56 protein-coding genes, 4 tRNA genes and 1 riboswitch (1 of these 61 cut by a window edge) are annotated in these 55,333 nt (G+C 60.1%); of the genes, 41 read left to right on the top strand and 19 right to left on the bottom strand.

What is annotated here, in order from left to right:
• Positions 1–161, top strand: partial view of a dienelactone hydrolase family protein gene (locus HNR03_RS04050; protein ID WP_259151050.1) — the final stretch only. The gene continues 568 nt to the left of window position 1, outside the view; only the last 161 of its 729 coding nucleotides appear in the window; its start codon lies off the left edge, out of view; it ends in the stop codon at positions 159–161.
• 120 nt (positions 162–281) lie between these two features.
• On the opposite strand, the gene HNR03_RS04045 is transcribed toward HNR03_RS04050, so the two are convergent.
• Together HNR03_RS04045 and HNR03_RS04040 are read right to left on the bottom strand one after the other, a co-directional pair.
• Positions 282–1,169 (bottom strand): pirin family protein, encoded by an 888-nt coding sequence (locus HNR03_RS04045; RefSeq protein WP_259151049.1) that lies wholly within the window; start codon positions 1,167–1,169, stop codon positions 282–284.
• A 61-nt stretch (positions 1,170–1,230) separates the two neighbouring features.
• On the bottom strand, positions 1,231–1,647 hold the full coding sequence (locus HNR03_RS04040; RefSeq protein ID WP_222585296.1) for an OsmC family protein: 417 nt from the start codon (positions 1,645–1,647) through the stop codon (positions 1,231–1,233).
• A gap of 251 nt (positions 1,648–1,898) precedes the next feature.
• Between HNR03_RS04040 and HNR03_RS04035 the strand changes: the two genes are divergently transcribed.
• Both HNR03_RS04035 and HNR03_RS04030 read left to right on the top strand, forming a co-directional pair.
• Complete coding sequence (locus tag HNR03_RS04035) at positions 1,899–3,275, top strand: pyridoxal-phosphate dependent enzyme (RefSeq protein ID WP_222585297.1); 1,377 nt, start codon at positions 1,899–1,901, stop codon at positions 3,273–3,275.
• Positions 3,272–4,450 carry a cystathionine gamma-synthase gene (locus HNR03_RS04030; RefSeq protein WP_208671908.1) on the top strand — a complete coding sequence of 393 codons (1,179 nt, stop codon included), beginning with the start codon at positions 3,272–3,274 and terminating at the stop codon, positions 4,448–4,450. The genes HNR03_RS04035 and HNR03_RS04030 overlap by 4 nt, the downstream gene beginning before the upstream one ends.
• A gap of 63 nt (positions 4,451–4,513) precedes the next feature.
• On the opposite strand, the gene HNR03_RS04025 is transcribed toward HNR03_RS04030, so the two are convergent.
• From HNR03_RS04025 to purM, 3 genes are read right to left on the bottom strand one after another with little or no spacing between them, the layout of a single operon-like run.
• On the bottom strand, positions 4,514–5,227 hold the full coding sequence (locus HNR03_RS04025; protein WP_222585299.1) for a DUF3108 domain-containing protein: 714 nt from the start codon (positions 5,225–5,227) through the stop codon (positions 4,514–4,516).
• Between the two features lie 8 nt (positions 5,228–5,235).
• Complete coding sequence (gene purN / locus HNR03_RS04020) at positions 5,236–5,886, bottom strand: phosphoribosylglycinamide formyltransferase (RefSeq protein WP_259151048.1); 651 nt, start codon at positions 5,884–5,886, stop codon at positions 5,236–5,238.
• Complete coding sequence (purM, locus tag HNR03_RS04015) at positions 5,886–6,944, bottom strand: phosphoribosylformylglycinamidine cyclo-ligase (protein WP_010456810.1); 1,059 nt, start codon at positions 6,942–6,944, stop codon at positions 5,886–5,888. Before purM ends, purN begins: the two co-directional genes overlap by 1 nt.
• Positions 6,945–7,327: 383 nt before the next feature.
• Between purM and HNR03_RS04010 the strand changes: the two genes are divergently transcribed.
• From HNR03_RS04010 to HNR03_RS03985, 6 genes are all read left to right on the top strand, one after another.
• Entirely contained in the window at positions 7,328–8,389 is a 1,062-nt protein-coding gene (locus HNR03_RS04010) for a DUF2066 domain-containing protein (RefSeq protein WP_259151046.1), read from the top strand.
• Between the two features lie 38 nt (positions 8,390–8,427).
• Positions 8,428–9,501, top strand: coding sequence for an AI-2E family transporter (locus tag HNR03_RS04005; protein ID WP_222585302.1), 1,074 nt, complete (start codon positions 8,428–8,430; stop codon positions 9,499–9,501).
• 230 nt (positions 9,502–9,731) lie between these two features.
• Positions 9,732–10,436: a DnaA regulatory inactivator Hda gene (gene hda / locus HNR03_RS04000; protein ID WP_010456804.1), complete on the top strand. Its 705-nt coding sequence runs from the start codon at positions 9,732–9,734 to the stop codon at positions 10,434–10,436.
• Positions 10,437–10,650: 214 nt separating this feature from the next.
• Positions 10,651–11,292, top strand: coding sequence for a C40 family peptidase (locus tag HNR03_RS03995; RefSeq protein ID WP_222585303.1), 642 nt, complete (start codon positions 10,651–10,653; stop codon positions 11,290–11,292).
• A gap of 222 nt (positions 11,293–11,514) precedes the next feature.
• Positions 11,515–12,054, top strand: coding sequence for a C40 family peptidase (locus tag HNR03_RS03990; RefSeq protein ID WP_222585304.1), 540 nt, complete (start codon positions 11,515–11,517; stop codon positions 12,052–12,054).
• A 22-nt stretch (positions 12,055–12,076) separates the two neighbouring features.
• Positions 12,077–12,730, top strand: a complete 654-nt coding sequence (locus HNR03_RS03985) for a class I SAM-dependent methyltransferase (protein WP_259151044.1) — start codon at positions 12,077–12,079, stop codon at positions 12,728–12,730.
• A gap of 112 nt (positions 12,731–12,842) precedes the next feature.
• On the opposite strand, the gene HNR03_RS03980 is transcribed toward HNR03_RS03985, so the two are convergent.
• Together HNR03_RS03980 and HNR03_RS03975 are read right to left on the bottom strand one after the other, a co-directional pair.
• Positions 12,843–14,156, bottom strand: coding sequence for a sorbosone dehydrogenase family protein (locus tag HNR03_RS03980; RefSeq protein ID WP_259151043.1), 1,314 nt, complete (start codon positions 14,154–14,156; stop codon positions 12,843–12,845).
• Between the two features lie 67 nt (positions 14,157–14,223).
• Positions 14,224–14,808: a hypothetical protein gene (locus HNR03_RS03975; protein WP_259151041.1), complete on the bottom strand. Its 585-nt coding sequence runs from the start codon at positions 14,806–14,808 to the stop codon at positions 14,224–14,226.
• Positions 14,809–14,962: 154 nt separating this feature from the next.
• Positions 14,963–15,194: riboswitch (cobalamin riboswitch) on the top strand.
• Positions 15,195–15,274: 80 nt separating this feature from the next.
• Here HNR03_RS03975 and cobO point away from each other — a divergent pair.
• The 14 genes from cobO to HNR03_RS03905 all read left to right on the top strand — a co-directional run bounded on the left by cobO (position 15,275) and on the right by HNR03_RS03905 (position 26,838).
• Entirely contained in the window at positions 15,275–15,886 is a 612-nt protein-coding gene (gene cobO, locus HNR03_RS03970; RefSeq protein WP_090181682.1) for a cob(I)yrinic acid a,c-diamide adenosyltransferase, read from the top strand.
• Between the two features lie 10 nt (positions 15,887–15,896).
• Entirely contained in the window at positions 15,897–17,297 is a 1,401-nt protein-coding gene (locus HNR03_RS03965; RefSeq protein WP_259151040.1) for a cobyrinate a,c-diamide synthase, read from the top strand.
• Complete coding sequence (gene bluB, locus HNR03_RS03960) at positions 17,294–17,944, top strand: 5,6-dimethylbenzimidazole synthase (RefSeq protein WP_222585309.1); 651 nt, start codon at positions 17,294–17,296, stop codon at positions 17,942–17,944. The genes HNR03_RS03965 and bluB overlap by 4 nt, the downstream gene beginning before the upstream one ends.
• Positions 17,941–18,849: an adenosylcobinamide-phosphate synthase CbiB gene (cbiB, locus tag HNR03_RS03955; RefSeq protein ID WP_222585310.1), complete on the top strand. Its 909-nt coding sequence runs from the start codon at positions 17,941–17,943 to the stop codon at positions 18,847–18,849. The genes bluB and cbiB overlap by 4 nt, the downstream gene beginning before the upstream one ends.
• A complete protein-coding gene (cobD, locus tag HNR03_RS03950) occupies positions 18,842–19,834 on the top strand; it encodes a threonine-phosphate decarboxylase CobD (protein ID WP_259151037.1) in 993 nt (330 codons plus the stop codon). Before cbiB ends, cobD begins: the two co-directional genes overlap by 8 nt.
• Complete coding sequence (locus HNR03_RS03945) at positions 19,831–21,282, top strand: cobyric acid synthase (RefSeq protein ID WP_259151035.1); 1,452 nt, start codon at positions 19,831–19,833, stop codon at positions 21,280–21,282. The genes cobD and HNR03_RS03945 overlap by 4 nt, the downstream gene beginning before the upstream one ends.
• 109 nt (positions 21,283–21,391) lie before the next feature.
• Positions 21,392–21,913 carry a bifunctional adenosylcobinamide kinase/adenosylcobinamide-phosphate guanylyltransferase gene (gene cobU, locus HNR03_RS03940; protein ID WP_259151034.1) on the top strand — a complete coding sequence of 174 codons (522 nt, stop codon included), beginning with the start codon at positions 21,392–21,394 and terminating at the stop codon, positions 21,911–21,913.
• A complete protein-coding gene (cobT, locus tag HNR03_RS03935; RefSeq protein WP_259151032.1) occupies positions 21,910–22,965 on the top strand; it encodes a nicotinate-nucleotide--dimethylbenzimidazole phosphoribosyltransferase in 1,056 nt (351 codons plus the stop codon). The genes cobU and cobT overlap by 4 nt, the downstream gene beginning before the upstream one ends.
• Positions 22,962–23,537, top strand: coding sequence for an alpha-ribazole phosphatase family protein (gene cobC, locus HNR03_RS03930; RefSeq protein WP_259151030.1), 576 nt, complete (start codon positions 22,962–22,964; stop codon positions 23,535–23,537). Before cobT ends, cobC begins: the two co-directional genes overlap by 4 nt.
• 2 nt (positions 23,538–23,539) lie before the next feature.
• Positions 23,540–24,271: an adenosylcobinamide-GDP ribazoletransferase gene (locus tag HNR03_RS03925; protein WP_259151029.1), complete on the top strand. Its 732-nt coding sequence runs from the start codon at positions 23,540–23,542 to the stop codon at positions 24,269–24,271.
• Between the two features lie 174 nt (positions 24,272–24,445).
• The gene (locus HNR03_RS03920; protein WP_222585317.1) at positions 24,446–24,850 is read left to right on the top strand and encodes a MarR family winged helix-turn-helix transcriptional regulator; all 405 of its coding nucleotides are present in this window, start codon (positions 24,446–24,448) and stop codon (positions 24,848–24,850) included.
• A 53-nt stretch (positions 24,851–24,903) separates the two neighbouring features.
• Entirely contained in the window at positions 24,904–26,112 is a 1,209-nt protein-coding gene (locus tag HNR03_RS03915; protein ID WP_259151028.1) for an MFS transporter, read from the top strand.
• A complete protein-coding gene (locus HNR03_RS03910) occupies positions 26,109–26,231 on the top strand; it encodes a hypothetical protein (RefSeq protein ID WP_259151027.1) in 123 nt (40 codons plus the stop codon). Before HNR03_RS03915 ends, HNR03_RS03910 begins: the two co-directional genes overlap by 4 nt.
• Before the next feature lie 55 nt (positions 26,232–26,286).
• On the top strand, positions 26,287–26,838 hold the full coding sequence (locus tag HNR03_RS03905; protein WP_222585319.1) for a glutathione peroxidase: 552 nt from the start codon (positions 26,287–26,289) through the stop codon (positions 26,836–26,838).
• A gap of 89 nt (positions 26,839–26,927) precedes the next feature.
• On the opposite strand, the gene HNR03_RS03900 is transcribed toward HNR03_RS03905, so the two are convergent.
• The 3 genes from HNR03_RS03900 to HNR03_RS03890 all read right to left on the bottom strand — a co-directional run bounded on the left by HNR03_RS03900 (position 26,928) and on the right by HNR03_RS03890 (position 29,329).
• Positions 26,928–28,199 carry an OmpP1/FadL family transporter gene (locus HNR03_RS03900; protein ID WP_259151026.1) on the bottom strand — a complete coding sequence of 424 codons (1,272 nt, stop codon included), beginning with the start codon at positions 28,197–28,199 and terminating at the stop codon, positions 26,928–26,930.
• 146 nt (positions 28,200–28,345) lie between these two features.
• Positions 28,346–28,828, bottom strand: a complete 483-nt coding sequence (locus HNR03_RS03895; protein WP_259151025.1) for a hypothetical protein — start codon at positions 28,826–28,828, stop codon at positions 28,346–28,348.
• Between the two features lie 276 nt (positions 28,829–29,104).
• Positions 29,105–29,329 carry a hypothetical protein gene (locus HNR03_RS03890; protein ID WP_008031832.1) on the bottom strand — a complete coding sequence of 75 codons (225 nt, stop codon included), beginning with the start codon at positions 29,327–29,329 and terminating at the stop codon, positions 29,105–29,107.
• A gap of 941 nt (positions 29,330–30,270) precedes the next feature.
• On the opposite strand from HNR03_RS03890, the gene HNR03_RS03885 reads away from it, so the two are divergent.
• On the top strand, positions 30,271–30,594 hold the full coding sequence (locus tag HNR03_RS03885; RefSeq protein WP_222585322.1) for a sel1 repeat family protein: 324 nt from the start codon (positions 30,271–30,273) through the stop codon (positions 30,592–30,594).
• A 175-nt stretch (positions 30,595–30,769) separates the two neighbouring features.
• Entirely contained in the window at positions 30,770–32,134 is a 1,365-nt protein-coding gene (gene rmuC / locus HNR03_RS03880) for a DNA recombination protein RmuC (RefSeq protein ID WP_222590361.1), read from the top strand.
• Positions 32,135–32,261: 127 nt separating this feature from the next.
• Here rmuC and HNR03_RS03875 read toward each other — a convergent pair whose 3' ends face one another.
• Positions 32,262–35,729, bottom strand: a complete 3,468-nt coding sequence (locus HNR03_RS03875) for a PAS domain-containing hybrid sensor histidine kinase/response regulator (RefSeq protein ID WP_259151022.1) — start codon at positions 35,727–35,729, stop codon at positions 32,262–32,264.
• A gap of 247 nt (positions 35,730–35,976) precedes the next feature.
• Positions 35,977–36,516 (bottom strand): TetR/AcrR family transcriptional regulator, encoded by a 540-nt coding sequence (locus tag HNR03_RS03870; RefSeq protein ID WP_259151021.1) that lies wholly within the window; start codon positions 36,514–36,516, stop codon positions 35,977–35,979.
• 91 nt (positions 36,517–36,607) lie between these two features.
• Between HNR03_RS03870 and HNR03_RS03865 the strand changes: the two genes are divergently transcribed.
• On the top strand, positions 36,608–37,804 hold the full coding sequence (locus tag HNR03_RS03865; protein ID WP_259151020.1) for an MFS transporter: 1,197 nt from the start codon (positions 36,608–36,610) through the stop codon (positions 37,802–37,804).
• 45 nt (positions 37,805–37,849) lie between these two features.
• Here HNR03_RS03865 and HNR03_RS03860 read toward each other — a convergent pair whose 3' ends face one another.
• Complete coding sequence (locus HNR03_RS03860; RefSeq protein WP_222585326.1) at positions 37,850–38,599, bottom strand: SDR family NAD(P)-dependent oxidoreductase; 750 nt, start codon at positions 38,597–38,599, stop codon at positions 37,850–37,852.
• Between the two features lie 160 nt (positions 38,600–38,759).
• On the opposite strand from HNR03_RS03860, the gene HNR03_RS03855 reads away from it, so the two are divergent.
• From HNR03_RS03855 to HNR03_RS03840, 4 genes are all read left to right on the top strand, one after another.
• Complete coding sequence (locus HNR03_RS03855; protein WP_222585327.1) at positions 38,760–39,659, top strand: LysR family transcriptional regulator; 900 nt, start codon at positions 38,760–38,762, stop codon at positions 39,657–39,659.
• Positions 39,660–39,694: 35 nt separating this feature from the next.
• Complete coding sequence (locus HNR03_RS03850; protein WP_090181722.1) at positions 39,695–40,006, top strand: cupin; 312 nt, start codon at positions 39,695–39,697, stop codon at positions 40,004–40,006.
• 104 nt (positions 40,007–40,110) lie between these two features.
• Positions 40,111–41,262, top strand: coding sequence for a TDT family transporter (locus HNR03_RS03845; protein WP_259151018.1), 1,152 nt, complete (start codon positions 40,111–40,113; stop codon positions 41,260–41,262).
• A 98-nt stretch (positions 41,263–41,360) separates the two neighbouring features.
• Positions 41,361–43,235 (top strand): MFS transporter, encoded by a 1,875-nt coding sequence (locus tag HNR03_RS03840; RefSeq protein WP_259151017.1) that lies wholly within the window; start codon positions 41,361–41,363, stop codon positions 43,233–43,235.
• A 126-nt stretch (positions 43,236–43,361) separates the two neighbouring features.
• On the opposite strand, the gene sugE is transcribed toward HNR03_RS03840, so the two are convergent.
• The 3 genes from sugE to rdgC form a co-directional block, all read right to left on the bottom strand.
• A complete protein-coding gene (gene sugE / locus HNR03_RS03835) occupies positions 43,362–43,676 on the bottom strand; it encodes a quaternary ammonium compound efflux SMR transporter SugE (RefSeq protein ID WP_259151016.1) in 315 nt (104 codons plus the stop codon).
• Positions 43,677–43,795: 119 nt separating this feature from the next.
• Positions 43,796–44,761, bottom strand: a complete 966-nt coding sequence (locus tag HNR03_RS03830) for a bile acid:sodium symporter family protein (RefSeq protein WP_222585331.1) — start codon at positions 44,759–44,761, stop codon at positions 43,796–43,798.
• A gap of 145 nt (positions 44,762–44,906) precedes the next feature.
• A complete protein-coding gene (gene rdgC, locus HNR03_RS03825) occupies positions 44,907–45,827 on the bottom strand; it encodes a recombination-associated protein RdgC (RefSeq protein ID WP_259151014.1) in 921 nt (306 codons plus the stop codon).
• 161 nt (positions 45,828–45,988) lie between these two features.
• Here rdgC and HNR03_RS03820 point away from each other — a divergent pair.
• The 4 genes from HNR03_RS03820 to HNR03_RS03805 all read left to right on the top strand — a co-directional run bounded on the left by HNR03_RS03820 (position 45,989) and on the right by HNR03_RS03805 (position 46,519).
• Positions 45,989–46,064, top strand: a tRNA-Val gene (locus tag HNR03_RS03820).
• 18 nt (positions 46,065–46,082) lie between these two features.
• Positions 46,083–46,159: transfer RNA gene (locus HNR03_RS03815), tRNA-Asp, on the top strand.
• Between the two features lie 189 nt (positions 46,160–46,348).
• Positions 46,349–46,424: transfer RNA gene (locus HNR03_RS03810), tRNA-Val, on the top strand.
• Between the two features lie 18 nt (positions 46,425–46,442).
• Positions 46,443–46,519: transfer RNA gene (locus tag HNR03_RS03805), tRNA-Asp, on the top strand.
• A gap of 86 nt (positions 46,520–46,605) precedes the next feature.
• On the opposite strand, the gene HNR03_RS03800 is transcribed toward HNR03_RS03805, so the two are convergent.
• Positions 46,606–47,739 carry a catalase family protein gene (locus tag HNR03_RS03800; protein WP_259151012.1) on the bottom strand — a complete coding sequence of 378 codons (1,134 nt, stop codon included), beginning with the start codon at positions 47,737–47,739 and terminating at the stop codon, positions 46,606–46,608.
• The gene (locus tag HNR03_RS03795) at positions 47,736–49,544 is read right to left on the bottom strand and encodes a cytochrome c (RefSeq protein WP_259151010.1); all 1,809 of its coding nucleotides are present in this window, start codon (positions 49,542–49,544) and stop codon (positions 47,736–47,738) included. Before HNR03_RS03795 ends, HNR03_RS03800 begins: the two co-directional genes overlap by 4 nt.
• Position 49,545: 1 nt before the next feature.
• On the opposite strand from HNR03_RS03795, the gene HNR03_RS03790 reads away from it, so the two are divergent.
• The 7 genes from HNR03_RS03790 (at position 49,546) to HNR03_RS03760 (ending at position 53,266) form a co-directional block, all read left to right on the top strand.
• Positions 49,546–49,800 carry a hypothetical protein gene (locus HNR03_RS03790; RefSeq protein ID WP_259151006.1) on the top strand — a complete coding sequence of 85 codons (255 nt, stop codon included), beginning with the start codon at positions 49,546–49,548 and terminating at the stop codon, positions 49,798–49,800.
• 13 nt (positions 49,801–49,813) lie between these two features.
• Positions 49,814–50,527 carry an FKBP-type peptidyl-prolyl cis-trans isomerase gene (locus tag HNR03_RS03785; RefSeq protein WP_222585335.1) on the top strand — a complete coding sequence of 238 codons (714 nt, stop codon included), beginning with the start codon at positions 49,814–49,816 and terminating at the stop codon, positions 50,525–50,527.
• Between the two features lie 293 nt (positions 50,528–50,820).
• Positions 50,821–51,276 (top strand): YkvA family protein, encoded by a 456-nt coding sequence (locus HNR03_RS03780; RefSeq protein ID WP_222585336.1) that lies wholly within the window; start codon positions 50,821–50,823, stop codon positions 51,274–51,276.
• A gap of 114 nt (positions 51,277–51,390) precedes the next feature.
• Positions 51,391–51,732, top strand: coding sequence for a helix-turn-helix domain-containing protein (locus tag HNR03_RS03775; RefSeq protein WP_222585337.1), 342 nt, complete (start codon positions 51,391–51,393; stop codon positions 51,730–51,732).
• Complete coding sequence (locus HNR03_RS03770; protein ID WP_003223109.1) at positions 51,729–52,100, top strand: hypothetical protein; 372 nt, start codon at positions 51,729–51,731, stop codon at positions 52,098–52,100. The genes HNR03_RS03775 and HNR03_RS03770 overlap by 4 nt, the downstream gene beginning before the upstream one ends.
• The gene (locus HNR03_RS03765; protein WP_222585338.1) at positions 52,101–52,508 is read left to right on the top strand and encodes a sel1 repeat family protein; all 408 of its coding nucleotides are present in this window, start codon (positions 52,101–52,103) and stop codon (positions 52,506–52,508) included.
• A 431-nt stretch (positions 52,509–52,939) separates the two neighbouring features.
• Positions 52,940–53,266, top strand: a complete 327-nt coding sequence (locus HNR03_RS03760) for a hypothetical protein (RefSeq protein ID WP_259150952.1) — start codon at positions 52,940–52,942, stop codon at positions 53,264–53,266.
• Positions 53,267–53,404: 138 nt separating this feature from the next.
• Here HNR03_RS03760 and HNR03_RS03755 read toward each other — a convergent pair whose 3' ends face one another.
• A complete protein-coding gene (locus tag HNR03_RS03755; RefSeq protein ID WP_259150951.1) occupies positions 53,405–55,195 on the bottom strand; it encodes a bifunctional diguanylate cyclase/phosphodiesterase in 1,791 nt (596 codons plus the stop codon).
• Between the last annotated feature and the right edge of the window lie 138 nt (positions 55,196–55,333).

Genomic DNA, 55,333 nt, shown 5'->3' with positions numbered 1-55,333 from the left:
CGGCGCGGGTGGACTGGCAATTGCTGAGCTACGGTGGCGCGGTGCATTCGTTTACCGATCCGCATGCGAATGTGCCAGGCAAGATGATGTATGACGCGAAGACAGCCGCCCGGGCGTTTACCGCGATGAACAACTTGCTGGATGAAGTGTTTAAAGCCTGATGATCGTTCCCACGTCGAGGCGTCGAACCGTCCGCGTGGGAATGCCTCTAGGGACGCTCCGCGTCCAGTGACGCGGAGCGTCACGGGCTGCATTCCCACGCGGAGCGTGGGAACGATCGGTTACAGGGGAGTCGGCTCGCTTCGGTGTTTCGGCAGTTCGATCCGCTCGGTTTCCCCCGGCACTGTCGGCCAATCCCCGGCTGCCCAGCGTCGGCGCGCTTCATCGATTGCGGCCGGATCGCTGGCGACAAAATTCCAGTTGATCCGCCGTGGTCCATCCAGCGGCGCCCCACCAAACAGCACGGCATGACTGTCGCTCTCGGCAAACAATGTCATCTCTTCCCCGGCCGGCAAGACCACCAGCGAGTGTGGTTCCAGCAGTTCGCCCTCCAGCTGCACCTCGCCACTCAACACATACAGCGCCCGCTCTTCATGCTCGGTGGGAATCAGCAAGGTGGTCGCCGTTTGCAGGTTCAATTCCGCATATAGCGTAGGAGAAAGCACCGGGACCGGCGACTCCAGGCAGAAGCCTGACCCGGCAATCATCCGGATCTTCACCCCAAGGTTATCGCTGACCGGCAGCGTTGCGGCCGGGTGATGGCTGTAGTGTCCCGGCCCCTGTTCATGTTCCTTGGGGGAGGCGAGCCAGATCTGCAAACCGTGCATCGTGAAGCCGCTGGCCTTCAAGGCTTCAGGCGTACGTTCGACATGAGCTATCGCGCTGCCCGCCGTCATCCAGCTGACATCACCGGCTTCCACCACCTGGTCGGAGCCGAGACTGTCCTTATGCTGGATTTTTCCTTCGAACAAATAGGTGAGGGTGGACAGGCCAATATGCGGATGCTGGCGGATGTTCATGCCTTTACCCGGCGCATAACGGGTTTCGAGCATGTGATCAAAAAACACGAAAGGCCCGACGCTGCGGCACTTGGCGGACGGCAACGGGCGCAGAATCGGCTGGCCTTCGACATCTTCGGCGCGGGGGCGGATCACGAGTGGCGTGTTCATGGTGCATTCCAGGCTGAGCGGGTGACGCAGGGAGCATAACCCGCTTGCGCAGCCGTTGCCGCTATTGGCTGAAGGCACCTTCGGACAGATGGGTTTCGATGCTGACTTCAGTGCTGGTCATCAATTTATGCACCGGGCAACGATCCGCCACGCGGTGCAGCTCTTCACGCTGAGCATCGGTGAGCACGCCCTTGAGGGTCAGTTTGACGTGCAAGGCATATTTGCCTTTCTGCTCTTCGCTGTTGTCACGCTTGACCTCGACCGTCACGCCGGTCAGGGGAATGTCTTTCTTCTTCGCATACATCTTCAGCGTCAGGGCCTTGCAGGCACCCAGTGCGGCATCGAAATAGTCGTGTGGCTCGGGTGCCGAGCCTTCGCCGCCCGCCGAGATCGGCGCATCGGCAAACAGTTCGTGGTCATCGATCTGGACACTGTGGCGCAAACCATCGGCGGAAACGGTATTGACGGTAACGGTCATGGGAAACCTCGCAGGCATCAGGAAAGGACATTCGATCAAAAAAGACCTTGAAGGTATAGAGCATTGCAGCCCTGGCGCGTTCCACTTTCTTGCAAGCTGCCATGAGCCGGCGATGTGACCGGCCAGCCGCAGAAGGTTGCGGAGGAGGCAATCCGTGCCTATGTTCCATGCGAGGCATTACCGGCGACTGGCAGCAATTTCATCGTCCGTCGCTGTCCATCCAATGCGGATTTTCGCAGTGAGGTTACGACATGCCAAACGACTCCCGCCCTGCCGTGCTCGAACTGATTGGCAATACGCCGCTGGTGCGCGTAAGCCGCTTTGATACGGGTCCCTGCACCCTGTTTCTCAAACTCGAATCACAAAACCCCGGCGGCTCGATCAAGGACCGTATCGGCCTGGCGATGATCGACGCCGCCGAACGCGATGGCCGTTTGCGTCCTGGCGGAACCATCGTCGAGGCCACTGCCGGCAACACTGGCCTGGGCCTGGCCCTGGTCGGTCGCGCCAAGGGTTATCGGGTGGTGCTGGTGGTGCCGGACAAGATGTCCACCGAGAAGGTCTTGCACCTCAAGGCGATGGGCGCCGAGGTGCACATTACCCGCTCGGATGTCGGCAAGGGCCATCCCGATTATTACCAGGACGTGGCGGCGCGACTGGCGCAGGAAATTCCCGATGCCTTCTTCGCAGATCAGTTCAACAACCCGGCCAACCCGCTGGCCCACGAGTGCAGCACCGCGCCGGAAATCTGGGCGCAAACCCAGCATGACCTCGACGCCATTGTCGTCGGTGTCGGTTCGGCCGGCACACTGACCGGCTTGACCCGGTTCTTTCAGCGCGTGCAACCGAACCTTGAGATGGTGCTGGCCGATCCGGTCGGTTCGGTGATGGCCGAATACAGTCGCAGCGGCATCCTCGGCAAGGCCGGTTCGTGGGCGGTGGAGGGCATCGGTGAAGACTTCATTCCGTCGATTGCCGACCTGTCCAGCGTGCGCCACGCCTATTCGATCAGTGACGAGGAAAGCTTCGATCACGCCCGTCAATTGCTGCGCGCCGAAGGCATTCTCGGTGGCTCGTCGACCGGCACATTACTGGCGGCAGCGCTGCGTTACTGCCGCGAGCAAACCGAGCCCAAGCGCGTTGTCAGCTTTGTCTGCGACACCGGCACCCGCTATCTGTCGAAGGTCTACAACGATCAGTGGATGAACGATCAAGGTCTGTTGCAGTACAAGCGCTATGGCGACTTGCGCGACCTGATTGCGCGGCGCTTCGAGGACGGCCGGGTGATCAGCGTCGGCCCTGACGACACGCTGCTGACGGCTTTCCAGCGCATGCGTCTGGCGGATGTGTCACAACTGCCAGTGTTGGCGGACGGAAAGCGCCTGGTCGGGGTGATCGATGAGTCCGATATTCTGCTGGGGGTACACGAAGACGCTTCGCACTTGCGCTTGCCTGTGTCCAGCGCCATGACCGAGACGTTGCAAACCCTGCCTGCCGCCGCCAGTCTGGCCGAATTGCAAGCGGAGCTTGATCGCGGGCTGGTGGCGATCATCGCCGATGCTTCGGGGTTCCACGGTTTGATTACCCGAGTCGACATGCTCAATCACTTACGGAGATCCCTTAAATGAGTCAACACGATGAAACCGCTGCGCCCCGTGCCTTCGGCACCCGTGTGATCCATGCCGGACAGACGCCGGACCCTACCACCGGCGCGTTAATGCCGCCGATTTACGCCAACTCCACTTATTTGCAGCAGAGTCCCGGCGTGCACAAGGGTTTCGATTACGGGCGTTCACATAACCCGACCCGCTTCGCGCTGGAACGCTGCGTGGCGGACCTTGAAAGCGGCACCCAGGCGTTCGCGTTCGCCTCGGGGCTGGCGGCGATTTCCACGGTGCTGGAGTTGCTCGACGCGGGCTCGCACATCGTTTCCGGCAATGATTTGTATGGCGGCACTTTTCGACTGTTCGACAAGGTACGCAAACGCAGTGCCGGGCATCGGTTCAGCTTTGTCGATCTGACGGACCTGGCGGGATTCGAAGCGGCACTGCAGCCCGAGACGAAAATGGTCTGGGTCGAGACGCCCAGTAATCCGTTGCTGAGCCTGACCGACCTCGCCGCTGTCGCGCGTATCTGCCGCCAGCGGGGCATCATCTGTGTCGCTGACAACACGTTTGCCAGCCCCTGGATACAGCGTCCGCTGGAGCTGGGCTTCGACATCGTTTTGCACTCGACCACCAAGTACCTCAATGGTCACTCCGACGTGATCGGCGGCATCGCGGTGGTTGGGCAGAACCCGGAACTGGCCGAACGCCTGGGTTTCCTGCAGAACTCGGTCGGCGCGATCGCCGGGCCGTTTGATGCGTTCCTGACCCTGCGTGGGGTGAAAACACTGGCGCTGCGCATGGAGCGCCATTGCAGCAACGCGTTGGAGCTGGCGCAATGGCTGGAGCGTCAGCCGCAGGTGGCGCGCGTCTACTATCCGGGGTTGCCGTCGCACCCGCAGCACGAACTGGCCCGGCAGCAGATGCGCGGATTCGGCGGGATGATTTCCCTCGATCTGAACAGCGACCTGGCTGGGGCCAGGCGCTTCCTTGAAAACGTGCAGATATTCGCATTGGCCGAGAGCCTGGGCGGGGTGGAAAGCCTGATCGAGCACCCGGCGATCATGACTCACGCCACCATTCCCATTGCGACCCGCGCGCAGCTTGGCATTGGTGATGCGCTGGTGCGCTTGTCCGTGGGGGTCGAGGATGTCGAAGACCTGCGCGCCGATCTGGCCCAGGCGTTGGCGAAAATCTGAAAAACAGCAGGCATAAAAAATCCGGAATCCTTGGTGGATTCCGGATTCTTGTGTCGAACCGGATCAGCTGCCTTTAACAGTCTTGCCGTTGACCGTACCGTCCAGGAGCATGATGTTGTACTCCTTGCCGTCGGTTTCAACCTGTTGCAGGCGGACCAGCAGGTAATCCCAGTCCTTGGCGAACCACAGCACGGTGATGCGCTTGCTTTGCGTCGGGTCACGCACGCGCTCGACCTTGACCGCATCGATCTGACCAGCCTTGGTGTCGACTTTTTCCGAACCCAGCACGCGGAAGTCATAGGTATCGACTTCGCCGCCATCGACAACCTGATAGCTCATGCTTTTCTTGCCAGCGGCCACGTCGTGTTGCAGGGCCAGCTGATAAGTGGATTTGTCGACCATGCCGCGGTTAAGCGGGACCTTGACCGGGTCACCGCGATCGGTGCCGGTGACCATCTTGTTGGTCCAGTCGAAGTCCAGGTCGGCTTTCTTGGCTTTGCCCAGGCCACCGCGTTCGAAGTGGTAGGACTGTGGCAGCAAGGTGTCCTTGTCCAGAGTCAGGGTGCTTTCTTCGGTCAGGCTGGCGATCATCATCGACGCCTTGAAGCTGAGCTTCCAGGCCCCGTTCGCTTGCTTGGTCAGGCTGCGTTCAGCGGTGCCGCTCATGGGCAGCTGTTTCCAGTCGGCAGTGTAACTGGCGGAGAAGGGTTGAAGTTCTGCAGCCTGCGCAAACGGCAGGGCGAGCAGAGCGCAAGCGAAGAGCAGGGCGCGACGCATAAAATCTCCTAGGTTCGAATCAAGTGGCCGCTGGCCGCGAGTAACTTTCCATCCAGTAAAGCACCTTGCTCGCCGAGCGCTAAACGCCCTTCGGCAAACCAGCGTACGGCCATTGGGTAGATCAGGTGTTCTTGAGCATGGACCCGCTGCGCCAGACTCTGCGGCGAGTCATGCAACTCTACCGGTATTACTGCCTGTACGACCAGTGGTCCGCCATCGAGTTCCTCGGTGACGAAGTGCACGGAGCAGCCGTGCTCGGTGTCGCCGGCCTCCAGCGCGCGCTGATGAGTGTGTAACCCTTTGTATTTGGGCAGCAGCGAGGGATGGATATTGAGCAGGCGACCCGCGTAGTGGCGCACGAAGTCAGCGCTGAGAATGCGCATGAAACCGGCCAGTACCACGAGTTTGGGATTGAAAGCGTCGATCAGTTCGATCAGCCCGGCATCGAAGGCCTCGCGGCCTTCGTAAGCCTTGTGATCCAGGAAGCGGGTTTCGATACCCGCATCCCTGGCGCGTTGCAGGCCGTAGGCGTCGGCGCGGTTGGAAATCACCGCAGCGATGCGGACCGGGCTGTCGCCGGTCCGCGTGCTGTCGATCAAGGCCTGCAAGTTACTGCCGGTGCCGGACAACAGCACCACCACATCACAGGTCTGGGACATCAATGAGCCTTGAGGTTCTTCAGTTCAACCTGAGCTGCGCCTTCGGCAGCGGTGGCGATCTGACCGATGACCCAAGGCTGCTCGCCGGCTTCACGCAGTACGTTCAGCGCGGTTTCAACGTGCTCTTGAGCGACGCAGATGACCATGCCCACGCCGCAGTTCAGCACGCGGTGCATTTCGTTTTCGTCGACGTTGCCTTTCTCTTGCAGCCAGTCGAATACGGCAGGACGGGTCCAGCTCGCAACGTCAACCACCGCTTGCGCGCCTTTTGGCAGTACGCGCGGGATGTTGTCCAGCAGGCCACCACCGGTGATGTGGGCCATCGCCTTGACCGCGCCGGTGTCCTTGATCAGCTTGAGCAGCGGCTTCACGTAGATGCGGGTCGGGGCCATCAGCAGGTCGGTCAGCGGTTTGCCGTCGAGCTGGATGTTTTCGATGTCTGCACCGGACACTTCGATGATCTTGCGGATCAGCGAGTAACCGTTGGAGTGCGGGCCGGAAGATGGCAGGGCCAGCAGGGCATCGCCAGCAGCGACTTTGGAGCCGTCGATGATTTCGGATTTTTCCACGACGCCGACGCAGAAACCGGCCAGGTCGTAGTCTTCGCCTTCGTACATGCCTGGCATTTCAGCGGTTTCGCCGCCGACCAGGGAGCAGCCGGACAATTCGCAGCCTGCACCGATGCCGGTCACGACCTGGGTCGCGGTTTCGACGTTGAGTTTGCCGGTGGCGTAGTAGTCGAGGAAGAACAACGGCTCGGCGCCGCAGACCACCAGGTCGTTAACGCACATGGCCACCAGATCGATGCCGATGCTGTCGTGCTTGTTCAGGTTCAGTGCCAGGCGCAGCTTGGTGCCAACGCCGTCGGTGCCGGAAACCAGCACGGGCTGCTTGTAGCCGGCCGGGATTTCGCAGAGGGCGCCGAAACCGCCCAGGCCGCCCATGACTTCCGGGCGCGCAGTGCGCTTGGCGACGCTCTTGATGCGTTCGACCAATGCTTCACCGGCGTCGATGTCTACACCGGCGTCCTTGTAGCTCAGGGAGGGTTGCTTGCTCATGATCCAGGCCTTTAGGGGGGATTCAGGGGTAACGACCGAGTCCAGTGGGACCGCTGAAACTAACGAAGGCGAGTGCCGTCCGCGAATTTCAGGGTGCCCGGCTGTTGCCGGTCTGCGAAGGCGCGCGATTTTATCAGGCTTGAGGGGCAGCGGCCATCCTCAGGCCGACGGCAGGGGCATATCGGTTGAAAAAAACCGTTATTGCCCGTGTTGGTCGCCTCCTTGATGGCTGTATAAGGTATCGCGATTAACCGTCTATCGTTATGACAGTGCGAAAACTTCGTCAGATCGTGGTGAATGTTTTGCGCAGGGCCGTGGTCACAGCCTTGCTCGATCGTCTTCATGCGGTCTGTTCCAGCCGCTCTTGTCGTCAGGAATCTTCCATGCGTTTTATGTCCAGATATGTGTTTGCAGGCTGTTTGTCACTGGTCAGCCTTGCGAGTCATGCCGAAACCGTCAAAGGCCTTTATCAGGTGCGTGAGCCGGTCAGCAGTCAATCGACCGAGGAGCGTGATCAGGCGACACAGCGCGCGCTGGACACACTGGTGTTGCGCCTGACAGGCGATCCGAAGGCGGTGCAAAGCCCGGGGCTCGCCCCGTTGCGCAAGGACCCGCAGCAGATCATCAGTCAGTACGGTTTTGACGCCGGCCCGCCGCAAGTGCTGAAAGTCGATTTTGACCCGGCAACCACCGAGCAGGCGCTGCGCCGGGCCGGGCTGTCGTTGTGGGGCGCGAATCGGCCGTCGATTCTGAGTTGGTGGCTGACCGACTCCGCCGAGGGTTCCAGCCTGGTGGGCGATGGCCAGGCCAGCGCCGCGCCGCTGCGTCGCGCGGCTCAACACCGTGGTCTGCCGCTGCGATTGCCGTTGGCGGACTTGAGCGAACAACTGGTCGCCACGGCACCCAATCTTGAAGGCACGGATGCGACGCCACTGCGCGCTGCATCGGACCGTTACAACGCTGACGCCTTGCTCGCGGTGCATGCTCGTGAAGAGGGTGGTCAGTGGCAAGCCAAGTGGAATTTTTGGCTGGGCGACAAGAAAGAGGCGGGCAGCGTGCAGGGCGCGGATCAGGCCGCTGTGGCCGATGCGGTGATGCTGGCAGTGAGTGAGCGACTGGCGCCGCGGTTTGTCGTCAAACCGGGTGCTTCGGGGGAACAATTGCTGGAAGTCCAGGGCATGAACCTGGAGCGATACGCCGCGCTCGGGCGCTTGCTGGAGCCGTTTGGCGCGCATCTGCAAAGCGTCGACGGTGAGCGCATTCTCTATCGGGTCAGTGGCAGCGTTGAGCAGTTGCGTTCGCAGCTGTCCCTGGCGAAGTTGCAAGAGGTTCCGGCTGGTCAGGCACCTGCACCGGCGACGCCTGTACAACCGCTGGCCGAGGGTTCGGCGCCAGTGGTCGCGCCAACCCCGGCACCGGTGCCGCAGCTGCGATTCCGTTGGTAAGGTTTTCTTTCTTTATATAGATGCATATGGAGTGGTACATGGCCGATACGCGGCGTTGGTTCTGGTTGGGTGGAGTGGTTCTGCTCTGCGCGTTTGTCTGGTTGTTGCATCCGATCCTCACACCATTTCTGGTTGCGTTGTTGCTGGCCTATCTGTTCGATCCGCTGGTTGACCGGCTGGAGAAGGCCGGCCTGTCACGCACCTGGGGCGTGGTGGCGGTATTCACGCTGTTCAGCCTGATCTTCACGACGCTGCTGCTGGTGTTGGTGCCGATGCTCGCCAAGCAGTTGTTTCGCTTGTATGAACTGGCGCCGCAAATGCTCGACTGGTTGCAGCACACCGCACTGCCATGGGCGCAGTCGAAATTCGGGCTGTCGGATAACTTCTGGAAGTTCGACAAGCTCAAGGCGGCGATCAGCGAACACATGGGCCAGACCACCGACATTGTCGGGGTGGTGCTGAGTCAGGCAACAGCGTCGGGCCTGGCATTGATCGGCTGGCTGGCCAATCTGGTGTTGATCCCGGTGGTGAGTTTCTACTTGCTGCGCGATTGGGACGTAATGGTGGGCAAGATCCGCGGCTTGCTGCCTCGGGATCGTGAAGAGCGTGTCGTCATTCTCGCGGGCGAGTGCCACGAGGTGCTTGGGGCGTTTGTTCGCGGGCAATTGCTGGTGATGCTGGCGTTGGGCGTGATTTACGCTACCGGGCTGATGCTGCTGGGGCTGGAGCTGGGGTTGTTGATCGGAATGATCGCAGGCCTGGCGGCGATCGTGCCGTACATGGGCTTTGTCATCGGGATCGGCGCGGCATTGATTGCCGGACTGTTCCAGTTCGGTGGTGACCTTTACCCCATGCTGGGTATCGTCGCGGTATTCATGGTCGGGCAGGCGCTGGAAGGGATGGTGCTGACGCCGCTGTTGGTGGGTGACCGGATCGGTTTGCATCCGGTAGCGGTAATCTTCGCCATTCTGGCGGGTGGCGAGCTGTTCGGTTTTACCGGTGTGCTGCTGGCATTGCCGGTGGCCGCGGTCATCATGGTTCTGGTGCGCCATGTGCATGATTTGTATAAGGATTCCGATATGTACAGTGGGGTCGACGAACCGGAGCTGTAAGGTGCGTTGATGACCCGTCGCGGGCGGCCCGGTTTCATGCCGGGCTGACCTGCTTCCCTTGCGCCGCTGTCACATCCCCCGCCAAAGAAACTGTCATAAAACCCGGGCGCTAACGCAAACCTTTGATTTTGCTTATGGTCTGTCGCATTGTGCGACCCGCCTCACGGGTATAAACTTCGCAAACTTTACACAGAGGCCACTAACGGTTCCTTTGGAACTGTTCAGTCAGCATGAAACCGATTCAGCTGCCCCTAGGTGTGCGTCTGCGTGACGACGCTACCTTTATCAATTACTACCCAGGCGCCAATGCCGCTGCACTCGGCTATGTCGAGCGGCTATGCGAAGCCGATGCCGGCTGGACCGAAAGCCTGATTTATCTCTGGGGCAAGGACGGGGTAGGGCGTACGCATCTGTTGCAGGCGGCTTGCCTGCGCTTCGAGCAACTGGGGGAGCCTGCGGTGTATCTGCCGTTGGCCGAGCTGCTGGATCGCGGCATCTCGATCCTCGATAACCTTGAACAATACGAATTGGTCTGCCTGGATGATTTGCAGGCGGTCGCCGGCCGTGCGGATTGGGAAGAGGCGCTGTTCCATCTGTTCAATCGTCTGCGCGACAGCGGTCGACGTCTGCTGATTGCGGCCTCGACTTCGCCACGGGAATTGCCGGTCAAGCTGGCGGACCTGAAATCGCGCCTGACACTGGCTCTTATTTTCCAGATGCGTCCGCTCTCGGACGAAGACAAATTGCGTGCCCTGCAGCTGCGTGCTTCCCGTCGCGGCCTGCACCTGACCGATGAGGTCGGGCATTTTATTTTGACTCGCGGCACCCGCAGCATGAGTGCACTTTTCGAGCTGCTTGAGCGCCTCGATCAGGCCTCTCTTCAAGCTCAGCGCAAGCTGACCATTCCGTTCCTGAAAGAAACTTTAGGCTGGTAAAACCCAAGCCTGGCTGGGGTTTTGGCATATTTCAGGCGCCAGAAAACGCGCTTTCCTACAGGCTGTAGGCTGCGCAGGCGTCTAAAAGGGGCTTAAGCGCTTAGATGTTTACGCGAAACCGGGAAGTCACATAAAGTTCGATTGAATTTGCAAATGAGGATGATAGCGGGCATAGTCGCGGCTTCTTCACAACTAATCAGCCACGGTCGTGCCCATGCTAAAGCGCTTCGCACCCCTCGTGCCTCTCGCACTCGTCACCCTGTTGTTCGGTTGCGCTGCCCACTCTCCAGTGTCCCAGCAAGAGCAACAACAACAGTTCAAAAATTCAATGACCGCCCAGTCTTCTTCCGTTCTTTTCCAGGAAGAGCTTTACCAAGACGGCGTGGCCACCGATAAAGAACTGGCAAACTTCGCCGATGGCAAGTCATACCAGCTTCCGGTTCTGGCCGACAGCATCCTCGAACGTGGCATGTCCCTGATCGGTACCCGTTACCGTTTCGGTGGCACCTCCGAGGCTGGCTTCGATTGCAGCGGTTTCATCGGCTATCTGTTTCGTGAACAGGCCGGCATGAACCTGCCGCGTTCCACTCGCGAAATGATCAACGTCGACGCGCCGCTGGTGGCTCGCGGTGCGCTGAAGCCGGGTGACCTGCTGTTCTTCGCCACCAATGGTCGTCGCGGTCGTGTCAGTCACGCCGGGATCTACCTGGGTGACAATCAGTTCATCCACTCCAGCAGCCGCAAAAGCGGTGGTGTCCGGGTCGATAGCCTGGGCGACAGCTACTGGAGCAAGACCTTCATCGAAGCCAAGCGCGCCCTCGCGATGGCCCCGACCATGGTCACCGCGCGCAAGTAAATATTCAGTCTGTCGCCACCTCGGTGGCGACAAAACGTCTCTCCGCAAGGGAGTAGACGGACAACTTGTAAGGCGAACTTAAAGTCTTACTTGAAGTTTGGCCCATAGGCGCTAGAATCCTGATCTATTATTGATGGCAAACCGCCTGCGTCCTGCGCAGGCGGTTTTCTTTTCAGCCCTTTCGGCAGAAAAAAGTCGCCGCCAGATCAGGATGTTCTGTTTATGACTATGTCGGCCCGCCTCGCACTCATGTTCTTCGCAGCGCTGCTCAGCGCCTGCGCCAGCCATGCACCGCCGCCTGCTCCGGTGGTGGTCCGGGCGCCGATTGTCTTCGGCAATCCGCAACCCTTTTCGCCCGAGGCGGAAGACGTGCTGTTCCGCGCGCTCGGCCTGGTGGGTACGCCGTATCGTTGGGGCGGCAACACGCCGGATTCGGGTTTTGATTGCAGCGGCCTGATCGGCTACGTCTACCGTGATGTCACCGGCATTTCCCTGCCGCGCACCACTCGCGAGTTGATCACCATGCAGGCGGCCAACGTTGGCAAGGAAGGCCTGCAAACCGGCGATCTGATTTTCTTCGCCACCAACGGCGGTTCCCAGGTCAGCCATGCCGGGATTTACGTCGGCGAAGGTCGTTTCGTCCATGCGCCGGCCACCGGCGGCACCGTGAAGCTTGACAGCTTGTCCAAGGCTTATTGGCAGAAAGCTTATCTGAGCGCCAAGCGCGTTCTGCAGCCTGAGCACTTGGCGCGCAACCCATAACGTTCTCTCCGAGGAGGGTGTCATGACCGCTCGCACACTCAATCTCGATGATTTCCTGTATCAATACCTGCTCGACGTTTCCCTGAGGGAAACGCCGCTGCTCAAGCGCCTGCGTGATGAAACCCAGGCGCTGCCGATGGCTCGCTGGCAGGTGGCGCCAGAGCAGGGGCAGTTCCTCGCTTTGTTGATCAAGCTCATGGGTGCCAGGCGCGTGCTGGAAGTCGGTACGTTCACCGGTTACAGCGCCCTGTGCATGGCCGCAGCGTTACCCGATGACGGTTCGTTGATTTGCTGTGATATTCCGGGCGACTACAACGCCATCGCGCTGCGCTACTGGCAGGAGGCGGGCTTGGGCCAGCGGATCGATCTGCGTCTGGCGCCTGCACTGGAAACCCTTGCTTCACTGGATCAGCCCGGGCAGTTCGATTTGATCTTCATCGATGCCGACAAGTCCAACTACCCGAATTATCTCGAGCATGCATTGCGTCTGTTGCGCGTCGGCGGTCTGGCGGTGTTCGACAATACGCTGTGGAGCGGGCGAGTGCTGGAGAACAATCCCGAGAGTGCGGACACGCGAGCCATCCAGGCGCTCAATCGTGCCTTGAAGGATGACTTGCGGGTGGATCTGTCGTTGTTGCCATTGGGTGATGGGCTGACGCTCTGCCGCAAACGCTGATCCCTGTGGGAGCGGGCTTGCCCGCGATTGCGGTGGGTCAGGTAGCATGAATGTTGAATGTGCCGACCTCATCGCGGGCAAGCCCGCTCCCACAGGTATGCGTACATTGCAGTTACTTCGCGGTCGAAACGCGCCACACCTTGTTCCCGACATCATCGGCCACCAGCAAATCCCCTTGCTGATCGATCACCACGCCCACTGGCCGCCCCATGGCTTTCTCGTCCTTGTTAAGGAACCCGGTCAGCACATCCACCGGCTTCCCGTTCGGTTTACCTCCTGCGAACGGCACAAAAATCACTTTATAACCACTGTGCGGCTCGCGGTTCCATGAGCCGTGCTGGCCGATGAAGGCGCCTTCCTTGAATTGCGCCGGCAGTGTGTTGCCCTCGGCGAACGACAATCCCAGCGACGCGGTGTGCGGGCCAACCGCGTAATCCGGTGCGATCGCCTTGGCCACCAGGTCCGGGTTTTGCGGTTCGACGCGTACATCGACGTGCTGGCCGTAATAGCTGAAAGGCCAGCCGTAAAACGCGCCATCCTTCACTGAGGTGATGTAGTCCGGCACCAGGTCGCTGCCGATTTCGTCGCGCTCGTTGACTGCCGTCCACAGGGCGCCGGTGTGCGGCTCCCAGGCCAGGCCGTTGGGGTTGCGAATGCCCGATGCGAAGATTCGGTGATTACCGGTGGCCCGATCGACTTCCCAGATCGCCGCGCGACCTTCTTCCTTGTCCAGGCCATTTTCACCGACGTTGCTGTTGGAACCCACGGTGACATACAGCTTGCTGCCATCCTTGCTGGCGATGACGTTTTTGGTCCAGTGGTGATTCAGCGTGCCACCTGGCAGATCGACCACTTTGATGGGCGGCGACTTGATTGCCGTGTCGCCATTTTCATAGTGAAAGCGCAGCAAGCGGTCGGTGTCGGCGACGTACAGGTCATTGCCGACCAAGGTCATGCCGAAGGGCGAGTTGAGGTTCTCCAGGAACACCGTGCGGGTTTCGGCAATGCCGTCATGGTCCTTGTCTCGCAGCAAGGTGATGCGATTGGCGCTGGGGACGCCAGCGCCGGCACGGCTCATGACTTTTTTCATGACCCAGCCTTTAACGCCTTTGCTGTCATCGGGTTTGGGTGGCGCGTTGGTTTCAGCCACCAGTACGTCGCCGTTGGGCAGCACATAAAGCCAGCGCGGGTGATCGAGTCCTTCGGCGAACGCGGCCACTTGAGTGCCCGCCGCGGCAGTGGGTTTTGCACCGGCTGGCCAGCCGATCGCCGGGGCGATGTTCACCGTCGGAATCAGGGTTTTGTTCGGTTCGGGCAGCTTGGGTGACGGGCCGGTGCCGTCGGTGACTTGCAGGCTGGAGGTATCACCACACGCGGCGAGCCCTCCTGCGAGCGCGATAACGAGAACGAGCTGGGGCTTGCGCATACTGATCTTCCCTATGAATGCAGTGACTTAATCATAGAGAAGATCAGTGGTGCGATGGTTCAACCCATCAGCCGCGGGCTTCCTTGAGCAGCACGGCGATGCCGGGATGATAATTGCCGGCTTCGCTGCGCAACTTGCGGTAGGCGTAAGGGAAATACCAGGCCACGGCGCAGCAGTGTTCCTTTTGCAGGTCGTCGACCATGTCCTGAAGTTCTTCCGGTGTCGCGCTTTGCTGGGCCTTTTGCGGCGCCACGAACAGGCAGCCGAGTTTCAGGTCGCTGGCGTAGCTGATACGTTTGGCATCGCAGGTAATGTCCTGCAATGCCTGCGTCAGGTTCAGGTTGTTGACCCGTGGCCAGCGTTGAGTGGCCTGGAGGTAGGCGCGCTCCTCGGGGGAGGCGATAAACAGATCCGCGCGAGCATTGCGTTCGCCTTCTTCGGTTTGCTTGCGCGTCGGGGTCTGTTGCAGCGTGACCGTTTCCGCCATCCACGCCGCGGCAGCGAGCAGGCCAAGGTTGGCTTTTTCGTCGTACCAATAAGGTGTGTCGTTATCACCGCGCACCGCGTTGTAGCGGTCGATACAGTCAAACCAGCGCTCCAGTACCGGGCGCAGGAATTCCAGCTTCGGATTGCTGATGATCATGCCTTGCATGTGGCTTACCCTTGTTATTGTGATGTGGGATTGTGGCTCTTTGATATCATTGCGGCGTGCATGGCACAAGATTGGCGTCATATTTTTGATCGGCGGCCGATATTCGCCGGGCGGCAACCCGGCTTTAATTGACGCTCCACCCCCAACCCTCTAACCTTCGCGGCTTGTTTCAGGTGCTCTGTGACCTTGGTCGACAGAGTGAAACAGGGAAGCCGGTGAGTGCGTTGGTTCAACTCATGAACAGCACGATCCCGGCGCTGCCCCCGCAACGGTAAATGAGTGAAAAGCTGCGCTTTGAGCCACTGTGTCGACTGACATGGGAAGGCGCGCAGTCAGGCGAACGCCGCTCATGAGCCCGGAGACCGGCCTGATTCATCCAGCGGCATCACGGTGGGCGATGCCAGGCTTCTTGCCGTCTATTCTTGTGCCTGCCCGCCGTTATCCAGCCTCAACGGAGAGCTCCCCCATGACTGATTCCCCCGATCGTGACGAACGCCATCTGGCGCGCATGCAGCGCAAAAAAGCCGTGATCGACGAACGCATCGCCAATTCCCCGAACGAGTGCGGCCTGTTGCTGGTGCTGACCGGCAACGGCAAAGGCAAAAGCAGCTCGGCCTTCGGCATGCTCGCCCGCTCCATGGGCCACGGCATGCAGTGCGGTGTGGTGCAGTTCATCAAGGGCCGCAACAGCACGGGCGAAGAGCTGTTCTTCCGCCGCTTTCCGGAGCAGGTGCGTTTTCATGTGATGGGCGAGGGCTTCACCTGGGAAACCCAGGACCGTCAGCGCGACATCGCCGCCGCTGAAGCGGCTTGGGCGGTGTCCCGTGAATTGTTGCGCGATCCGTCCATCGGCCTGGTAGTGCTGGATGAACTGAACATTGCCCTCAAGCACGGTTACCTCGACCTTGATCAGGTGCTCACTGACTTGCAGGCGCGTCCGCCGATGCAGCACGTGGTCGTCACCGGTCGCGGCGCCAAGCCGGAAATGATTGAACTGGCCGACACCGTCACCGAAATGGGCGTGATCAAGCACGCGTTCCAGGCCGGGATCAAGGCGCAAAAAGGCGTCGAGCTGTGAATACTATTTTATGAAAAGCATACGTCATTGCCCGGCAGTACTGATCGCCGCGCCGGCTTCCGGTCAGGGCAAGACCACCGTCACCGCCGCGTTGGCCCGTTTGCATCGCAATCAGGGGCGCAAGGTTCGCGTGTTCAAATGCGGCCCGGATTTTCTCGACCCGATGATTCTTGAACGTGCCAGCGGTGCGTCGGTGTATCAACTGGACATGTGGATGGTCGGCGAGCAGGAAAGTCGTCGGCTGTTGTGGGAAGCGGCCGGTGAAGCCGACCTGATCCTCATCGAAGGTGTCATGGGGTTGTTCGACGGCACGCCGTCGAGCGCCGACCTGGCACGGCACTTTGGTGTGCCGGTGCTTGGGGTGATTGATGGCACCGCCATGGCGCAGACCTTTGGTGCGCTGGCGTTGGGATTGGCCAAATATCAACCGGACTTGCCGTTTGCCGGGGTGCTGGCCAACCGCGTCGGCACATTGCGTCACGCGCAATTGCTCGAAGGTAGCCTGACCGAAGGCTTGCGTTGGTACGGCGCCTTGTCGCGGGAAACCGGGATCGAATTGCCGAGTCGCCATCTCGGTCTGGTTCAGGCCAGTGAGTTGAATGACCTCGATCTGCGCCTCGATGCGGCCGCCGAATCACTGGCCAGCAGTTGCGACGTGGCGCTGCCACCGCCCGTGGAGTTCGCGGCACCTGAAATAATCGTTGCCGAGCCTTTGCTGGCCGGCGTGCGCATCGCCGTGGCCCGTGACGAGGCGTTCGCGTTCACCTACGGCGCGAGCCTGGATTTGCTGCGGGCCATGGGCGCCGAATTGTCGTTCTTCTCGCCAATCCGCGACAGCCAATTGCCGGAGGCTGACAGCCTTTATCTGCCAGGCGGTTATCCGGAATTGCACCATGTGGCGCTGTCGCGGAACACATCGATGCTCGACGCGATCCGCGCGCATCATGCTGCCGGCAAACCGTTGCTGGCCGAGTGTGGCGGAATGCTGTATCTGCTGGACTCGCTGACCGACGTCGAAGGCACGCGCGCTGAGCTGGTCGGCTTGCTCAAAGGCGATGCGATGATGCAAAAGCGTCTGGCGGCATTGGCGTTGCAAGCGGTGGAACTGCCGGAAGGTTCGCTGCGTGGCCACACCTATCACCATTCGCTGACCAGCACCGAGCTTGAGCCGATCGCTCGGGGCCTGAGCCCGAACGGCGGGCGTGGGGCTGAGGCGGTTTATCGTGAGGGGCGGATGACGGCCTCTTATGTGCACTTCTATTTTCCGTCGAATCCGTCAGCGATAGCCGCATTGTTTGCGCCAAAACTTGAGGCCGCCATCGCGAGCAGGCTCACTCCTACAGGTGACTGTGTTTCTGCAGACAGCACGCCTTCCACTGTGGGAGCGAGCCTGCTCGCGAAGAGGCCATGACCGACAACGCATTCAGCCAGTCCGAACGCGATGCAGTCTACCGAGCCATCGCCGAACGCCGCGACATGCGCCACTTCAGCGGCGGCACGGTCGAGCCCGAGCTGCTGCGGCGTTTGCTCGAAGCTGCGCATCAAGCGCCAAGCGTCGGCCTGATGCAGCCCTGGCGTTTCATTCGCATCAGCGACCGGGCCCTGCGCGGCAAGATCCAGTCGTTGGTGGAAGAGGAGCGCATCCGCACCGCCGAAGCCCTCGGTGAGCGCACCGACGAATTCATGAAGCTCAAGGTCGAAGGCATCAACGACTGCGCCGAGGTGCTGGTCGCTGCGCTCATGGATGATCGCGAACGGCATATCTTCGGGCGTCGCACCTTGCCGGAAATGGACATGGCCTCGTTGTCCTGCGCGATTCAGAACCTCTGGCTGGCCTCTCGCGCCGAAGGGCTGGGGATGGGCTGGGTGTCACTGTTCGAGCCGCAAGCGCTGGCGGATCTGCTGGGGTTGCCGGCCGGGGCCAAGCCGTTGGCGGTGCTTTGTCTTGGGCCGGTCAAGGAATTCTATCCAGCGCCGATGCTGGTGCTCGAAGGGTGGGCGCAGGCGCGTCCGCTCAGTGAGTTGCTGTATGAAAATTATTGGGGAGTGAGTCAATGAGTGTGGCGTTATTGAGTGTCGCCGCAGTGGCGCTGGACGCGCTGCTGGGTGAGCCCAAACGCTGGCATCCGCTGGTGGCTTTCGGCCGTTTTGCCGATCGCATTGAACAACGTTTCAACAATGAAGGGCGCGGCTGGCGCAGCCATGGCGTCACTGCCTGGGTCATCGCCGTCGTGCCGCTGACCTTGCTGGCCACGGCATTGTCCTGGGCGCCTTACGTGGGCTGGATCGTCGAGATCCTCGCGCTTTATTGCGCGCTCGGCATGCGCAGCCTCGGTGAACACGTCGAGCCGGTGGCCAAGGCCCTGCGCAGTGATGATCTGGTTGAAGCGCGCACACGGGTCGGCTATCTGGTCAGCCGTCAAACCAGCGAACTGGATAAAACCGAAGTCGCCCGCGCCGCCACTGAATCCGTCCTGGAGAACGGCAGCGATGCGGTGTTCGCCGCGTTGTTCTGGTTTGCCGTGGCCGGTGCGCCCGGTGTGGTGCTCTACCGTTTGAGCAACACCCTGGACGCGATGTGGGGTTATCGCAACGAACGCTTCGAACGCTTTGGCTGGGCGGCGGCGAAGATCGACGACGTGCTCAACTACATTCCTGCACGGCTGGTGGCGTTGACCTACGCGCTGCTGGGCAAAACCCGACTGGCGTTGAAATGCTGGCGCAGCCAGGGCCCGACCTGGGACAGCCCGAACGCTGGCCCCGTGATGGCGGCCGGTGCCGGCGCGCTCGGCGTCGAACTTGGCGGGGCGGCGATCTATCACGGTGAACTGCATCAACGACCGCAACTGGGCGAGGGCGTGCCGGCGGATGCCGACTCCATCGACCGTGGCTGGCAATTGGTCCAGCGCGGGGTATGGTTATGGTTGCTGATCCTCTGCGTGGGAGCTGAATTCTATGCTTGAGCACGGTGGCCGTTTGCGCAAGGCAGCGCTCGAATACGCTATTGCAGAAGCCGACTGGCTGGACCTGTCCAGTGGCCTCGCGCCCTGGCCGTTCCCGATCCCTGAGATCCCGTTGCGGGCCTGGGCGCGATTGCCCGAAACCGATGACGGTCTGGAGCAGGCCGCTTGCGACTATTACGGCACAACCCAGGTGCTGCCGGTCGCCGGTTCGCAGATGGCCATCCAGTTGTTGCCGCGTTTGCGCCGCGCCGGCAAGGTCGGCGTGCTGTCGCCCAGTTACGCCGAACATGCTGAAGCGTGGCGGCGCAACGGCTATATCGTGCGTGAAGTGCTGGAGCAGGAGGTCGATTTCTATCTCGACAGCCTGGACGTGCTGGTGGTGGTCAATCCCAACAACCCGACGGGCCTGAGCCTGACCCCGAGTCGTCTGCTCGACTGGCATGCCCGACTGGCGTCACGCGGTGGCTGGCTGGTGGTGGACGAGGCGTTCATGGACAACACACCGATGTTGAGTCTGGCGCCTTTTACTCACCTTGTCGGCCTGATCGTGCTGCGCTCTTTTGGCAAGTTTTTTGGTCTGGCCGGTGTGCGGCTGGGCTTTGTGCTGGCGGAGCGCAAGTTGCTCAAATTGCTCGCCGAGCAGGTCGGGCCCTGGGCAGTCAGCGGGCCGACCCGCGTGGTGGGCCAGGCGTGTCTGCTGGACACCGAAGGCCACGTCCGGCAGCGCCTGCGCAGCGAAGCGGCGAGCGAGCGCCTGGCGCGGTTGCTCGAACAGCATGGCTTTCAGCCTCAGGGCGGCTGCGCCTTGTTTCAATGGCTGATCACCGAGCGCGCCGAAGTCCTTCACGACTTCATGGCGCGGCGCGGCATCTTGCTGCGCTTGTTCGCCCACAACAGCAGCCTGCGTTTCGGCTTGCCTGGCGATGAAGCGGATTGGCAGCGTCTCGAGCAAGCATTTGTGGCCTACGACAAGGAAACCCAATGACGACGTTGATGGTGCAGGGCACCACGTCCGACGCCGGCAAAAGCACGCTGGTGACGGCGCTGTGTCGATGGGTCACGCGTCAGGGCGTGCGTGTGGTGCCGTTCAAACCGCAGAACATGGCGCTCAACAGTGCCGTGACCGCCGACGGCGGCGAGATCGGTCGCGCCCAGGCAGTGCAGGCTCAGGCGGCTAACCTGGAGCCGCACACCGACATGAACCCGGTGCTGCTCAAACCCAACAGCGACACCGGCGCCCAGGTGATCATCCATGGCCGCGCGGTCACGACGATGAACGCCGTCGCCTATCACGACTACAAAGCCATCGCCATGCAAGCGGTGCTGGCCTCCCATCAACGATTGAGCGCTGCCTATCCGGTGGTGATGGTCGAGGGCGCGGGTTCGCCCGCCGAGATCAATCTGCGTGCCGGCGATATCGCCAACATGGGCTTTGCCGAAGCGGTGGATTGCCCGGTGGTGTTGATCGCCGACATCAATCGTGGCGGGGTTTTCGCCCATCTGGTGGGCACGCTGGAACTGCTGTCGCCGACCGAGCAGGCGCGAGTCAAAGGCTTCATCATCAACCGTTTTCGCGGCGACCTCGCGTTGCTGCAACCGGGCCTCGACTGGCTGGAAGCGCGTACCGGCAAACCAGTGATCGGCGTGCTGCCGTATGTGATGGATTTGCACCTGGAAGCCGAGGACGGCATCGATCAGCGCCAGACCGACAAGGCAGACCAGGTGTTGAACGTGGTGGTGCCGGTGCTGCCGCGCATCAGCAACCACACTGATTTCGATCCGCTGCGCCTGCACCCGCAAGTGAACCTGCAATTTATCGGCCCCGGCCAGGCGATCCCTTCGGCTGACCTGATCATCCTCCCCGGTTCAAAAAGCGTGCGCAGCGACCTCGCGTATCTGCGTGCCAATGGCTGGGATGCGGCGATCAGTCGTCATTTGCGCTACGGCGGAAAGGTGCTGGGGATTTGTGGCGGTCTGCAAATGCTTGGCGAGCAGGTACATGATCCGCTGGGCCTCGAAGGCGCGCCGGGTTCCAGTGCCGGCCTGGGGTTGCTGGCGTTCGAAACGCAGCTCGAAGAAGAGAAGCAATTGCGCAATGTGCGCGGTCGTCTGGTGCTGGAAGATGCCGAGGTCAGCGGCTATGAAATTCATGCCGGCGTGACCACCGGACTGGCGCTGGAAAACGCCGTCGTGCAGCTGGACGACGGTCGCTGCGACGGTGCGCAAAGTGCTGACGGGCAGATTATGGGCACGTACCTGCATGGTCTGTTTGAATCCCCGGCGGCGTGTAGCGCGTTGCTGCGCTGGGCGGGTTTGCAGGAAGTGCAGGACGTGGATTATCACGGGTTGCGTGAGCGCGATATCGAACGGTTGGCGGACCTGGTGGAGAAGCATCTGGATACCGCGCTGCTGCGGAAACTCTGCGGGATTTGAGGTGAGTTTGAATGCCTCATTGAATCTATGTCGTGCACAAATCCCCTGTGGGAGTGAGCCTGCTCGCGATGACTGAAGCCGCCTCACCGCACATTTATAGGATGTCACCATGCTGCAACTGATCCTCGGCGGCGCCCGCTCCGGCAAAAGTCGTCTGGCCGAAAAACTCGCCGGCGACAGCGCACTGGCCGTCACCTACATCGCTACCAGCCAGCCACTGGACGGCGAAATGAACGAACGGGTCGCTCATCACCGCGCCCGTCGCCCGGCTGAATGGGCGTTGATCGAAGAACCGATCGAACTCGCCCGCGTGTTACGCGACAGCGCCCGGGCCGACCGTTGCCTGCTGGTCGATTGCCTGACTCTGTGGATGACCAATCTGCTGATGCTCGAAGACGATCAGCGTCTTATTGCCGAGCGCGATGCTTTGCTGGACTGCCTGGCGTCATTGCCGGGTGAAATCATTTTTGTCAGCAACGAGACCGGAATGGGTGTCGTGCCGCTGGGCGAATTGACTCGCCGCTACGTCGATGAAGCCGGTTGGCTGCATCAAGCCCTGGCCGAGCGCTGCCAACGTGTCGTCCTGACCGTCGCCGGCCTGCCCCTGACTTTGAAAGGAACTGCGTTATGACTCAATCCTGGTGGCTGAACCCGTGCAAACCGATCGATGCGCAAGCAGTTGAACAGGCGCAGGCGCGCCAACAACAACTGACCAAGCCCGCCGGTTCTCTCGGCCGGCTCGAATCGGTGGCGGTGCAATTGGCCGGGCTGCAAGGTCAGGTCAAGCCGAGTCTCGATCACCTGTGGATTGCTATTTTTGCCGGCGATCATGGCGTGGTCGCAGAAGGCGTGTCGGCGTTTCCCCAGGAAGTCACCGGGCAGATGCTGCACAACTTCGTCAGTGGCGGCGCCGCCATCAGCGTGCTGGCGCGCCAGCTCGGGGCTTCCCTTGAAGTGGTCGACCTTGGCACGGTCACGCCGTCGTTGAATTTGCCGGGCGTGCGTCACCTCAACATTGGTCCGGGCACTGCCAATTTCGTCGCGGGCGCGGCCATGACGCCGGCCCAGGGCGAGCTCGCCTTGCAGGCTGGCCGCGACAGCGTGCAGCGTGCGCTCGCGGCGAGTGCGCAGTTGTTTATCGGCGGCGAGATGGGCATCGGTAATACCACGGCGGCCAGCGCGCTGGCGTGTGCCTTGCTCGATTGCCCAGTGGTGCATCTGGCCGGTCCTGGCACTGGCTTGGACGCAGCGGGCGTCAGCCATAAAGCTCAGGTCATCGAGCGCGCCTTGGCCTTGCACGGCGCTCAGCGCGGTGATGCCTTGCAGACGCTGTTCAACCTCGGCGGTTTTGAAATTGCGGCGCTGGTTGGCGCGTACCTGGCGTGTGCCCAGGAAGGCATCGCAGTATTGGTGGACGGCTTTATCTGCAGCGTCGCGGCGTTGGTGGCGGTGCGCTTGAATCCCGCCTGCCGTGAATGGCTGTTGTTCGGTCATCGTGGTGCTGAACCGGGCCACCGTCATGTGCTGGAAACCCTGAAAGCCGAACCGCTGCTGGACCTTGGCCTGCGCCTGGGCGAGGGCAGTGGTGCAGCGTTGGCCGTGCCGCTGTTGCGCCTGGCCTGCGATCTTCATGGGCAGATGGCAACCTTTGCCGAAGCGGCCGTGGCGGATCGTCCGGCATGACGCTACGCCTGGACTTGCTGCGCCATGGTGAAACCGAACTGGGCGGTGGTTTGCGCGGCAGTCTCGATGATGCGCTGACCAGCAAGGGCTGGGAGCAGATGCGCGCGGCAGTGGTCGGGCAGGGGCCGTGGGATCGATTGATCAGTTCGCCGTTGCAGCGCTGCGCGCGCTTCGCTGAAGAGCTGGGGGCGAAATCGGGTTTGCCGGTGGTGCTCGATAAGGATCTGCAAGAACTGCACTTCGGCGCCTGGGAAGGGCAAAGCGCAGCGGCATTGATGGACACCGATGCCGAAGCATTGGGCCTGTTCTGGGCTGATCCTTATGCGTTCACGCCGCCTGAGGGTGAGCCGGTGGCGGATTTTTCCGAGCGCGTATTGGCCGCTGTCGAGCGGTTGCACGCTGCTTATGCGGGCGAACGGATCTTGCTGATCAGCCATGGTGGTGTCATGCGTCTGCTGCTGGCTCAAGCGCGGGGTTTGCCGCGTGAGCAATTGCTCAACGTTGAAGTCGGCCACGGTGCGCTGTTTTCGCTGAGCGTCGAGGCGGGCGTGACACTCAAGGAAGCCCTCTGACCATGTTGCCGTTCTGGATCGCCCTGCAATTTCTCAGCAGTTTGCCGATTCGTCTTCCGGGCATGCCTGCGCCTCAGGAACTCGGGCGTTCGTTGCTGTTTTATCCGCTGGTCGGGCTGCTGTTCGGCGTCATTTTATGGGCGTTGAACGGGCTGTTGCTGGGCGCGCCGTTGTTGCTTCACGCGGCGTTGCTGCTGACGGTTTGGGTCTTGCTCAGTGGCGCGTTGCACCTGGACGGCCTGGCCGACAGCGCCGATGCGTGGCTCGGTGGTTTCGGCGACCGTGAACGCACCCTGACGATCATGAAAGACCCACGCAGCGGACCGATCGCGGTGGTGACGCTGGTGCTGGTGTTGCTGCTCAAGTTCACGGCGTTGTTGGCGTTGATCGAGCAGCAGCACAGCGTTTGGCTGATCATCATTCCATTGATCGGCCGCAGCGCGATGCTGGGCTTGTTCCTGACCACGCCGTACGTGCGTGCCGGCGGGTTGGGCCAGGCGCTGGCCGATCATCTGCCGCGCTCGGCGGGTAAACGGGTGTTGGCGGTCAGTGCGCTGGCGTGTGTGCTGATCGCCGGTTTCAGTGGCGTCTGGGCGCTTGTGCTGGCGGGCGGGATGTTCGTCTGGTTGCGGCAGGTGATGCTGCGGCGCTTGGGTGGGACAACCGGGGACACCGCCGGTGCATTGCTGGAATTGCTGGAGATGGCGGTTCTGGTGGGTCTGGTGTTGGTCTGATGTTTCTGTGCTGGAGGTGCTGGCCACTTCGCGAGCAGGCTCGTTCCCACAGGGGAATGCGGTCATTTGTGGGAGCGAGCTTGCTCGCGAAGGCGGTCTGCCTGACACTCCCATTCTGCTGGGTAAACCCATCTGTAACTTGATTTAACACACTCGCGGGTATATACACGCACCATGCTCGACTCTCAATGTTTATGCATCAACCTGCGTCGCGCCGCCCGTGGCGTCAGCAGGCATTACGACGGCGCTCTCGACGGCTTCGGGATCAACGTCGCCCAGTATTCTTTGCTGTGCAATTTGCAGCGACTGAATGAACCGAGTATTTCCACCCTGGCCGAAGCCATGGGGCTGGACCGCAGCACCCTGGGGCGCAATCTTCGGGTGCTGGAAGGTGAAGGCCTGGTGGCATTGGTCGAAGGCGAGGACATGCGTAATCGCATCGTCCGGCTGACCGAGACAGGCGCACAACGCCTGGCTGCAGCCTTGCCGGCCTGGGAGGCGGCGCAACAACGGTTGATCGACCGTTTGGGCGCCGAGAAACGCGAAACCTTGCTGCGATTGCTGGACGAACTGGCCTGATGCCGGTTTTTCCGATCTTAAGCGGGTATATACCCGCGACCGGAGAATAAGAAATGACATCGATGTGGCGTACGTGTGGTTGGGTTTTGGTGGGGAGTGCGCTGATTCTGGCATTGTCTTTGGGCGTCCGGCACGGCTTCGGGCTGTTTCTGGCGCCAATGAGCGCCGAATTCGGCTGGGGGCGTGAGACGTTTGCGTTTGCCATTGCCTTGCAGAACCTGATTTGGGGTCTGGCGCAGCCCTTCACGGGTGCATTGGCCGACCGTTTTGGCGCGGCGAAAGTGGTGTTGATCGGCGGCGTGCTGTACGCCATGGGGCTGGTGTTCATGGGCCTGTCCGATTCGGCGGTGACCTTGTCCCTGAGCGCCGGCCTGTTGATCGGCATCGGTCTGTCGGGCACTTCGTTCTCGGTGATCCTCGGCGTGGTCGGTCGTGCAGTGCCACCGGAGAAACGCAGCATGGGCATGGGCATTGCCAGCGCCGCCGGTTCTTTCGGCCAGTTCGCCATGTTGCCCGGTACTCTGGGTCTGATTGGCTGGCTCGGCTGGTCCGCCGCCTTGCTGGTGCTGGGCCTGCTCGTGGCGTTGATCATTCCGCTGGTGAGCATGCTCAAGGACAAACCGTTGCCGGTGCTTGGCCATGATCAAACCCTGTCCGAAGCATTGCGCGAAGCCTGTTCGCATTCGGGTTTCTGGTTGTTGGCGTTCGGCTTTTTTGTCTGCGGCTTCCAGGTGGTGTTCATCGGCGTGCATTTGCCGGCCTATCTGGTGGATCAGCACCTTCCGGCCACGGTGGGCACAACGGTGCTGGCGCTGATCGGCTTGTTCAATATCTTTGGCACGTACACCGCGGGATGGCTCGGCGGGCGCATGTCCAAGCCGCGCTTGCTCACCGGTCTGTATCTGCTGCGAGCGGTGGTGATTTCGCTGTTTCTGTGGGCGCCGGTCACCACGACCACCGCGTACCTGTTCGGCATGGCGATGGGCTTCCTGTGGCTGTCGACGGTGCCGTTGACCAATGGCACCGTGGCCACCTTGTTCGGCGTGCGAAACCTGTCCATGCTCGGCGGGATCGTTTTCCTGTTCCACCAGCTCGGCTCGTTCCTCGGCGGCTGGTTGGGCGGGGTGGTGTATGACCGAACCGGGAGCTATGACTTGATCTGGCAAGTGGCGATTCTCTTGAGTCTGATGGCGGCCGCCCTGAACTGGCCGGTGCGTGAGCGACCGGTCGCGCGTCTGCAGACCCAGCTGAGCGCGATATGAACAGTTTCTGGCCGCGGATTGCTATTGCCGCTGGCGGCGCCTTGCTGCTGGCGCTCGCGTGGTGGGGCTGGCATCAGGGCGGGCTGGCGCTGATGCAGTTGGGCATGGGTGCTTGCTAGGAGCGGGCGAGGGCGAGTAACTTCGTTTTGGACAACTGAACAAGGATGCACTGACATGCTGATGCGCTGGATTGCAGTCCCCGCGTTGCTGATGGCGTTTACCGGATTGGCCCAGGCGGCCGAGTGCCCTGAGCTGTTGCAGGGCTCGTTACCCAAGCTGCGCGCCAAGGAATCCATTGACCTGTGCCAGCGGTATGAGGGTAAACCGCTGGTGGTGGTCAACACGGCGAGTTTCTGTGGCTTTGCTCCGCAATTCAAAAGCCTTGAGGCGCTGAATCAGCGTTACAAGGATCAGGGGCTGGAGGTGATTGGTGTGCCGTCCAATGACTTCAAGCAGGAGTCCAAGGATGGCGCCGAGACAGCCAAGGTCTGTTACGTGAACTATGGCGTGACGTTCACCATGACCGAGCCGCAGAAAGTACGCGGCGACGAGGCCACTCATCTGTTCAAGGTACTCGCCAAACAGTCCAGCGCACCGAAGTGGAATTTCTACAAATACGTGGTTGATCGCAAGGGCAAAGTCATTGCCAATTTCTCCAGCCTGACCACGCCTGATGATCCTGAATTCATCGCCGCGGTGGAAAAGGCCCTGGCTTCGCAACCCTGATCGACGCCCATTAAAAAGCCCCGCCTCTGCACAAGAGAGCGGGGCTTTTTTGATTCAGGTGGCGAGCGTTTCAGGCTCGCCTTGAATCATCAGAAGCGGTAGGTCGCGCCAACACCAAAACCGTTCGCCCAGTTTTGATACTTGGCGTTGTAAGTCTGGCCACGGTCGTTGCTGTTTTTGATCGTGACCGACTCTTCGCGCAGGTACGAGTACGCCACGTCGATGGTCAGGTCGTCGGTTGGGCTCCAGCCGGCGCCCAGGCTGAAAATCTTGCGATCGCCAGTCGGGATGCGTGGGGAGCGGTCGACGTTATTGGTCGGCGCCTGGTCAAAGGACAGGCCGGTGCGCAGTACCCATTCCTTGTTCAGCTGGTAGGACGCGCCGATGGCGTGAGCCCAGGTGTCGTGCCAGTTCTGTTCTTCGGTGATGGTGCCGAATTGGCCGTTGAGGACCGCCGGAACACCTTTGTTTTCGACGGTGATTTCTTTCAGGCGGCTCCAGCGAGTCCAGGTGCTACCGGCGTAAACGGTCCACTTGTCGTCGAACTGGTGAGTCAGCGAGAAGTCCACCGATTCAGGGGTGGTCAGGTCCAGCGAGGCGTCGTACTTCTGGTTTGGGTTCTGACCGATCAGGCCCAGGACGTTGTAGTTGACCTTGGTGTTGCCATCGAGCTTGTACTTCACTTTCGAGTGGTAGGTCAGGCCGACACGAGTGCTGTCAGTGACCTGAGCCAGGATGCCGATGTTGTAGCCCACCGCCGTGTCGTCGCCTTTGATCTTGACGTTGCCGTCCGGTGCAGCCTGGGTGATCGACAGGTTCGATTCCAGGGTGCCGTCGATGCGGTTGATGGTCGGGCCGAAACCGATCGACACCTTGTCGTTGAAGGCGTAGCTCACAGTCGGTTGCAGGGTGATGATTTTAACTTCGCTTTTGCTGCCGAAGTAACGACCTGCAAAGCCGCTCTCGTAGTCGGTCACCAGGCCGAACGGCGCGTACATGCCGATACCGAATGCCCAATGGTCGTCGATTGGCTTGACGTAGTAGCCCATAGGCACGGCGATGAACGGAACCATGTCGCCGTCGTTGCTGCCTTTGTTCGGGCTGGAAGAGGCGTGGCTGATGTCAGTGTGCGCGTCTAGAAATGCAGCGCCGCCGGTGACTTGTTCACGCTTGAGGCGCGACATGCCGGCAGGGTTGCCAAAAATTGTGCTTGCGTCATCGGCAGAGGAAGATCGCCCGGCAAAACCTGTACCCATCCCGCTGATGCTTTGTTCGTTGATGGCAAAGCCACTTGCGAAGATCTGGGTGGATGCCAAGGTAACAGCGAGGCTAAGGGTGGTTTTGAGCATTACTTTTTTCATTATTAGAACTCCTGGTGATCACCGGGGCGAAAATTACCAACATTTTCGTCCCAGCGCCATAGCCTGTATCGCTTGAGTTAGAGCGGTTTTGTAGGACAATCCGACCGAAATCGCGACCCGTTGCGGGATTTTGTGAAGTCGGCGGATCAGCAGGCTACCTGATTCAGCGGTGAAACACAGGTTTGCCAGGCGTAAGTGAAGTCACGCAGGCGGCCTTGGGGTTGAAAAGTCTGGCGCCAGATTCGGGCCATTCCCATCAGGTCGTCGGCGGCGGGGAGGGGGGTATTCTGTTCTTCTACCAGCAGCCAGGCGATGGCTGTGGCGTAACGCAGGTTTACGGTCAACTCAAGGTGCGGCCCGCTGAGAAAGGCATGCTGGCTGGCCAGGCCGCGAACCAGGCTTGCGCGTTCGGGGTCCAGTGCCAGGTAGTGATCCCAGAGTGCCTGGTGGCGGGGTTCGGCGATTCGATACAGGCCGTGTCCACGGCGGTCATGCAGGGCGGAACCAAGGGCTGACTGGCTGGCAGCAATGCCCAGCAGCAGGGATTCGGCAGTCGCGCTATGGCGTCCGAGGTAAATCAAGGTCGGACGGATCACATAACGGCACAGTTCGCTGGCAGCGATACCCATAAAGCCCTCGAAACATGAAGTGGTCGGCGATACCTGAAGTAAGCGTTGGCAGCGTATGAATCGAATCAGGCTCGCCGGAAGCGGCTTACACCGCTTGAGTTGAAGTGTAGTGTCATATTCGCGCTGTAAAGGACTGTTTTTAAAATATTTCCGGCTTCGAGTTATAACCGTTATATCGGTTTGTGCTTAGCCCCGGGCCGTCCGATGAGGAATTTCGGGCAATAAAAAGCCCTGCTGTTCAAGCAGGGCTTTTGAGGTTTCAGCCTTTCTGGCGTATCAGGCAACCAGTGCCTGACGGGTACGCTCGATCACTGCCTGCAGCGGCTCGGCGCTGGAGTACTGATCGGGGTACAGGCGTTCGCTGTGACGAGCGATGCCGTGTTCGTTGACCAGAGTGAAGCTGAAGCAGCCTTTGCGAGCGGCCATGATCAGGCAATTCATTGGTGCAAAAGCGTTGGTCAGGGTACGGATAGCATCCTGGGTATGGATTTGAGTAGTCATGTTCTGGGTGTTCCTACAAGCGACACGGATAAGAGCCGTGCAAAATTAAAACGTTCCAGTGACGACGACCACCGTTGGTCGAACGAAGAACCCGACTGGAACAAAGCAGCCAGTTTGAAGCGCTGATAATTGGCGCGCTTGGGCTGGCAGGTAGGTACTTAGGAGGGCAGGCAACACATCAAGGGCAAAGGTTCTGGGCCCGGGGTGAAGATCCTGATCAATTTGCAGGCTGGTTCGGTCAGAGTAAGTGAGCTTCGCAACACCCTTTGCTTTCTGTTCAAAGGCGGTGTTGACGCAAGGTTTACCTGGAAACCATCGAGGTGGTCGATCCCGCTTATTCGGTAGAGGCTTCCGTTGGGAAGGCAAACCGGGAGGATTTGTTCGACCAGAATTGACTTTCAGCTTGGTACTAACGCCGCGGATAGTAACGGATTGAGTTGGAGAAGTGAAGCATGGCTGCAAATTAATTCCTGAGTCTGGCAAATAGATCACGCCATTGAGCAATTTCCGACGGTTGGTCGGCGCTTCGGCACGCGCCTGGGGCAAGGGTTTGCCAAGGTTATCCCCAGAAATGTCCGACAAAACGCTCCCAAAAAGCACATCGATATAACCGACCTTAAGGCAGTTGTGCACATAAGTTGCGCAGACTGTAACCGGAGTGTAATCCGCGCCCCGACCACAGTGGGTGCCTGTATTGAAAATTTAAGTCAATGAAAAACATCGCTTTTTTTTACTGGTGAAAAAATCGTCAGTTTGACTGAGAGCCCCATTCCATAGGGCTTTGCGCGAGTTCAAGGGCGGTTGTCCACTGAGTTATCCACAGCTTCTGTGGATTGTCCCGAGCGCTTGCTCTAGCACGGGCGTGCAGGGTTTTTTTAGGCTTTACCTGTAAGAAAAAAAGAGTAGAGTGGCGCGCCCTCCGATCTGTCCCACAGTGTTTTATGAAGTTTCGCTCAGTATCAGTTTCTGCCACTTCCACACCACCCCGTGTTACCCCGCCCAAGCGTTTTTCAATGCGCGTGGCCGAGTGGTTGCTGGACAGCCCGCGCCTGGGTGAAAACGCCAACATCAAACACCTCGCCGGGCGGTTGCTCAAACAGCCAGCGCGTGAAGGTGTCGTGGCCGCACAAAGTCGCCTTGGCCAGCTGATGTGCCGCGAATGCGGGAACGCCCGCGATCGTCGCATTGGCCAGGACTTGCTGCACAAGGCTGCGCGCGCAGGTGATCGGCGTGCTCAACAGGAACTGGGGCTGATCGAAGACTGAGCTGTCCAAGCTCTGACGCCTTGGTTAACCTTCAAGCTTTATCTCATCGGCAGGAGTCGCTATGGCTATGGACTTGACCAGCATTTTGCTCGGTCTGGCGGGCGCTGCACTGCCATTGCTGGTGCTGGCCTGGCGCATCCAGCGGCGGGCGATCGAGGGACAAGCCGAGCTGGCCTTGCTGGAAGAACGCCTGGCCATGTCGCAATTGGCGCAGGACGGCTTGAACGCTCAGCTTGAAGCCTGTCGCGATGAAATCGGTGATCTGGGCCAGGCCAACGCTGCCAAGCAGGCAGACCTGGCGGCCATGCGCCGTGAAATTGAACTGCTGCAGATCGAGCGCGACGACGCCCGCGACGCGGCTCACGCCTGGAACATCGAGCGCGCCGGCAAAGAGGCTGAACTGCGGCGCCTCGACGCCCAGGCGGCCTCGCTCAACGCCGAGCTGCGTGAGCAGCAGGAAAGCCATCAGCAACGCCTCAATGACCTGCAAGGCTCGCGAGACGAGCTGCGAGCGCAGTTCGCCGAGTTGGCGGGGAAGATTTTTGACGAGCGTGAGCAACGTTTCGCCGAAACCAGCCAGCAGCGCCTGGGCCAGCTGCTTGACCCATTGAAAGAACGTATCCAGTCGTTTGAAAAACGTGTCGAGGAAAGCTATCAGGCCGAAGCTCGAGAGCGCTTTTCCCTGGCCAAAGAGCTGGAGCGCCTGCAGCAGTTGAACCTGCGTTTGAGCGACGAAGCCACCAACCTCACTCGCGCCTTGAAAGGGCAGAAAACCCAGGGCAATTGGGGCGAGCTGATTCTCGAGCGCGTGCTCGAACATGCCGGGTTGGAGAAGGGGCGCGAGTACCAGACCCAGGTCAATCTCAAGGGGCCGGACGGAGAGCGATTCCAGCCGGACGTGATCATTTATCTGCCGGGCGACAAGCAGGTGGTGGTCGATTCCAAAGTCAGCCTCACGGCCTATCAGCAATACGTCGCGGCCGAAGACGATGCCATCGGCCAACTCGCCATCAAGCAGCACGTGCTGTCCTTGCGCACTCACGTCAAAGGCCTGGCCGGCAAGGACTACAAGCGACTCGACGGCTTGCACAGCCTGGATTTCGTTTTGCTCTTCGTGCCGATTGAAGCGGCGTTTTCGGCGGCGTTGCAGGCGGAGCCAACGCTGTTCCAGGAAGCGTTCGACCGCAACATCGTCATCGTCAGCCCGACCACTTTGCTGGCGACGCTGCGAGTCATCGACAGCCTGTGGAAGCAAGAACGCCAGAGCCAGAACGCCCGGGAAATCGCCGAACGCGCTGGATGGCTGTACGACAAGTTCGTGTTGTTCATTCAGGATCTGGACGAAGTCGGCAATCGCTTGCAGCAACTGGACAAGGCTTACAGCTCTGCGCGCAACAAGCTGACAGAAGGGCGCGGCAATCTGGTCAGTCGCAGCGAGCAGTTGAAGTTGCTGGGCGCGCGGGCGAGCAAGAGCTTGCCCGCGGACTTGCTGGAACGGGCGATGACCGATGTCGATGGGTTGGCTGAGTTGCCAGAATAGCTAAAAAGCATCGCGAGCAAGCTCGCTCCCACAGTGGATAAGTGTTGTTGCCGACACGAAAACCTGTGGGAGCGAGCTTGCTCGCGATGGCGTCATTTCAGACACCGCAGGGCTGAAGACTGACGCCTCACAACGGCAAATGCCGACTCAACAAAGCCCGCAACGCCGCAGGTTTAACCGGTTTGGCCAGGTAATCCAGACCCGCCGCATGCACTTGGGCCACCGTCTCTGGCCGGCCATCGGCGCTGATGACCACGCCCGGTACCGGTTCCCCCAGTTGCGTACGCAACCACGCCATCAATTGCGTCCCGGTCTCGCCATCGTCCAGGTGGTAATCCACCAGCGCCAGGTGTGGACGCATGCCGTCGTTGAGCAGGGCCGCGCATTCGTCACGGTTACGCGCGGTCCAGACCTGGCAACCCCAGCGCGTCAGCAGGCTGTTCATGCCGATCAGGATGCTGTCTTCGTTATCGATACACAGCACCTGCGCACCGTTCAACGCATGGCCATTGAGCTCGTTAACCTTGGCCGGTGCTACCGTTTGCGTCCGGGCCAGCGGCACGCTGACACTGAACACGCTGCCGTGCCCCGGCCAGGAACGTACCTGCAAGGTATGACCGAGCACGCGACACAAGCCATCGGCAATCGCCAGGCCCAGGCCCAGGCCTTTCTCGGCCCGGGTCTGGTGGCTGTCGAGGCGTTTGAACTCTTCGAATATCACCCGCTGTTTGTCTTCGGCAATCCCCGGCCCGCGGTCCCAGACCTCCAGGCGCAGCTCGCCCTTGTGCCGGCGAACGCCAAGCAACACCGGCCCTTTGGCGTAGCGGAAAGCGTTCGTCAGGAAGTTCTGCAGGATCCGTCGCAGCAGCTTGATATCGCTGTCGACCCGCAATTTGCTGCCCCGGACGCGGAATTTCAGCCCTTGTTCCTGGGCCAGCGCCTTGAATTCGGCGCCGAGGGCATCGTACAGCTCGTTGAGTACGAAAGGCTTTGGGTCCGGGTTGATCTTGCCGTTTTCCAGGCGAGAAATATCCAGCAGGTCGCTGATCAAGTCCTCGGCCGAGCGCAGTGAGCTGTCGAGATGATGCACCAGTTTCTGCGCCTCACTGGACAGGCCGTCCTGGTGGGAGAGGGCGGCGGAGAACAGCCGCGCGGCATTCAGGGGCTGCATCAAGTCATGGCTGACCGCCGCCAGAAACCGGGTCTTCGACTGGTTCGCCGCTTCCGCGACGCCCTTGGCTTCGGTCAGGGCAACGTTGAGTTGTGACAGTTCATGGGTCCGCGCGATGACCCGCTGTTCAAGGCGTTCATTGGCTTCGGTCAGCGCTTGCTCGGCTTCGCGGAACGCGGTGATGTCAGTGAAACTCATGACGAAACCGCCGCCGGGCATCGGATTGCCGATCAGCTCGATCACCCGTCCGTTGGGGAACAGTCGTTCAGAGGTATGGGCGCGGCCCTGACGCATCCAGTGCAGGCGGCGGGCGACGTGCACTTCGGCTTCGCCGGGACCGCACAGGCCACGCTCGGCGTTGTAGCGAATGATGTCGGCAATCGGCCGGCCGACGCTGATCAAGCCGTCGGGATAGTTGAACAGTTCCAGATAACGCCGGTTCCAGGCCACCAGTTTCAGCGATTGGTCGACCACGCTGATGCCTTGCGTGATGTTTTCAATCGCGCCTTGCAGCAGGGCGCGGTTGAATTGCAGCACTTCCGAGGCTTCATCGGCGATCCGCACGACGTCCTCCAGCTGCATTTCCCGACCTTCAATGGCGGCTTTCACCACGGCGCGCGTCGACGAAGCGCCGAGTACACCGGCCAGCAAGCGTTCGGTGTGGGCGATCCATTCACCGTCGGCGTTCTGGTTCGGGTTGAAGCCTTTGCCTTGGCGGTAGGCAAAACGGATGAAGCTCTGTCGGGCGCGTTCCTCACCGACGAACCGGGCGGCCAATTGCAGCAAATCCTCGATCTGCACCGCCAGCATTGAGCGCGCGCTGGGGCGAGCACTGATTTCCTGGCCGATAAACCGTCCGGCCTGCCAGTGTTCCGAGACCCTGGTGCGCGAGAGCACCGAGACCCAGGCGAACAACGTGAAGTTGCCGGCCAGCGACAGCACCACGCCTTGGGTCAGCGGGGTGATCGGCAGGTGCAGCGGGTTACCGTGCAGCCAGGCCAGACCGGGGAAACTGCTCAAGGACCAGCCGAGACTGTTGGCGGCAATGGGCAGGATCAAGGTGTAGAACCACAGGAACGTCCCGGTGGCGAGACCGGCGAATACGCCCCGGCGGTTGGCCTGTTTCCAGTACAGTGCGCCGAGCATCGCCGGGGCGAGTTGGGTCACGGCGGCGAATGCGATCTGGCCGATGGTCGCCAGGCTGGCGGTTGAGCCCAGCAGTCGATAGCTGACATAGGCCAACAGCAGAATCACCACGATGCTGACGCGGCGCACCGAGAGCATCCACTGGCGGAACACTTCGAACGGTCGCTCGGCGTTGTTTCGGCGCAGCAGCCACGGCAGCAACATGTCGTTGGAGACCATGGTCGACAGCGCAACGCTGGCGACGATCACCATGCCAGTCGCCGCAGAAGCACCGCCGATGAAGGCCAGCATCGCCAGCGCCGGGTGGGATTGGGCCAGTGGCAGGCTGATGACGAAAGAGTCCGGCAGCACGGAACTGGGCAGCATCATCTGACCGGCGAGAGCGATAGGCACTACAAACAACGCCGCCAATGCCAGATAAGCCGGGAAGACCCATTTGGCCAGGCGCAAATCCTGGGGTTCGATGTTTTCCACCACGGTGACGTGGAACTGCCGGGGCAGGCAGATGATTGCCATCATTGCGACGCCGGTTTGCACCACCATCGATGGCCAGTTGATGGTTTCTTTCCAATATTGCTCAAGGCGTGGCGCGAGCATGGCTTGGTCGAACAGGTCGTCGAAGCCGTCGTACAAGCCGTAAGTCACGAACGCGCCGACGGCGAGGAACGCGAACAGCTTGACCAGCGACTCGAAGGCAATCGCCAGCACCATCCCACGGTGGTGTTCCGTGGCATCCAGGTTGCGGGTCCCGAAGACGATGGTGAAGAGTGCCAGCACCAGCGACACGATCAGTGCCGTGTCCTGAGCTCGGGTGCCCATTGCGTCAGCGCCGGCGCCGATCAGCAGATTCACCCCGAGTACGATGCCCTTGAGCTGCAAGGCGATATAAGGCAATACGCCCACCAGACAGATCAACGCCACCACGATCGCCAACGACTGCGATTTACCGTAGCGGGCGGCGATGAAGTCGGCGATGGAGGTGATGTTCTCCTGCTTGCTGATCATCACCATTTTTTGCAGGACCCACGGCGCGCAGACCAGCAACAGGATCGGCCCGAGGTAGATCGGCAGGAACGACCAGAGCTGTTCGGCGGCCTGGCCCACGGCGCCAAAGAACGTCCAGCTGGTGCAATAGACCGCCAGCGACAGGCTGTACACCCACGCACGCACTCGCGGCGGCAACGGTGTGCTGCGACGGTCGCCGTAAAAGGCGATGGCAAACATGATGGCCATATAGGCCAGGGCGACGGCGGCGATCAGCCCGCTGGACAGCGACATGGTAACTCCAGACAAAAGACACCCGGGAGCGCAGCCCGGTGAGACAGTCTCGCACGATGGCAGGGGTTAGTCAGTGTCGACCAAGGTCGTGGCGTGGCGGGCTGTCGCAGGGTGTTTGCTGGTTGGATCTTCGGCGTTCAACAAGGCCTCTTCGCGGGCAAGCCCGCTCCCACAAGTTGCGCGTCGTATCCGAATCACCAAGTCAACACGAAACCTGTGGGAGCGGGCTTGCCCGCGATTGGCGGCATCAAGGCCGCAACGCAATATCGATCAACCGATGCAACTCCTCAACCTCCAGCGCCGCCTCCGAAAACAGGATGCGAAACACTGTCGGTGCCGCCACCAGGTTGATCAATCGATCGACACTCGGTTTCGGTTCATCAGGGTAACGGTCGAGAATCGTCTGCAACTGCCCGCCAATGATCGTCGTGCAATAGACCGGTGTGGTGCTGCATTGCACATCGCGCAGCATGTTCCGGCCGGGCTCGGAACTCATTTCGTCGAGGTATTGCTCCGCCCAGGCGCGCACATCGCTGCGCAGGCTGCCGGTGTTGGCCGGTTCACTCTCGGGGCGCATGCGGGCGAGGGCGACGTCGGCCAGCAACACCGATAAATCGCCCCAGCGTCGGTAAATGGTGGACGGCGTAACGCCCGCGCGCGCAGCGATCTGCGGCACGGTCACGGTGGTGCGGTCCTGCTCTTCGAGGAGCTGGCGAACGGCGGAATGAACCGACTCTTGCACCCGGGCGCTACGGCCGCCGGGGCGTAAACCTTCTTTAATAGCCATGCATCGGACCTTAACACAAAGAATTTGCTTTAAGCGCTGTCCAGTAGCACACTCCGCAAAAGCAAAAAATTAGCTTTTGCGGAGTATGCGCATGTCCAGTTCAGTATCCAAACGTTCCAGCCTGTGGTTTCTGGCGATCACTTTACTCAGTTTTCTGGCCGCCTCCACGGCACCGACGCCGTTGTATCACCTGTATCAGGACCACCTGCAATTCTCGGCGGCGACCCTGACCCTGATTTTCGGCGTGTATGCTCTGAGCCTGCTGGCGGCATTGCTCACCGTGGGATCGCTTTCGGATTACCTGGGACGCAAACCGGTGATATTCACCGCCGTCCTGCTGAACATGCTGGCGATGTTGATGTTTATCAATGCCGATAGCGTCGCCTGGTTGATCAGCGCGCGGGTGCTTCAGGGCTTTGCGACCGGCATGGCCACGGCAGCGTTAGGAGCGGCGTTGCTGGACACTGATCGCCAGCAGGGTCCGCTGGTCAACAGCGTTGCGCCCTTGTTGGGCATGGCGGTGGGCGCGATGGGGTGCGGCTTGCTGGCCGAGTTTGCGCCGTTGCCGTTGCAACTGACCTTTTGGGTGCTGCTCGCGTTGTTCGGGTTGCAGGCGTTGTACGTCTGGCGTCTGCCGGAAAGCGTGAGTGCGCAATCCGGAGCACTGGCTTCGCTGCGTCCGACCTTGCATGTGCCGGTCCAGGCTCGGAGTGCGCTGTGGCGGGTGCTGCCAATCAACACTGCCGCATGGGCGCTCGGTGGTTTTTACGCCTCCCTCGCGCCGTCCCTGGTTCGCACGGCCACCGGATCGACCTCGAACCTGATTGGCGGTGCGACGGTGGCCGTCCTGACCGTCACTGGCGCGTTGATGATCTACACCTTGCGCAGTCGTGCCGCCGACAAGGTCTTGTGGATCGGTACGAGTATCCTGCCGGTGGGTGTGGCATTGGTTTTACTGGCGGTACACAGCGCCAGCCTGCCGCTGTTTTTTATCGGCACGCTGGTGGCCGGTTGCGGGTTCGGCGCCAGTTTTCTCGGGTCGTTGCGCAGTGTGGTGCCATTGGCCTTGCCCCACGAGCGCGCCGGGTTGATGTCGGCGTATTACGCGCTCAGTTACCTGGCGTTCTGCCTGCCGTCGTTGCTGGCGGGGAGTCTGACGCGGGCCTTTGGGCTGGTGGCAGCGACCGATGCCTACGGCGCCACGCTGATCGTCCTGGCGGTCGTCGCCTTGTCGGCATTGATACGACAACGCGCCGCTCAGCCCTGTAGCGTCACCGGCCAGCCATAAAAAAACGCGGCGCCCTCAAAGCGCCGCGTTTTTAGTTGGCCGCGATCAGATCTGCGCGAACCCGCCATCCACAAACAGCTCGATCCCGTTGATAAAACTGCTGTCATCCGAGGCCAGGAATACGGCTGCTTTCCCCACTTCCGATGGTGTTCCAAGGCGACCAATCGGCACTTGGCTGGCCAGGAAATCGAGCAAGCCCTGCTGCTGATCCGGCGGTGCCAGTTCAGTCAGGCCAGGGGTGTGAATCGGGCCGGGGCTGATGACGTTCACGCGAATCCTGCGGGCTTTCAGATCCAGCAGCCATGAGCGGGCGAAGTTGCGTACCGCGGCTTTACTGGCGCTGTAAACGCTGAAATTTTCCGTGCCTTTGGTGGCGGTGGTCGATGCGGTGAGGATCACCGAACCGCCGTCCTTGAGCAGTGGCAGGGATTTCTGCACGGTGAACAGCAGGCCTTTGACGTTGACTCCGAAAATCCGGTCGAAATGCTCCTCGGTGATAGCGCCGAGCGGCAGCATGTCTCCGCCGCCAGCGTTGGCAAACACGATGTCCAGATGTCCGGCCTGTGCCTTGATTACTTCGAAAATCCGGTCCAGGTCGGAAAGGTTCGCCACGTCGCCCTGAATCCCGGTGATGTGGTGGCCGATGCTCTCGACCGCTGCATCCAGTTCCGCTTGACGGCGACCGGTGATGAAGACGGTGGCGCCCTGATCGACGAAGGCTTGAGCCGACGCCAGGCCGATGCCGGTGGTACCGCCTGTGATCAGTGCAATTTTGCCTTTCAGTGTGCTGCTCATGGTGTGAATCTCCGGTGAGTCGTGTAGGAATTTGCCGGCCAGGTTGTGCGCCGTTGAACAAACTCTATGCCCAAAGATTCGGTCGAAAAATCATCTGAATCGGGTTTGTTTGTACATGGCTGTGGACAATAATCAGGGCAAGTCGCCTTGAGGGTTTGTGATGAATCAATTATTGGCCATGCGTGTATTTGCCCGAGTCGTGCAGGCCGGCTCGTTTACCAAAGCCGCCGACTCGTTGAACCTGCCGAAAACCTCGGTCAGCAAACTGGTGGCCGAACTTGAAGAACACCTCGGTACGCGGCTGCTGCAGCGCACCACCCGCCGGCTCACCGTGACGGCGGACGGGATGTCTTATTACGAACGTGCCATGCAATTGATGGTGGAACTGGATGACCTGGACAACAGTTTCGCCAGCGCCCAAGGTCATCCGCGCGGCAAGATCCGCGTCGACGTCGGAGGCTCGGTGGCGACCCTTTTGATCATTCCCGCGTTGCCGGATTTCTACGCGCGCTATCCGGATATTCAGATCGACATGGGCGTCAGCGACCGGCCGGTGGACCTGATCAGCGAAAACGTCGACTGCGTTATTCGTGGTGGGCCGTTGACCGAGCTGTCCCTGGCTGCGCGACCGTTAGGGATGTCGTCATGGACCACCTGTGCATCGCCGCAGTATCTGCAGCGTTTTGGCCTCCCGACCGATCCGCGAGACCTCGAGAAAAATCATCACATCGTCAGTTACCACTCAGCCAGCACCGGGCGGGTGATGCCGGCGCGTTTCGAGCGTAACGGAGAAAAGCTGGAGGTCCGCGGGCCGGGAATTTTCACGGTCAATGAGAGCAATGCCCACCTGGCGGCCGGGGTGGCGGGGCTGGGGGTCATTCATACATTTACCTATACCGTGCGGGCGCACCTGCAGCGTGGAGAACTGGTGCCGATACTCCAGGACTGGCGGCCACCGCGGTATCCATTCCACGTCCTGTACCCGCCAAACCGGCATCAGAGTAATCGGGTGCGGGTATTTATCGACTGGCTGGCGCAGCTGTTCGCCGATATGGATTAGTCTTGGTGTCGCGACTCACATCAACGGAATGTCCCATGAAGATCATACGCAGCAAATCCTTCACCGCTGACCGTGCCTGGGGTGCGTTGGATATCGCCAACATGAACGGCATCACCACGCGTTTGCACTGGACCGATCAGCCCTACAAATGGCACGTCAATGACGGTCAGGAAGTGTTCGTGGTGCTGGATGGGCAGGTGCAGATGCGTTATCGCGAGGAGGGCGTGGAAAAGCAGGCGCTGCTGGAGGTTGGCGATATTTTCTACGCGTCTGTCGGCACCGAACACGTCGCTCATCCACTGGGCGCCGCGAGAATCCTGGTGATCGAATCCGAAGGCAGCGTCTGACGTATATCTACAAAACAGATAATAGTTAGAGATATTACCCGTTATATAGATATTCGATTCGGATCTACCATGAATTCCACCTCACAAGAGGAGAGGAATTCGCCATGACCTGCCCCAATAGCAACACCCTCGGTTTTAAACCGCTCAGCCATTTGCAGCACCCGCTCGAGGCCATCCGCCAATTCACCCCGAACTGGTTCGCCGCAACCATGGGCACGGGCGTGCTCGCATTGGCGCTGGCGCAACTGCCCGTTGCCATGCCCGGTCTGCGCGCGGTAGCCGAAGGTTTGTGGCTATTCAATATCCTGCTGTTCGCACTGTTTACCGCAGCCTATTCGGCGCGCTGGGTGCTGTTCTTTGATGAGGCCCGGCGGATTTTCGGTCACTCCACGGTATCGATGTTTTTCGGCACCATTCCCATGGGGTTGGCGACGATCATCAACGGCTTTCTGGTGTTCGGGTTGCCGCGCTGGGGTGACGGCGTGATCCATGTCGCTGAAGTGCTGTGGTGGCTTGATGTGGCCATGTCGTTGGCCTGCGGCGTGTTGATTCCCTACATGATGTTCACCCGCCAGGAACACAGCATCGACCAGATGACAGCGGTCTGGCTGTTGCCAGTGGTGGCCGCAGAGGTGGCGGCCGCCAGCGGTGGCTTGCTGGCGCCGCACCTGGCCGATGCCCATTCGCAACTGGTGATGCTGGTGACCAGCTACGTGCTTTGGGCGTTTTCCCTGCCGGTGGCGTTCAGCATTCTGACCATCTTGTTGCTGCGCATGGCGCTGCACAAATTGCCTCATGAAAACATGGCCGCCTCTAGCTGGCTGGCGCTCGGGCCGATTGGCACCGGGGCATTGGGCATGTTGCTGATGGGTGCCGATGCACCGGCCATCTTTGCCGCCAATGGCCTGCCGGGCATGGGTGAAATCGCTGCCGGGTTGGGGCTGGTGGCCGGCATCACGCTGTGGGGCTTCGGCTTGTGGTGGATGCTGATGGCGGTGCTGATCACCGTACGTTACTTGCGCGCCGGCATTCCGTTCAACCTCGGCTGGTGGGGCTTTACCTTCCCGCTGGGCGTCTATTCTCTGGCGACGTTGAAACTGGGCAGCACCTTGAACCTGACGTTTTTCAGTGTCTTTGGCTGCGTGCTGGTGGCGATGCTGGCGGTGATGTGGCTGATCGTCTCGAAACGGACCGTGCAGGGCGCGTGGCGGGGCGAGTTGTTTGTCTCGCCGTGCATTGCAGGATTAAACAAATAACCTGCAAAGATTAGGTAATGTGTGGCCTGGATCGACGTACGACATTCCAATAACAAATTCCACGCCACGCTTCACCTAACATCAGGGACACATGGAAGATGAGCCACCCCTCACAGTTCACTTTGCTTCGCACCCGGCGCTTCCTGCCGTTCTTCGTGACACAGTCCCTCGGGGCATTCAACGACAACATCTTCAAGCAGTCGTTGATCCTCGCCATCCTGTACAAGCTGACGATCGAGGGTGACCGCTCGATCTGGGTCAACCTCTGTGCGCTGCTGTTCATCTTGCCGTTCTTTCTGTTCTCGGCGCTGGCCGGCCAGTTCGGGGAAAAGTTCGCCAAGGACGCACTGATTCGCCTGATCAAGCTCGGGGAAATCGCCATCATGGCGGTCGGCGCCGTCGGCTTCCTGTTCGATCACCTGTCGCTGATGCTGGTGGCGCTGTTCGCCATGGGCACGCACTCGGCACTGTTCGGGCCGGTGAAGTATTCAATCCTGCCTCAAGCCCTGCATGACGAAGAGTTGGTGGGGGGCAACGGGCTGGTGGAAATGGGCACGTTTCTGGCGATCCTCGCCGGGACCATCGGCGCCGGCGTCATGATGTCGTCCAGTCATTACGCGCCTGTCGTTTCCACGGCGATCGTCGGTGTCGCGGTGCTGGGTTACCTGGCCAGTCGCAGCATTCCGCGGGCGGCGGCCTCATCGCCGCAATTGCGCCTGAACTGGAATATCTTCAGCCAGTCCTGGGCCACGTTGAAACTGGGCCTGGGGCAAACGCCCGCCGTGTCGCGATCCATCGTCGGCAACTCGTGGTTCTGGTTTGTCGGAGCGATTTATCTGACGCAGATCCCGGCGTATGCCAAAGAGTGGATGCACGGCGACGAAACCGTGGTGACGCTGATTCTGACGGTGTTCTCTGTAGGCATCGCCTTGGGCTCGATGCTCTGCGAGAAGCTCTCGGGGCGCAAAGTCGAGATCGGCCTGGTGCCGTTTGGTTCGTTCGGATTGACGGTGTTCGGCTTGCTGCTGTGGTGGCATTCCGGCGGTATTCCGGACAGCGTCAACGGTCATGGCTGGATCGAAGTCCTCGGTTTTGGCCACGCGTGGCTGGTGCTTGTCGACATCCTGGGGCTGGGGATTTTCGGCGGGTTCTACATTGTGCCGCTGTATGCGCTGATCCAGTCGCGCACTCCCGAGAACGAGCGTGCGCGGGTGATTGCCGCCAACAACATTCTCAACGCACTGTTCATGGTGGTCTCGGCGATTGTCTCGATTGTCCTGCTGAGCATGGTCAAGCTGTCGATCCCGCAGCTGTTTCTGGTGGTGTCGCTGCTGAACATCGGCGTCAACGCCTACATCTTCAGCATCGTTCCCGAGTTCAGCATGCGTTTCATGATCTGGCTGCTCAGCCATTCCATGTACCGCGTGGAGCATCGCAACCTGGAACTGATTCCCGATGAAGGCGCAGCATTGCTGGTCTGTAACCATGTGTCCTTTGTCGATGCGTTGCTGATTGGTGGCGCGGTGCGTCGGCCGATTCGCTTTGTGATGTATTACAAGATCTACAACTTGCCTATGCTGAACTTTATCTTTCGCACCGCCGGGACGATTCCAATCGCGGGACGTCAGGAAGACATTCAAATTTACGAAAAAGCCTTCAAGCGGATCGCTGAATATCTGAAGGATGGCGAGCTGGTGTGCATCTTCCCCGAAGGCAAGTTGACCGCAAACGGCGAGATCGACGAGTTCAAGGGCGGGCTGACGCGGATACTCGAAGAGACGCCGGTGCCGGTGATTCCGCTGGCATTGCAAGGATTGTGGGGGAGTTTCTTCAGCCGCGATCCGGGCAAAGGGTTGTTTCGCCGGTTGTGGTCGCGGGTGACGTTGGTGGCGGGGCCGGCGGTGGCGGTCGAGGCGGCGGAGCCGGCGAAGTTGCAGGCGATGGTTGGCGAGTTGCGCGGCACAGTTCGATAGTCGGTGACTGTCAGGGCCTCATCGCGGGCAAGCCCGGCTCCCACAGGGATTGATGGTGTGTCGACTATTTGCGACACAACACAGATCCAATGTGGGAGCGGGCTTGCCCGCGATAGCGGTAGTTGCCTACGCGCTGACCTTCAGGCCAATCAACCCGGCAACAATCATCGCCACGCTGGCCAGCCTGAACAACGCCATCGATTCGCCAAATAGAATGATCCCGGCGATCACCGTGCCCACGGCGCCCACTCCAGTCCAGATCGCATAGGCCGTGCCCAGTGGCAATTCCTTCATGGCAAGGCCCAGCAAGCCGAGGCTGATGGCCATGGCGGCGACAGTGAGTGCAGTCGGGAGAGGGCGGCTGAAACCGTCGGTGTATTTCAGGCCGACAGCCCAGCCCACTTCGAACAGACCGGCGAAAAACAGAATGATCCAGGACATGAGAGACCTCCATCGATTGACGGGGTCGTCCCCAGATTAATGACTCGATCGAGCCGCGAGGTCGTCCTCGCGTTGGGCGATAGAGTGCCCATCATTGATCCGGGGATCAAGTTTTCGGGTCAGTCCGCCGCCTGCTCAGCAGCGATTCTACGGTCTTCTTTTTCGCTCATGCGGCGGAAATACGTCGAGAGCAGCGCGCCCGAAATGTTGTGCCAAACGCTGAACAAAGCGCTAGGCACCGCCGCCAGTGGCGAGAAGTGCGCACTGGCCAGCGCGGCACCCAAGCCAGAGTTCTGCATGCCGACTTCCAGTGCCAGTGATTTGCGCTGTGCCAACGGCAGTTTGAACAGGCGTCCGGTGAAGTAGCCCAGCAAATAACCGAAGCTGTTGTGCAGCATCACCACGGCCATGATCAACAGGCCGGACTCGGCGATTTTTGCCTGGCTGGCGGCGACCACGGCGGTGACGATAATCACGATGCTCACCACCGAAATCAGCGGCAATACTTCCACCGCATGACGAACCCGGCTGCCGAGCAAGCGCTGGGCAACCACACCGAGCACAATCGGCAACAGCACCACTTGCAGGATCGACCAGAACAGCTCCATGAAGGACACCGGCAACCATGCCGAGGCCAGCAGCCAGATCAGTGCCGGCGTCAGCAGCGGAGCGAGGAGGGTGGTGACCGCTGCGATGGCTACCGACAACGCCAGATCGCCGCGAGCCAGCCAGGTCATGACGTTCGAGGAGGTGCCGCTTGGGCAGCAACCGACCAGAATCACGCCGACCGCAATTTCCGGCGGCAGGTGGAACGCCTGGCAGAGCAACCACGCCACACCGGGCATGATCACGAAATGTGCAACCACACCCAGGGCCACGCGCCACGGGTGGCGAGCGACTTCGGCGAAGTCTTCGAGTTTGAGGGTCAGGCCCATGCCGAACATCACCAGGCCCAGCAGTGGCACGATTGCGCCTTTCAGGCCGATGAACCAGGTTGGTTGCAGAAAGGCCACAACCGCGAAAATCAGCACCCAGTAAGCGAAGGTGTTGCCGACAAAACGACTCAATGCAGCCAGTGCGCGCATGGTCTGATCCTTTTTATTAAGTAGCACCACAAAACAACTGTGGGAGTGAGCCTGCTCGCGATGGCGGAGTGTCAGTCAACTCAATGTTGATTGTCAGGCCCTCATCGCGAGCAGGCTCGCTCCCACAGTAGAGATCAACAGCCTTTTAGATCCCCTGCGGGCTCTCTTCACCGCCCAACGCTTCAACCAGCGCCGGCAGGAAGTCGCCGAACGTCAGCATCATCAGGGTGAAGCTGGCGTCCAGTTGGCCGAGGGCTTCTTCGCCGCCGTCCTGTTCCGCCTGGTCTTGCAGCAAGTCTTCGAACTTCAGGCGCTTGACCACCATCTTGTCGTCGAGGACGAAAGACAGCTTGTCTTGCCAGGCCAGCGACAGCTGAGTGACCACTTTGCCAGTGCTCAGGTGCAGCTGGATTTCTTCGCTGGTCAGGTCCTGACGCTTGCAACGCACGATGCCGCCGTCTTCGTGGGTGTCGCGCAGCTCGCACTCGTCCAGCACAAAGAAGTCGTCCGCGGCTTTCTGGGTGGTGACCCATTCGGTCATGGTGGCGGTCGGCGACATTTTCACGGTCAACGGACGTACCGGCAGTGTGCCGATCACTTCGCGCAAGGTGGAAAGCAGGTCTTCGGCACGTTTCGGGCTGGCCGAGTTGACCAGGATCAGGCCCTGTTTCGGCGCAATGGCGGCGAAGGTCGACGAGCGACGGATAAAGGCGCGCGGCAGGAACGCCTGGATGATTTCATCCTTGATCTGGTCGCGTTCCTTTTTATAGACCTTGCGCATTTGCTCGGCCTCGATCTCTTCGACCTTTTCCTTCACCGCGTCACGCACGACGCTGCCCGGCAAGATGCGCTCTTCCTTGCGGGCGGAGATCAGCAGGAAATCGCCGCTGACGTGCACCAGCGGAGCATCTTCGCCTTTGCCGAATGGCGCGACGAAACCGTAGGTGGTCAACTCCTGGCTTGCACATGGACGCGCCTGTTTGGTGGCCAGTGCAGTTTCCAACGCCTCGGCATCAAAAGGCAGATCTTGGGTCAGGCGATAGATAAGCAGGTTTTTGAACCACATGGGGTGAGTCTCTCCTTATATACAAAGGGGGGCATTATTCTCTTAGCGAAGCCATAGGCCAACCCTTCGCTAAGCCTTTGGAAGGCCTGAGAAAATTATTTAAAAAAGTGCTTGCCACAGATGTGGTCGCTCCGTAGAATGCGCGCCACACCGAAAGTGAAGGGTGATTAGCTCAGCTGGGAGAGCGTCTGCCTTACAAGCAGAATGTCGGCGGTTCGATCCCGTCATCACCCACCATTCGCTTTAGTGTTACGCGCAGCGGTAGTTCAGTCGGTTAGAATACCGGCCTGTCACGCCGGGGGTCGCGGGTTCGAGTCCCGTCCGCTGCGCCATATTCGGTAACCTGGAACGCTGAACGCCAGGTCACCACGGAAAAGCCCGCTTAACGCGGGTTTTTTTCTGCCTGTTGTTCCTGCAGGGTGTGTCGTTTCATTGGTTTTCAGATTTTTTTAATAAATTTATTAATTAAATCAACACTTTATGAAAATCTGTGGCACAATGCGCCCCGCAACGAAGGTAAAGGGTGATTAGCTCAGCTGGGAGAGCATCTGCCTTACAAGCAGAGGGTCGGCGGTTCGATCCCGTCATCACCCACCACTACTTTCAATGTTACGCGCAGCGGTAGTTCAGTCGGTTAGAATACCGGCCTGTCACGCCGGGGGTCGCGGGTTCGAGTCCCGTCCGCTGCGCCATATTCGGTAATCTGGAACGCTGAACGCCAGGTCACCACGGAAAAAGCCCGCTTTATGCGGGCTTTTTGCTGTCTGGGATTTGGGTTTTATTGTTCGGCGTTACGGCTGTGGCGGTAATCACTCACGGCTTCATACACCGCTTTGCGCAGGCGGTTGATACCGCCAATCGGTCGATGCGCCTCCAGCCCGAACCACGGATTGAACGACTGGTTGTCACATTGCAGGTTCAGCGACGGCGTGTCGAAATCCTGTGCAGGTAGCGTGATCCGCGCCACGGTCTGGAATGGCGCATCGTTTTCCTGCCACTCGATACTCGTATCTTCAATCGGCATGTACCGGCGTGGATCCTGTCGCTGGATCTGCAAGACGAAGCACGCCGGCACCCGATCCGTCGACAACTGCTGATTCAACGCCGCGCGCAGAAAATTCGGCAGCTTCTGGTTTTGAGCGGGCAGGGCGTAAGTCGGGCAGCTGTCAGGATTTGGCGCTACGCGGAACTTGGCATTGGCTTCACCGAACTTGTAGGGCGAAACCGAAAAGTACGTGGTCTGCGTCGGGCTTTGCGGGGCGGGTGAGAGTGTCGCCAAGGCAATAAACAGATGGCGAACCTGCCAAGTGCGCGGATCCCGGCCAGGGAAGAACGCCATCAACGTCTTGCCGTCTGCCTGGGCGGCCACATTCTGCCGGTATTCGGCGACCTCGCTGACGAAGAAATTCGGATGGCTGAACATCACGAAGTCCTGCTCATGCCGACTCTGCTGATCGTCCAGCAGTTGTTTGCCCGACACATCCATCAGCTTGATCGCCATGCCGCGTGCATCGCGGATGCTGTCGAATTGCGGGTAGGCATTGCCGTTGGACAGCCGCACTGTCGCTTGCCAGGTTTTCCCGGGTTCGCTGAACACACCCTGACGCAGTTCACTCGCCAGATCCGGTAGCACCTGAACCTCGGCTTTCACGCAGCCATGGGCCTTTGCATGCGCATCGCGCAGGTAGCGAGTGCTTTCACGGTGCTGATCGACAATGCGCACGGCGGTCTGAATGATGTCCTGAGTCATCGCCGTTTCGCCGTCTGGAATCAACTCTTCAGCCGAGACCGGTCCTCTGTGCTGCCAAGCGAACCATGCCGTGGCCAGTGCCCAGCCGAGCAATCCAAGGCCCAGCAAACACAACAGGGATTTGCCGAAAAATGCGCCAAGGCGCATCCAGAGTCTGCTCATGGCAATTGTGCCTCCAACGGGCCGCCCAACACTTTCAGATACTCCAGCAGCGCCCAGCGCTCCTGGGGTTGCAGCAGACGCCCAATCACGCCATTGCCACGCTTGCCGGCACGGAATTCGTGGCCGCTGTTGTGATTGCCGGTGATGCGCGTGTCGAACACGAAACCGTTGCTGAAAGCCTCGGTGCGATACCCCAGGTGCTTGGGGTCGTACTCGAACGTGCCTTTATAGAAGGTCGTCGCGCGTTCATCCTGGGGCGAGAGCAACTGATAAAGGCTTGGCACCGAACCGTTGTGCAGAAATGGCGCCGTTGCCCAGATACCGGCCAATGGCCGAGCCTTGTAGGCGCGCATTTCACGCACGCCGATCGGCAGGCCGAAGCCGTTCATGGCGGGTTGCTGGGCGAGAGGGATGTTCGCGTCGAGGTAGGCCCGCTTGCCGACGAAAGCGGTGATGTAGGCCAATCCTCTGGCTGACGAGAGCTTGCTCAAGTCCAGTGGTTCGGTGGGCGTTGGCTGCAACTGGACATCCAGTTTCGCCAGTTCCGCCGGGTCCCATTGCAACGCGCTGAGGTCGAAGCGATGGTCGGCAATGTTGTTGGCCGCGCCGGGATCTGTGCCGATGTAGTCCACCGGCAGCATTTTCAGGTGCTGCACCCAGCGCCCGTCACTTTGCACCGATCGCGGTACGTGGCAACCGGCGCAGTTTTGGCTGAACAATTCGCGCCCTTGAGCCGCCAGAGGCTTATCGACCGCTCCCAACAGCGCTTCCGGCCAGACGGGTGGCTTGAGCCGTTGCAGGGTTTGTTCGATCAGGTGCAAATCGTGCAACCGCACACTGGAGGGGTAGCGATTGTCTCCTTTGAGCGGTTGGCCATCGGCGTCGAAGAGGTTCAGCGTGGCCCCGACCCCCAGTGCCTCGCCGATATTGCGGGCCATCGGTTGCTGCGCCGAACCGTTCCATTGCACCCAGTCAAACGTCCACATGTCCCACAGTTGCGGATAGTCCACAGGGGCGTTGGCTACACGGTAATTGCGGGGCGAAATCGCGTCACCGAAGCTGGCGTTGGCAATACGCCCAAAAGCGTCGGTGCGGCCAGGGCCTTCCTCGGTTGGATAAAGTCCACGATGGGTGTCGTTCCAGGCGACCTTCACGAAGGTATCGAGCGAGGCTTTGAAGTCCTTGCGCAGTTGTTGGCGCCGGGTGTCGTAGTCGTCGCCCAGCACGTTGCGTGCGAAACGTTCGAATTTCCAGGGGGTGTAATACGTCGAGGCCAAACTTGCCACCAACGCTTGCCCGAAACTGCCACCGCGCAATGTCGGAACGCTGGAAGGCAAGACATGCTGCGCCGAGCCGCCGTCGATGCGCACGGCCTGGCCGTTGAAGCGCAATTCCCCGGTGTGGCAGGCGGCGCAGGTGATGTCCAGATACTCTTCCTGGCTGCCAGGTTTTTTATGTCGGGCAAACCCCACCGGCAAGTTGCCGGGGTTGTCTGGCGTGGCCTTCTGCTCAGGGTCAATCAGAAAACCAAAACGTGCGAGGTATTCGGGAGCGGCGAATCGTTGTGACGAGAAGGGCAGTTCAAGGGCCCTGAACCAGTCATAACGCAACCCTTTGACCTCGGTGCCCTGGGGTGTGAAGTAGAAAACCTGACGGTCAGCGTCGCTCCACTGGTCCAGGTAGTGCACCTGCCGGGCGGGTGATTCCGGCGGCAATTTCGGATTGGCGACGAAGTACAGCACCACGGCCAGGCCCAGGCCCAGCAACACTCCAAGCAGAGCCAGCAAACGGAATAAGAGGCGCAAGATGAACATCCTTGTCGATTTACTGGCTCTCTTATGCCTCAGCGTCCAAGGTGGCGGCAAGTGGCCATTACGCCAGATGCTGGGGGATCCAGCAGCATCCGGTGGGCGTGAGATGACAGAAGCTTCATCTTTGCATTGGGGAAATGCGTTAAAACACCTGAACTTATCGGATGTTTCCTGCTCTCATGCCGGTAGCCATTGGTCGTGGCCGCCTGATAAGCTCGCGGCTTTACTCGATTGCCCTTTAGGCGCATGAACAAGGAAATAGCATGAAACAGCATCGGTTGGCGGCGGCGGTGGCCCTGGTTAGCCTGGTACTTGCGGGTTGTGATTCGCAGACCAGCGTAGAGCTGAAAACCCCGGCGCAAAAAGCTTCCTACGGGATTGGCCTGAACATGGGCAAGAGCCTGGCTCAGGAAGGCATGGATGACCTCGACTCCAAAGCCGTAGCCCAAGGCATCGAAGATGCCGTCGGCAAGAAAGAACAGAAACTGAAGGACGACGAACTGGTTGAAGCCTTCGCAGCGCTGCAAAAGCGTGCTGAAGAGCGCATGGCCAAAATGAGCGAAGAGTCGGCTGCTGCCGGCAAGAAATTCCTCGAAGACAACGCCAAGAAAGCCGGTGTCACCACCACAGCTTCGGGCCTGCAATACGAAGTGGTCAAGAAAGCCGACGGCGCACAGCCTAAGCCGACTGACGTAGTGACCGTTCACTACACCGGCAAGCTGACCAACGGCACCGTATTCGACAGCTCCGTCGAGCGTGGCAGCCCGATCGATCTGCCGGTCAGCGGTGTGATTCCGGGTTGGGTTGAAGGCCTGCAACTGATGCACGTTGGCGAGAAGTACAAGCTGTACATCCCTAGCGAACTGGCTTACGGCGCACAAAGCCCGAGCCCGGCGATTCCAGCCAACTCGGTGCTGGTATTCGACCTGGAACTGCTGGGGATCAAAGATCCAGCAAAAGAAGACGCTGCCAAGTAATACGCGTCCGCTCCAAAAACAACGCCTCGCTATATGCGGGGCGTTGTTGCATCTGGCGTTCAGCAAGGGTAAACAAAGCGAACGGATGCCACACAGTGCAGTCATAGCCATTGAGACGCCATCGCTAGCCGCGCTGGAGCGCCAAGTCAATGAAATCTTGGGTTTTTTTATGTGAGTAAAAAACGCCCGATCTGAGTTGAGGCCTTATGAAACGGGGCTTTCAGCCGTGAAAAATAGCTCTGTTCACAAGGTTATCCACAATTTGTGTGGATAACATTTCAGTCGGAGGAATGATGAAAGCACCCTGGAATTTCGAGCGTTTCCTGCCCCTCGCCGGACGCCTGCTTGCCCGGGGCCGTTTGCCGACCCTGTTGTTCGCTGTCGCCAGCAAAGGTGCAAGTCAGGGCAACCGACTGGGCAAGCTCAAAGACGATTTGCGCTTGTTGCAGGCGCTCTGCCTGGCGTACTGGCGCGGCGAGTACCGCGCCATCAGCCCGAAGGCGATGATCTCGGTGGTGGCCGGCCTGATGTACTTCCTCAGCCCGGTGGATGCGATCCCGGATTTCATCCCGGTATTTGGCATGCTCGATGACATCGCCGTGCTGGCCTGGCTGATGAAAGTTCTCGACGATGAACTCAATGGCTTTCGCGCCTGGCGCAATCGTCAGCAGCCGGAGAAGCTTGCGGTGGTCGAACGTCTCCCTGACACTCCCGAACAACTTCGGCTACAAGGACCGAAAAAAGCATGATTTGATGGGACATCGTCCCTATTTCATGCCCCCGCGCGACCTTGGCCGCTGTTAGGATTACACTTCTAGGGAAAAGTGCCGACTCGCTAAGTGTCGTTGTCCTACGGGGAAGTCATGGATATCCAGATAATCACACGCGAAGGCGAGCCCGAATATGCGGTTTTACCGTGGGCTCAGTATCAGGCTCTACTGAAAGCAGCAGGCATTAACGAGCAGCCGGTGCCCGACGCACCGGCACGTCAGGCGGCACCGCCAGACCAGATTTTGCCTGGTCTGGATCAACTACGCAGTTTGCGCGAAGGGAAGGGCATCGCCATCGAGGCGCTGGCCCGCACGGTAGGCATCAGCCCGTCTTATCTGGCCTTGATCGAAAGTGGCGAGCGTCAACCCGACGCAGCGATTCGCCGCAGCCTGGCCTGGGAATTGACGGTGCCAGGGTGGAGGGACGAATCGTGAGCGTACGCATCAGTCGTCAACATTGGGACGGGTTGCTGGGTGAGCTGGATCAGGCGCGTCGCCAGCGACATCTTTTGACTTACCGAGCCTTGCTGGAACGTTTGCAATTGCCCACGCCGGCCATGCAAACCCTGACCGCAGCGCTCGAGCATCTGGCAGCGCTGGACGCCAAGGCCGAGCAGCCGCTGCGCAGCTCGCTGGTGATCAGCCAGGGCGCCAGTCGCCTGCCACGTACCGGTTTCTTCGAGTGCGTCGAGCGTCTGGGGCGATTCTCCGGGCCGTCCGACGGCGTTGCTGCCGCCTCGTGGCACGCCTCGGAAGTGGTGCGAGTCTTCGAATACGAATACCCCGAATCAGCGGAGGCCTGAGTGTTTTTAAAGCTCAAGGCACGGGCCTCTTACTGGCTGGCCCGCCGGCTGTTTCACTGGTCATGGTTCGTGCGACAGCCACGGGGCTGGAGCTGGCTCGAAGGCCAGTTCGCGCGCATGGCCAACCTGGGTGACGTCGGCGCGCAAAGCTTCTATGGCCACATCCTGACCTTTCGCGGCGTCGGCCTTGGCGCTCGTGAGGAAGGCGTGCGATTGCTGCGCCTGGCTGCGTTGGCGGGGGATGGCAAGGCGGCGTATCAAGTGGGCGTGATCAGTTTGGCGGGAACGCCGAGCAAGGCGCCGGACCCGGTGGAAGCGGCGAGATTTTGGAACATTGCGGCGAAGGCGGGGCATCCGTTGGCTGAGCTTAAATTGAAAGAGCTGGCGGCTCGGGATGCTGCGAAGTAACCCGATCGTTTGCGTTTCTGACCGTTCGTGACGCATTAGAGAATTGCCCTACACCAACATCGACCTTTCCTGACTTCTTTTAGAATTCATCCCCCGCAAAGTCCTGCGTGTTTATTTCTGTGTAAGCTCGTCGGAGATTTCCTTCGAGTTGTAGCGGCTTTGATGAACTGGTGCGCGACGTGTCTCATCGATAGGCTTCTGGCTGTCACTGCAAATTCAGTGACAGGGTGTGGAAGCCCTTCTATCGTTAGGCGCGTCAAGCGCCACCAGTTCGGCGTTTTTTCGTCTGTGTTTTATGGTAGCTGTGCGCGGGGCGCTTTCGAGTGCGCCGAGTGCCTAACGTCTCGGTCTTCCACACCCGCGTTCAGCCGCCACCTATTGCGTGGAAGTGATTTCTGGCGGCTCCAATCCATACGTTAGGAAGTAAAACAATGAAAACGCTTACACCAGATCCTCCGTACACCCCTCTAACTCCCCATCCCGACAACCGCTTCATGGCGCTGACCAGCAACTGCAGCGACATGCCCACCCTGTTCGTCGACACCCACGCGCCGCTCGATATCTTGACCGACGCTGCCCGCTACCGAATCCGAGCCGTCACCCAAATGCTGGAGAACCTCTCCATGCGCGGTTCGGTCGAGTGCGACTCCATGATTCTCAGCGACTTTGCGCTGCTCTGCGCGATTCCATTGCGCGATGGCTGTGATGTGCTGGATGTGGTTGGGCGGCGGTTGGGGGCGCAGTCGGCGGCTGATTAGATCCTGAGATTTTGGTTGTCTGGTCTGGCCTCTTCGCGAGCAGGCTCGCTCCCACAGTTTTCTGTGTCGTTCACAAACAGTTGGAAACGACACAAATACCTTGTGGGAGCGAGCCTGCTCGCGATAGCGTCAGCCCAATCACCGCTGCCCCATGAACAACTCTTCGTGCTGCGCTGGCACCGCCAGACTATCAATCACATGCACGCTATACCCCGGCACATTCTTCGCGTGGTGCTTGGCCTGTGAAGCCATCTCTGCCAACTGGCTCGCATCGAGTTGTCCACAGGCCTGTGGATGCAAATGCACCACGCCGATCGACAGTGACAACAGTGGAAACTCCTGGCGCACACCCTGACGGTTCGGCGCGATAAAGCAGCCGGCTTCCAGGTGTTCGCTGCGGTAGAAGCGCCGGCACTGGCTCTGGAAGTCTTCGAGCAATTGATTCAGGCGTTTACGCCAGTCTTGCGGGCCAAGCACCAGCAGGAAGTCGTCGCCACCGATATGGCCGACGAAGTCGCGGGACGGGTCGACGCGGTCGTTCAGGCATTGCGCCAGGCACAGCAGGACTTCATCGCCACGACCGTAGCCGTAGATGTCGTTGAAGGGTTTGAAACTGTCGATGTCGACGTAGCAGATCACCGATTCCCGCTGCTGTTGCAGCAGCCGGGTCAGGCACTGCTGGATGGGCACGTTACCCGGCAGCAAGGTCAGCGGGTTGGCGTAGCGGGCTTGCTGGATTTTCAGTTCGGTAATCAGCTTGAGCACATCGATCACCCGGCCCAATCCCAGATAACCGCCGTCGAGGGTGATGATGAAATCCTCTTCGATACGCTGTCGGGCGCGACTGGTGATCAGGCGGCTGACCTGTTGCAGCGACTGGCTCATTTCCACGGCGAGAAAATCATCGTTCATCAAGCGGCTGATCGGCTTGCGGGCGAACAGGTCGGTGGCAAAGGGCTTGAGCAGCGCGTCCGACAGCGAATGCCGGTGGACGATGCCACAGGGGTGGCCTTGCTCGTCGAGCACCGCCAGCGAGTTCAGGTTGGCCTGGCGGCGGAAGGCTTCCAGCACCGTTGCCGTCGGTGTATCGCGGGTCACGGCCGGTTGCTCGTTGAGCAAGGCGCTGAGGTCGCTGCCTTCGTCATTCAGCGCCACGGCAGCGCTGTCGTGCTTGGGCATCAAGGCGCGTGCATCGCGAGGTGGCTGTTCCTGCGGGCGACACAACAAATAGCCCTGGACCAGGTCCACACCCATCTCGGTCAACACCGCCAGTTCTTCGGGCAGCTCGATGCCTTCGGCGATCACTTTGGCCCGCGAGGCCTTGGCGATTTGCAGGATCGAACCGACGAATTCGCGCTTGAGCGCGTCCTGGTGGATGCCGTCGATGAAGTGCCGGTCGATCTTCACGTAGTCCGGACGCAACTCGGACCACAGGCGCAAACTCGAGTAACCCGCGCCGAGGTCATCCAGCGCGATGGAAAATCCCATGGCCCGATAGTGATGCAGGGCGTTTTGCAGCAACTGAAAATCATCGGTCGGGGTTTGTTCGGTGAGTTCGATCACCACCTGATCTGGGGGTATACCGAAATCCTGCAGCAATTGCAGGGTGCGACCGGGCTGGTGAGCGACTTCGAGCAGCGATTCGGGCGACACGTTGAGGAACAGTTTGCCCGGCAGTTGTTGTTCGTTGAACCGCCGACAGGCACTTTCCCGGCAAGCGATTTCCAGCTCGCTCAAGCGACCGGCCTGGCGCGCTACGGCGAACAATGCGATGGGGGAGTGCAGCGGACTGTTTGACGGGCCACGAGTGAGGGCTTCATAGCCGACAATGCGTCGCTCAGAGAGGGAAATGATCGGCTGGAACAGGCTGTGCAAACCGCTTTGAGCCAATATTGAACTCAACGCACTCAGCTGTTCGGTAGTGGTCATGGCATTCTCTGGCGATAAAAAAAAGGACTGGGAGCACTCTCTTGGATAAAGAGGGCTCCCAATCCTTTATTTCACGACAGAATGATGACTATTTGATGACGCTCCGGGGAGCGTCAGCATTAAATTGCCATCAGCCCC

Source organism: Pseudomonas sp. JAI111 (assembly GCF_024809425.1).
Classification (GTDB): Bacteria; Pseudomonadota; Gammaproteobacteria; order Pseudomonadales; family Pseudomonadaceae; genus Aquipseudomonas.
The sequence above is the reverse complement of the archived record's forward strand: the minus strand, read 5'-3'. Positions and strand labels throughout refer to the sequence as shown.

Coding starts and splice junctions, on each gene's coding strand:
- HNR03_RS03885 (WP_222585322.1), top strand. CDS start 30,271: ATGAAGTTTCGCTCAGTATCAGTTTCTGCCACTTCCACACCACCCCGT.
- HNR03_RS03920 (WP_222585317.1), top strand. CDS start 24,446: ATGCTCGACTCTCAATGTTTATGCATCAACCTGCGTCGCGCCGCCCGT.
- cobO (WP_090181682.1), top strand. CDS start 15,275: ATGACTGATTCCCCCGATCGTGACGAACGCCATCTGGCGCGCATGCAG.
- HNR03_RS03760 (WP_259150952.1), top strand. CDS start 52,940: ATGAAAACGCTTACACCAGATCCTCCGTACACCCCTCTAACTCCCCAT.
- HNR03_RS03870 (WP_259151021.1), bottom strand. CDS start 36,516: ATGGCTATTAAAGAAGGTTTACGCCCCGGCGGCCGTAGCGCCCGGGTG.
- HNR03_RS04035 (WP_222585297.1), top strand. CDS start 1,899: ATGCCAAACGACTCCCGCCCTGCCGTGCTCGAACTGATTGGCAATACG.
- HNR03_RS03905 (WP_222585319.1), top strand. CDS start 26,287: ATGCTGATGCGCTGGATTGCAGTCCCCGCGTTGCTGATGGCGTTTACC.
- HNR03_RS04010 (WP_259151046.1), top strand. CDS start 7,328: ATGCGTTTTATGTCCAGATATGTGTTTGCAGGCTGTTTGTCACTGGTC.
- HNR03_RS03790 (WP_259151006.1), top strand. CDS start 49,546: ATGAACATCCTTGTCGATTTACTGGCTCTCTTATGCCTCAGCGTCCAA.
- HNR03_RS03850 (WP_090181722.1), top strand. CDS start 39,695: ATGAAGATCATACGCAGCAAATCCTTCACCGCTGACCGTGCCTGGGGT.
- HNR03_RS03910 (WP_259151027.1), top strand. CDS start 26,109: ATGAACAGTTTCTGGCCGCGGATTGCTATTGCCGCTGGCGGCGCCTTG.
- HNR03_RS03860 (WP_222585326.1), bottom strand. CDS start 38,599: ATGAGCAGCACACTGAAAGGCAAAATTGCACTGATCACAGGCGGTACC.
- cobC (WP_259151030.1), top strand. CDS start 22,962: ATGACGCTACGCCTGGACTTGCTGCGCCATGGTGAAACCGAACTGGGC.
- HNR03_RS03975 (WP_259151041.1), bottom strand. CDS start 14,808: ATGCAAGGCATGATCATCAGCAATCCGAAGCTGGAATTCCTGCGCCCG.
- HNR03_RS03995 (WP_222585303.1), top strand. CDS start 10,651: ATGCTAAAGCGCTTCGCACCCCTCGTGCCTCTCGCACTCGTCACCCTG.
- HNR03_RS03965 (WP_259151040.1), top strand. CDS start 15,897: ATGAAAAGCATACGTCATTGCCCGGCAGTACTGATCGCCGCGCCGGCT.
- HNR03_RS03855 (WP_222585327.1), top strand. CDS start 38,760: ATGAATCAATTATTGGCCATGCGTGTATTTGCCCGAGTCGTGCAGGCC.
- cobD (WP_259151037.1), top strand. CDS start 18,842: ATGCTTGAGCACGGTGGCCGTTTGCGCAAGGCAGCGCTCGAATACGCT.
- HNR03_RS03780 (WP_222585336.1), top strand. CDS start 50,821: ATGAAAGCACCCTGGAATTTCGAGCGTTTCCTGCCCCTCGCCGGACGC.
- HNR03_RS03915 (WP_259151028.1), top strand. CDS start 24,904: ATGACATCGATGTGGCGTACGTGTGGTTGGGTTTTGGTGGGGAGTGCG.
- HNR03_RS03755 (WP_259150951.1), bottom strand. CDS start 55,195: ATGACCACTACCGAACAGCTGAGTGCGTTGAGTTCAATATTGGCTCAA.
- HNR03_RS03900 (WP_259151026.1), bottom strand. CDS start 28,199: ATGAAAAAAGTAATGCTCAAAACCACCCTTAGCCTCGCTGTTACCTTG.
- HNR03_RS04030 (WP_208671908.1), top strand. CDS start 3,272: ATGAGTCAACACGATGAAACCGCTGCGCCCCGTGCCTTCGGCACCCGT.
- HNR03_RS03845 (WP_259151018.1), top strand. CDS start 40,111: ATGACCTGCCCCAATAGCAACACCCTCGGTTTTAAACCGCTCAGCCAT.
- cobU (WP_259151034.1), top strand. CDS start 21,392: ATGCTGCAACTGATCCTCGGCGGCGCCCGCTCCGGCAAAAGTCGTCTG.
- HNR03_RS03985 (WP_259151044.1), top strand. CDS start 12,077: ATGACCGCTCGCACACTCAATCTCGATGATTTCCTGTATCAATACCTG.
- purM (WP_010456810.1), bottom strand. CDS start 6,944: ATGAGCAAGCAACCCTCCCTGAGCTACAAGGACGCCGGTGTAGACATC.
- HNR03_RS03875 (WP_259151022.1), bottom strand. CDS start 35,729: ATGTCGCTGTCCAGCGGGCTGATCGCCGCCGTCGCCCTGGCCTATATG.
- HNR03_RS03775 (WP_222585337.1), top strand. CDS start 51,391: ATGGATATCCAGATAATCACACGCGAAGGCGAGCCCGAATATGCGGTT.
- cobT (WP_259151032.1), top strand. CDS start 21,910: ATGACTCAATCCTGGTGGCTGAACCCGTGCAAACCGATCGATGCGCAA.
- sugE (WP_259151016.1), bottom strand. CDS start 43,676: ATGTCCTGGATCATTCTGTTTTTCGCCGGTCTGTTCGAAGTGGGCTGG.
- HNR03_RS03890 (WP_008031832.1), bottom strand. CDS start 29,329: ATGACTACTCAAATCCATACCCAGGATGCTATCCGTACCCTGACCAAC.
- HNR03_RS03945 (WP_259151035.1), top strand. CDS start 19,831: ATGACGACGTTGATGGTGCAGGGCACCACGTCCGACGCCGGCAAAAGC.
- HNR03_RS04045 (WP_259151049.1), bottom strand. CDS start 1,169: ATGAACACGCCACTCGTGATCCGCCCCCGCGCCGAAGATGTCGAAGGC.
- HNR03_RS03840 (WP_259151017.1), top strand. CDS start 41,361: ATGAGCCACCCCTCACAGTTCACTTTGCTTCGCACCCGGCGCTTCCTG.
- HNR03_RS03865 (WP_259151020.1), top strand. CDS start 36,608: ATGTCCAGTTCAGTATCCAAACGTTCCAGCCTGTGGTTTCTGGCGATC.
- hda (WP_010456804.1), top strand. CDS start 9,732: ATGAAACCGATTCAGCTGCCCCTAGGTGTGCGTCTGCGTGACGACGCT.
- HNR03_RS03785 (WP_222585335.1), top strand. CDS start 49,814: ATGAAACAGCATCGGTTGGCGGCGGCGGTGGCCCTGGTTAGCCTGGTA.
- HNR03_RS03925 (WP_259151029.1), top strand. CDS start 23,540: ATGTTGCCGTTCTGGATCGCCCTGCAATTTCTCAGCAGTTTGCCGATT.
- rdgC (WP_259151014.1), bottom strand. CDS start 45,827: ATGTGGTTCAAAAACCTGCTTATCTATCGCCTGACCCAAGATCTGCCT.
- HNR03_RS03895 (WP_259151025.1), bottom strand. CDS start 28,828: ATGGGTATCGCTGCCAGCGAACTGTGCCGTTATGTGATCCGTCCGACC.
- HNR03_RS03990 (WP_222585304.1), top strand. CDS start 11,515: ATGACTATGTCGGCCCGCCTCGCACTCATGTTCTTCGCAGCGCTGCTC.
- purN (WP_259151048.1), bottom strand. CDS start 5,886: ATGTCCCAGACCTGTGATGTGGTGGTGCTGTTGTCCGGCACCGGCAGT.
- HNR03_RS03830 (WP_222585331.1), bottom strand. CDS start 44,761: ATGCGCGCACTGGCTGCATTGAGTCGTTTTGTCGGCAACACCTTCGCT.
- HNR03_RS03800 (WP_259151012.1), bottom strand. CDS start 47,739: ATGAGCAGACTCTGGATGCGCCTTGGCGCATTTTTCGGCAAATCCCTG.
- HNR03_RS03980 (WP_259151043.1), bottom strand. CDS start 14,156: ATGCGCAAGCCCCAGCTCGTTCTCGTTATCGCGCTCGCAGGAGGGCTC.
- HNR03_RS04005 (WP_222585302.1), top strand. CDS start 8,428: ATGGCCGATACGCGGCGTTGGTTCTGGTTGGGTGGAGTGGTTCTGCTC.
- cbiB (WP_222585310.1), top strand. CDS start 17,941: ATGAGTGTGGCGTTATTGAGTGTCGCCGCAGTGGCGCTGGACGCGCTG.
- HNR03_RS04040 (WP_222585296.1), bottom strand. CDS start 1,647: ATGACCGTTACCGTCAATACCGTTTCCGCCGATGGTTTGCGCCACAGT.
- bluB (WP_222585309.1), top strand. CDS start 17,294: ATGACCGACAACGCATTCAGCCAGTCCGAACGCGATGCAGTCTACCGA.
- HNR03_RS04025 (WP_222585299.1), bottom strand. CDS start 5,227: ATGCGTCGCGCCCTGCTCTTCGCTTGCGCTCTGCTCGCCCTGCCGTTT.